At 70.4% G+C, this 55,173-nt stretch carries 52 protein-coding genes, 1 pseudogene and 1 riboswitch (1 of these 54 only partly in view); of the genes and pseudogenes, 27 read left to right on the top strand and 26 right to left on the bottom strand.

What is annotated here, in order from left to right:
- Nucleotides 1-210 carry the 3' portion of an EF-hand domain-containing protein gene (locus tag Q0599_RS22970; protein ID WP_298834886.1) on the top strand. The gene continues 114 nt to the left of window position 1, outside the view, so 210 of the gene's 324 nt are visible here — the last part of the coding sequence; the start codon falls outside the window, past its left edge; it ends in the stop codon at nucleotides 208-210.
- On the opposite strand, the gene Q0599_RS22965 is transcribed toward Q0599_RS22970, so the two are convergent.
- A complete protein-coding gene (locus Q0599_RS22965) occupies nucleotides 171-746 on the bottom strand; it encodes a cob(I)yrinic acid a,c-diamide adenosyltransferase (RefSeq protein ID WP_298834884.1) in 576 nt (191 codons plus the stop codon). The two genes, Q0599_RS22970 and Q0599_RS22965, sit on opposite strands and share 40 nt — an antisense overlap.
- A gap of 35 nt (nucleotides 747-781) precedes the next feature.
- Between Q0599_RS22965 and Q0599_RS22960 the strand changes: the two genes are divergently transcribed.
- On the top strand, nucleotides 782-2,197 hold the full coding sequence (locus tag Q0599_RS22960; RefSeq protein ID WP_298834882.1) for an FAD-linked oxidase C-terminal domain-containing protein: 1,416 nt from the start codon (nucleotides 782-784) through the stop codon (nucleotides 2,195-2,197).
- 1 nt (nucleotide 2,198) lies between these two features.
- Here the strand turns inward: Q0599_RS22960 and Q0599_RS22955 are convergent, their stop codons facing one another.
- From Q0599_RS22955 to Q0599_RS22935, 5 genes are all read right to left on the bottom strand, one after another.
- Nucleotides 2,199-3,827, bottom strand: a complete 1,629-nt coding sequence (locus tag Q0599_RS22955) for a SpoVR family protein (protein ID WP_298834880.1) — start codon at nucleotides 3,825-3,827, stop codon at nucleotides 2,199-2,201.
- Complete coding sequence (locus tag Q0599_RS22950; RefSeq protein ID WP_298834878.1) at nucleotides 3,824-5,101, bottom strand: YeaH/YhbH family protein; 1,278 nt, start codon at nucleotides 5,099-5,101, stop codon at nucleotides 3,824-3,826. Before Q0599_RS22950 ends, Q0599_RS22955 begins: the two co-directional genes overlap by 4 nt.
- Before the next feature lie 26 nt (nucleotides 5,102-5,127).
- Nucleotides 5,128-7,050 carry a PrkA family serine protein kinase gene (locus Q0599_RS22945; protein ID WP_298834876.1) on the bottom strand — a complete coding sequence of 641 codons (1,923 nt, stop codon included), beginning with the start codon at nucleotides 7,048-7,050 and terminating at the stop codon, nucleotides 5,128-5,130.
- Nucleotides 7,051-7,379: 329 nt separating this feature from the next.
- A complete protein-coding gene (locus Q0599_RS22940; RefSeq protein WP_298834874.1) occupies nucleotides 7,380-8,273 on the bottom strand; it encodes a ParB/RepB/Spo0J family partition protein in 894 nt (297 codons plus the stop codon).
- A gap of 19 nt (nucleotides 8,274-8,292) precedes the next feature.
- Nucleotides 8,293-8,868, bottom strand: coding sequence for an alpha/beta hydrolase (locus Q0599_RS22935; RefSeq protein ID WP_298834871.1), 576 nt, complete (start codon nucleotides 8,866-8,868; stop codon nucleotides 8,293-8,295).
- A gap of 17 nt (nucleotides 8,869-8,885) precedes the next feature.
- Between Q0599_RS22935 and argC the strand changes: the two genes are divergently transcribed.
- Entirely contained in the window at nucleotides 8,886-9,827 is a 942-nt protein-coding gene (argC, locus tag Q0599_RS22930; RefSeq protein ID WP_298834869.1) for an N-acetyl-gamma-glutamyl-phosphate reductase, read from the top strand.
- A gap of 12 nt (nucleotides 9,828-9,839) precedes the next feature.
- Here the strand turns inward: argC and Q0599_RS22925 are convergent, their stop codons facing one another.
- The 4 genes from Q0599_RS22925 to mnmG all read right to left on the bottom strand — a co-directional run bounded on the left by Q0599_RS22925 (nucleotide 9,840) and on the right by mnmG (nucleotide 14,136).
- Nucleotides 9,840-10,595, bottom strand: a complete 756-nt coding sequence (locus Q0599_RS22925) for a GNAT family N-acetyltransferase (RefSeq protein ID WP_298834867.1) — start codon at nucleotides 10,593-10,595, stop codon at nucleotides 9,840-9,842.
- Nucleotides 10,596-10,639: 44 nt separating this feature from the next.
- A complete protein-coding gene (locus Q0599_RS22920) occupies nucleotides 10,640-11,413 on the bottom strand; it encodes an AAA family ATPase (RefSeq protein ID WP_298834865.1) in 774 nt (257 codons plus the stop codon).
- Between the two features lie 73 nt (nucleotides 11,414-11,486).
- On the bottom strand, nucleotides 11,487-12,167 hold the full coding sequence (rsmG, locus tag Q0599_RS22915; protein ID WP_298834864.1) for a 16S rRNA (guanine(527)-N(7))-methyltransferase RsmG: 681 nt from the start codon (nucleotides 12,165-12,167) through the stop codon (nucleotides 11,487-11,489).
- Nucleotides 12,157-14,136 (bottom strand): tRNA uridine-5-carboxymethylaminomethyl(34) synthesis enzyme MnmG, encoded by a 1,980-nt coding sequence (gene mnmG, locus Q0599_RS22910; RefSeq protein ID WP_298834861.1) that lies wholly within the window; start codon nucleotides 14,134-14,136, stop codon nucleotides 12,157-12,159. The genes rsmG and mnmG overlap by 11 nt, the downstream gene beginning before the upstream one ends.
- A 195-nt stretch (nucleotides 14,137-14,331) precedes the next feature.
- Here mnmG and Q0599_RS22905 point away from each other — a divergent pair, with 195 nt between their 5' ends.
- The 3 genes from Q0599_RS22905 (at nucleotide 14,332) to Q0599_RS22895 (ending at nucleotide 15,554) form a co-directional block, all read left to right on the top strand.
- Entirely contained in the window at nucleotides 14,332-14,589 is a 258-nt protein-coding gene (locus tag Q0599_RS22905) for a YkgJ family cysteine cluster protein (protein ID WP_298834859.1), read from the top strand.
- Nucleotides 14,586-15,275 carry a Crp/Fnr family transcriptional regulator gene (locus Q0599_RS22900; RefSeq protein ID WP_298834857.1) on the top strand — a complete coding sequence of 230 codons (690 nt, stop codon included), beginning with the start codon at nucleotides 14,586-14,588 and terminating at the stop codon, nucleotides 15,273-15,275. The genes Q0599_RS22905 and Q0599_RS22900 overlap by 4 nt, the downstream gene beginning before the upstream one ends.
- An 81-nt stretch (nucleotides 15,276-15,356) precedes the next feature.
- Nucleotides 15,357-15,554 carry a DUF2892 domain-containing protein gene (locus tag Q0599_RS22895; RefSeq protein WP_298834855.1) on the top strand — a complete coding sequence of 66 codons (198 nt, stop codon included), beginning with the start codon at nucleotides 15,357-15,359 and terminating at the stop codon, nucleotides 15,552-15,554.
- Here the strand turns inward: Q0599_RS22895 and Q0599_RS22890 are convergent.
- The 5 genes from Q0599_RS22890 to Q0599_RS22870 are packed head-to-tail and all read right to left on the bottom strand — an operon-like array spanning nucleotide 15,523 to nucleotide 19,828.
- The gene (locus tag Q0599_RS22890) at nucleotides 15,523-16,026 is read right to left on the bottom strand and encodes a GNAT family N-acetyltransferase (protein ID WP_298834853.1); all 504 of its coding nucleotides are present in this window, start codon (nucleotides 16,024-16,026) and stop codon (nucleotides 15,523-15,525) included. The two genes, Q0599_RS22895 and Q0599_RS22890, sit on opposite strands and share 32 nt — an antisense overlap.
- 22 nt (nucleotides 16,027-16,048) lie before the next feature.
- The gene (locus tag Q0599_RS22885) at nucleotides 16,049-17,218 is read right to left on the bottom strand and encodes an ABC transporter permease (RefSeq protein WP_298834851.1); all 1,170 of its coding nucleotides are present in this window, start codon (nucleotides 17,216-17,218) and stop codon (nucleotides 16,049-16,051) included.
- The gene (locus tag Q0599_RS22880; protein ID WP_298834849.1) at nucleotides 17,215-17,997 is read right to left on the bottom strand and encodes an ATP-binding cassette domain-containing protein; all 783 of its coding nucleotides are present in this window, start codon (nucleotides 17,995-17,997) and stop codon (nucleotides 17,215-17,217) included. The genes Q0599_RS22885 and Q0599_RS22880 overlap by 4 nt, the downstream gene beginning before the upstream one ends.
- A complete protein-coding gene (locus Q0599_RS22875) occupies nucleotides 17,994-19,460 on the bottom strand; it encodes an alpha/beta hydrolase (RefSeq protein WP_298834847.1) in 1,467 nt (488 codons plus the stop codon). Before Q0599_RS22875 ends, Q0599_RS22880 begins: the two co-directional genes overlap by 4 nt.
- Nucleotides 19,457-19,828: a glutaredoxin gene (locus Q0599_RS22870; protein WP_298834845.1), complete on the bottom strand. Its 372-nt coding sequence runs from the start codon at nucleotides 19,826-19,828 to the stop codon at nucleotides 19,457-19,459. Before Q0599_RS22870 ends, Q0599_RS22875 begins: the two co-directional genes overlap by 4 nt.
- Nucleotides 19,829-19,993: 165 nt before the next feature.
- Between Q0599_RS22870 and Q0599_RS22865 the strand changes: the two genes are divergently transcribed.
- Genes Q0599_RS22865 through Q0599_RS22855 form a run of 3 tightly spaced genes read left to right on the top strand, consistent with a single transcriptional unit; the run spans nucleotide 19,994 to nucleotide 22,939 of the window.
- Nucleotides 19,994-20,725, top strand: a complete 732-nt coding sequence (locus Q0599_RS22865) for an aspartate/glutamate racemase family protein (protein ID WP_298834843.1) — start codon at nucleotides 19,994-19,996, stop codon at nucleotides 20,723-20,725.
- 37 nt (nucleotides 20,726-20,762) lie between these two features.
- Complete coding sequence (locus Q0599_RS22860) at nucleotides 20,763-22,157, top strand: NCS1 family transporter (protein ID WP_298834840.1); 1,395 nt, start codon at nucleotides 20,763-20,765, stop codon at nucleotides 22,155-22,157.
- A 32-nt stretch (nucleotides 22,158-22,189) separates the two neighbouring features.
- A complete protein-coding gene (locus Q0599_RS22855; protein ID WP_298834838.1) occupies nucleotides 22,190-22,939 on the top strand; it encodes a GntR family transcriptional regulator in 750 nt (249 codons plus the stop codon).
- Nucleotides 22,940-22,954: 15 nt separating this feature from the next.
- Here Q0599_RS22855 and Q0599_RS22850 read toward each other — a convergent pair whose 3' ends face one another.
- Nucleotides 22,955-23,845, bottom strand: coding sequence for a pirin family protein (locus Q0599_RS22850; protein WP_298834836.1), 891 nt, complete (start codon nucleotides 23,843-23,845; stop codon nucleotides 22,955-22,957).
- A 129-nt stretch (nucleotides 23,846-23,974) separates the two neighbouring features.
- Between Q0599_RS22850 and Q0599_RS22845 the strand changes: the two genes are divergently transcribed.
- Nucleotides 23,975-24,346, top strand: a complete 372-nt coding sequence (locus Q0599_RS22845) for a hypothetical protein (protein WP_298834834.1) — start codon at nucleotides 23,975-23,977, stop codon at nucleotides 24,344-24,346.
- A 12-nt stretch (nucleotides 24,347-24,358) separates the two neighbouring features.
- Here the strand turns inward: Q0599_RS22845 and Q0599_RS22840 are convergent, their stop codons facing one another.
- The 7 genes from Q0599_RS22840 to Q0599_RS22810 form a co-directional block, all read right to left on the bottom strand.
- Nucleotides 24,359-25,939 (bottom strand): thioredoxin family protein, encoded by a 1,581-nt coding sequence (locus Q0599_RS22840; RefSeq protein ID WP_298834832.1) that lies wholly within the window; start codon nucleotides 25,937-25,939, stop codon nucleotides 24,359-24,361.
- A 34-nt stretch (nucleotides 25,940-25,973) separates the two neighbouring features.
- Nucleotides 25,974-26,852: a cobalamin-binding protein gene (locus Q0599_RS22835; protein ID WP_298834830.1), complete on the bottom strand. Its 879-nt coding sequence runs from the start codon at nucleotides 26,850-26,852 to the stop codon at nucleotides 25,974-25,976.
- Between the two features lie 6 nt (nucleotides 26,853-26,858).
- Nucleotides 26,859-27,641, bottom strand: a complete 783-nt coding sequence (locus Q0599_RS22830) for an ABC transporter ATP-binding protein (protein ID WP_298834828.1) — start codon at nucleotides 27,639-27,641, stop codon at nucleotides 26,859-26,861.
- Entirely contained in the window at nucleotides 27,638-28,639 is a 1,002-nt protein-coding gene (locus Q0599_RS22825) for an iron ABC transporter permease (protein WP_298834826.1), read from the bottom strand. Before Q0599_RS22825 ends, Q0599_RS22830 begins: the two co-directional genes overlap by 4 nt.
- 20 nt (nucleotides 28,640-28,659) lie before the next feature.
- A complete protein-coding gene (locus Q0599_RS22820; protein ID WP_298834824.1) occupies nucleotides 28,660-30,498 on the bottom strand; it encodes a TonB-dependent receptor in 1,839 nt (612 codons plus the stop codon).
- A 72-nt stretch (nucleotides 30,499-30,570) separates the two neighbouring features.
- A riboswitch (cobalamin riboswitch) is annotated at nucleotides 30,571-30,804 on the bottom strand.
- A gap of 17 nt (nucleotides 30,805-30,821) precedes the next feature.
- Nucleotides 30,822-31,760, bottom strand: a complete 939-nt coding sequence (locus Q0599_RS22815; RefSeq protein ID WP_298834823.1) for a DMT family transporter — start codon at nucleotides 31,758-31,760, stop codon at nucleotides 30,822-30,824.
- 109 nt (nucleotides 31,761-31,869) lie between these two features.
- Nucleotides 31,870-32,598, bottom strand: a complete 729-nt coding sequence (locus Q0599_RS22810) for a hypothetical protein (protein ID WP_298834821.1) — start codon at nucleotides 32,596-32,598, stop codon at nucleotides 31,870-31,872.
- Nucleotides 32,599-32,686: 88 nt separating this feature from the next.
- On the opposite strand from Q0599_RS22810, the gene Q0599_RS22805 reads away from it, so the two are divergent.
- From Q0599_RS22805 to Q0599_RS22770, 8 genes are all read left to right on the top strand, one after another.
- Nucleotides 32,687-33,727 carry an efflux RND transporter periplasmic adaptor subunit gene (locus Q0599_RS22805; protein ID WP_298834819.1) on the top strand — a complete coding sequence of 347 codons (1,041 nt, stop codon included), beginning with the start codon at nucleotides 32,687-32,689 and terminating at the stop codon, nucleotides 33,725-33,727.
- Between the two features lie 10 nt (nucleotides 33,728-33,737).
- Complete coding sequence (locus tag Q0599_RS22800; RefSeq protein WP_298834817.1) at nucleotides 33,738-36,989, top strand: efflux RND transporter permease subunit; 3,252 nt, start codon at nucleotides 33,738-33,740, stop codon at nucleotides 36,987-36,989.
- A gap of 17 nt (nucleotides 36,990-37,006) precedes the next feature.
- On the top strand, nucleotides 37,007-37,231 hold the full coding sequence (locus Q0599_RS22795) for a DUF2892 domain-containing protein (protein ID WP_298834815.1): 225 nt from the start codon (nucleotides 37,007-37,009) through the stop codon (nucleotides 37,229-37,231).
- 14 nt (nucleotides 37,232-37,245) lie between these two features.
- Nucleotides 37,246-37,692 (top strand): OsmC family protein, encoded by a 447-nt coding sequence (locus Q0599_RS22790; protein ID WP_298834813.1) that lies wholly within the window; start codon nucleotides 37,246-37,248, stop codon nucleotides 37,690-37,692.
- A gap of 9 nt (nucleotides 37,693-37,701) precedes the next feature.
- A complete protein-coding gene (locus tag Q0599_RS22785; RefSeq protein ID WP_298834811.1) occupies nucleotides 37,702-38,739 on the top strand; it encodes an SLAC1 anion channel family protein in 1,038 nt (345 codons plus the stop codon).
- A 70-nt stretch (nucleotides 38,740-38,809) separates the two neighbouring features.
- Nucleotides 38,810-39,100, top strand: a complete 291-nt coding sequence (locus Q0599_RS22780; RefSeq protein WP_298834809.1) for a metal-sensing transcriptional repressor — start codon at nucleotides 38,810-38,812, stop codon at nucleotides 39,098-39,100.
- A gap of 85 nt (nucleotides 39,101-39,185) precedes the next feature.
- A complete protein-coding gene (locus Q0599_RS22775) occupies nucleotides 39,186-39,425 on the top strand; it encodes a hypothetical protein (RefSeq protein ID WP_298834807.1) in 240 nt (79 codons plus the stop codon).
- 115 nt (nucleotides 39,426-39,540) lie between these two features.
- A complete protein-coding gene (locus Q0599_RS22770; protein WP_298834805.1) occupies nucleotides 39,541-41,589 on the top strand; it encodes an NADPH-dependent 2,4-dienoyl-CoA reductase in 2,049 nt (682 codons plus the stop codon).
- A gap of 76 nt (nucleotides 41,590-41,665) precedes the next feature.
- Here the strand turns inward: Q0599_RS22770 and Q0599_RS22765 are convergent, their stop codons facing one another.
- From Q0599_RS22765 to Q0599_RS26230, 3 genes are all read right to left on the bottom strand, one after another.
- A complete protein-coding gene (locus tag Q0599_RS22765; RefSeq protein ID WP_298834802.1) occupies nucleotides 41,666-41,947 on the bottom strand; it encodes a DUF427 domain-containing protein in 282 nt (93 codons plus the stop codon).
- A gap of 22 nt (nucleotides 41,948-41,969) precedes the next feature.
- Nucleotides 41,970-42,953, bottom strand: a complete 984-nt coding sequence (locus Q0599_RS22760; RefSeq protein ID WP_298834799.1) for a YafY family protein — start codon at nucleotides 42,951-42,953, stop codon at nucleotides 41,970-41,972.
- Nucleotides 42,954-43,222: 269 nt separating this feature from the next.
- Nucleotides 43,223-43,426: a hypothetical protein gene (locus Q0599_RS26230; protein WP_367180985.1), complete on the bottom strand. Its 204-nt coding sequence runs from the start codon at nucleotides 43,424-43,426 to the stop codon at nucleotides 43,223-43,225.
- Here Q0599_RS26230 and Q0599_RS22755 point away from each other — a divergent pair.
- The 9 genes and pseudogenes from Q0599_RS22755 to Q0599_RS22715 all read left to right on the top strand — a co-directional run.
- Complete coding sequence (locus Q0599_RS22755; RefSeq protein WP_367180984.1) at nucleotides 43,407-44,192, top strand: hypothetical protein; 786 nt, start codon at nucleotides 43,407-43,409, stop codon at nucleotides 44,190-44,192. The two genes, Q0599_RS26230 and Q0599_RS22755, sit on opposite strands and share 20 nt — an antisense overlap.
- 171 nt (nucleotides 44,193-44,363) lie before the next feature.
- Nucleotides 44,364-45,035, top strand: a complete 672-nt coding sequence (locus Q0599_RS22750; protein ID WP_298834795.1) for a CerR family C-terminal domain-containing protein — start codon at nucleotides 44,364-44,366, stop codon at nucleotides 45,033-45,035.
- A 32-nt stretch (nucleotides 45,036-45,067) separates the two neighbouring features.
- Nucleotides 45,068-46,567 carry an efflux transporter outer membrane subunit gene (locus Q0599_RS22745; protein ID WP_298834793.1) on the top strand — a complete coding sequence of 500 codons (1,500 nt, stop codon included), beginning with the start codon at nucleotides 45,068-45,070 and terminating at the stop codon, nucleotides 46,565-46,567.
- A 60-nt stretch (nucleotides 46,568-46,627) separates the two neighbouring features.
- Nucleotides 46,628-47,758 (top strand): efflux RND transporter periplasmic adaptor subunit, encoded by a 1,131-nt coding sequence (locus tag Q0599_RS22740; protein ID WP_298834791.1) that lies wholly within the window; start codon nucleotides 46,628-46,630, stop codon nucleotides 47,756-47,758.
- Between the two features lie 12 nt (nucleotides 47,759-47,770).
- Nucleotides 47,771-50,875 (top strand): efflux RND transporter permease subunit, encoded by a 3,105-nt coding sequence (locus Q0599_RS22735; protein WP_298834789.1) that lies wholly within the window; start codon nucleotides 47,771-47,773, stop codon nucleotides 50,873-50,875.
- Nucleotides 50,872-51,813, top strand: a complete 942-nt coding sequence (locus tag Q0599_RS22730) for a hypothetical protein (protein ID WP_298834787.1) — start codon at nucleotides 50,872-50,874, stop codon at nucleotides 51,811-51,813. Before Q0599_RS22735 ends, Q0599_RS22730 begins: the two co-directional genes overlap by 4 nt.
- Before the next feature lie 25 nt (nucleotides 51,814-51,838).
- The gene (locus Q0599_RS22725; protein WP_298834785.1) at nucleotides 51,839-53,398 is read left to right on the top strand and encodes a bifunctional aminoglycoside phosphotransferase/ATP-binding protein; all 1,560 of its coding nucleotides are present in this window, start codon (nucleotides 51,839-51,841) and stop codon (nucleotides 53,396-53,398) included.
- A 71-nt stretch (nucleotides 53,399-53,469) separates the two neighbouring features.
- A complete protein-coding gene (gene amrB / locus Q0599_RS22720) occupies nucleotides 53,470-54,864 on the top strand; it encodes an AmmeMemoRadiSam system protein B (protein WP_298834783.1) in 1,395 nt (464 codons plus the stop codon).
- Nucleotides 54,861-55,173: pseudogene (locus Q0599_RS22715) on the top strand (AmmeMemoRadiSam system radical SAM enzyme); the annotation flags it as partial. The gene amrB and the pseudogene Q0599_RS22715, both read left to right, overlap by 4 nt.

Raw genomic sequence — 55,173 nt, 5'->3', positions numbered from 1 at the left:
ATGGCGATCGAGGCAGCCTTCAGCAAGACCGACGTCAACGGCGACGGCAAGGTTTCGAAGGACGAGGCGGCCGGGCTGCCGGTCATTGCAGGCCAGTTCGACTCGCTCGACGAGGACCGGGACGGCACGCTGACCCTGGCCGAGTTCGCCGCCGGCTACCACCTCGCCGGTCACTCGGCGCCGCGCGCCAGCTTCTCGCTCTTCCAGTAGACGTCGTCGCCGCCACGCCCGTCGAGATTGGCGCGGTTGAGCACCCGGGCCAGCACGAACAGCAGGTCCGACAGGCGGTTCAGGTACTGGCGCGGCTCGGGGCGTACGGCTTGCGTCAGCCCCAGCGCCACCACGGCCCGTTCGGCGCGGCGCGCCACCGTGCGGCAGACATGCGCGATCGCCGCGCCGCGCGTTCCCGCGGGAAGGATGAACTCCTGCAGCTTGGGCAGCGTGGCGTTGTGCTGGGCCAGCGCCTCGTCGAGCCGAGCCACCGCCTCGGCCTTCAGCAGTTCGAAGCCGGGAATGGAGAGTTCGCCCCCCAGATTGAACAGCTCGTGCTGAACCACGACGAGCAGTTCGCGCACGTCGTCGGGCAGGGCTTCGGCGAGCAGCACGCCGATGTTCGAGTTCAGCTCGTCGACATCGCCCATCGCATGAACGCGCAAGTGGTCTTTGGCCACGCGTGTGCCGTCACCCAGCCCGGTGGTTCCGTCGTCGCCGGTGCGGGTGGCGATCTGCGTCAGTCGTTGTCCCATGGCGCGATGGTAGCCAATGCCTAGAATGGACCGTCATGAACGCCGCCACCGAACTGCCTTTCCAAGTCCAACCGCGCGAGGTCCCCGCCTCGATGCTCGATGCACTGAAGGCGCGCTTCGGCGATCGGTGCAGCACCGCGATGGCCGTGCGCGAGCAGCACGGCCGCGACGAGTCGCCTTTCGACGTGCGCCCGCCCGATGCGGTGGTGTTCTGCGAAAACACCGAGGAAGTGGCGGCGGTGGTCGCGCTCGCGGACCGCCACGCGGTGCCGTTGATCCCCTTCGGCGTGGGCTCGTCGCTCGAGGGCCACCTGCTCGCCGTGCAGGGAGGCATCAGCATCGATCTGTCGCGCATGAACCGCGTGCTGCGCGTGAATCCGGAGGACCTGACGGCCACGGTCGAACCCGGCGTGACGCGCGAGCAGCTCAACCGCGAGATCCGCGACACCGGCCTGTTCTTCCCGATCGACCCGGGCGCGAATGCCTCGCTCGGCGGCATGGCGGCCACGCGCGCCAGCGGCACGAACGCGGTGCGCTACGGCACGATGCGCGAGAACGTGCTCGGCCTGACCGTGGTGACGGCCAGCGGCGAGGTCATCCACACCGGCACGCGGGCGAAGAAGTCCAGTGCCGGCTACGACCTCACGCGGCTGATGGTCGGCAGCGAGGGCACGCTCGGGGTGATGACCGGCATCACGCTCAAGCTGTACCCCATTCCCGAGGCGATCTCGGCGGCGGTGGTGATGTTCTCGACCATCGAGTCGGCGGTGAACACCACCATCCAGATGATCCAGCTCGGCCTGCCGATCGCGCGCTGCGAGCTGCTCGACGTCAACGCCGTGCGCGCGGTGAACCGCCACGACAGGATGAGCCTGCGTGAAGGGCCGATGCTGCTGATGGAATTCCACGGCAGCCAGGCGGGCGTGCAGGAGCAGGCCGAGATGGCCCAGCAGATTGCACGCGACAACGGTGGCGAGGACTTCCAATGGGCGACCACGCCGGAGGAGCGCACGAGGCTCTGGACCGCGCGCCACCGCGCCTATTTCGCCGGCTTGCAGATGAAGCCGGGCTGCCGCACCGTGACCACCGACACCTGCGTGCCGATCTCGCGGCTGACCGAGTGCATCAGCCAGGCGGTGGCCGACGCGGACACAGCGGGGCTGCCTTATTACATCGTCGGCCACGTGGGCGACGGCAACTTCCACATCGCCTACCTGATCGACCCGACGATCCCATCGGAACGCGAGACCGCCGAGCGGCTCAACGATCAGCTGGTGCACCGCGCGCTGGCGATGGAGGGCACCTGCACCGGCGAGCACGGCATAGGCCTGCACAAGCAGGGCTTCCTGGTCGACGAGGCAGGGACGGGCAGCGTGGAAATGATGCGCACGCTCAAGCGAGCGCTCGACCCGAAGAACATCCTGAACCCCGGGAAGATCTTCTCGCTCTGACCTACTGGTGGTGGTTCGGTGGAGCCGGCACCGACCAGTGCTTGGTCACCGTGCCCTGGCCGTTCACGCTGTCCAGGTGCACGCCGAAGCCCCACAGCCGCGCGACATGCTTGAGCACCTCCTGAGCGCTGTCGTGCAGCGGCCGATCGTTGTGCTGCGTGTGGCGCAGCGTCAGTGAGCGGTCGCCGCGAAGGTTGACGCTCCACACCTGGATGTTGGGTTCGCGGCTGCCCAGGTCGTACTGGTGCGACAGCGCCTCGCGCACCGCGCGGTAGCCGGCCTCGTCGTGGATGGCCGAGACCTCGAGCTCGCTCTCGCGCTCGTCGTCGACGATGGAAAACAGGCGGAACTCGCGCATCAGCCGCGGCGACAGGTACTGTCCGATGAAGCTCTCGTCCTTGAAGTTGCGCATCGCGTGGTCCAGCGTCTCCAGCCAGTCGCTGCCGGCCATGCCCGGGAACCACGCGCGGTCCTCGTCGGTGGGGTTCTCGCAGACGCGCTTGATGTCGGTGTACATCGCGAAGCCCAGCGCATAGGGATTGATGCCGCTGTAGTGCTTGTGGCCCACCGGCGGCTGATACACCACGTTGGTGTGCGACTTCAGCCACTCGATCATCATGCCCTCGGACAGGTGACCGTCGTCGTACATGGTGTTGAGCAGCTTGTGGTGCCAGAAGGTGGCCCAGCCCTCGTTCATCACCTGCGTCTGGCGCTGCGGGTAGAAGTACTGCGCCACCTTGCGCACGATGCGCACGACTTCGCGCTGCCAGGGATCGAGCAGCGGAGCGTTCTTCTCGATGAAGTAGAGCAGGTTCTCCTGGGGTTCCTCAGGGAAGCGCCGCGCCTCCTTCTCGCTCGCCATCTTCCCGGCCTTCTTCGGCAGCGTGCGCCACAGGTCGTTGACCTGCTGCTGCGCATAGGCCTCGCGATCCTTGCTGCGCGCCAGTTCCTGCGTCAGGCTCAGCTTGCTCGGCCGGCGGTAGCGGTCGACGCCGTGGTTCATCAGCGCATGGCAGCTGTCGAGCAGGGCTTCCACCGCATCCAGGCCATGCCGCTCCTCGCAGCCGGCGACGTAGTTCTTCGCATAGACCAGGTAGTCGATGATCGACGCCGCGTCGGTCCACATGCGGAACAGGTAGTTGCCCTTGAAGAAGCTGTTGTGTCCGTAGGCAGCGTGGGCGATGACGAGCGCCTGCATCGCCATCGTGTTCTCCTCCATCAGGTAGCTGATGCAGGGGTTGCTGTTGATGACGATCTCGTAGGCCAGGCCCATGTGGCCGCGCTTGTAGTTCTTCTCGGTGGCGATGAACTCCTTGCCGTAGCTCCAGTGGCGATAGTTCACCGGCATGCCCACCGACGCGTAGGCGTCCATCATCTGCTCGGCAGTGATGATCTCGAGCTGGTTCGGGTAGGTGTCCAGGCCGAAGCGCTGCGCCGTCTCGCGAATGACCGCGTGGTACTGCTCGATCAGCTCGAACGACCAGTCGCTCGGCGCAGGCAGGTGCTCGGCTGCGCGCGGCGGGCTGACGATGTCGGCGGCGCGCTTGACGCGCCCCTTGAGCGGCCGGCTCAACTCGGGCTCGAAGAGGTCCGCGGTGCCGTCGGGCACGAAGTTGGCCTTGCGCGTCATGCCGCCGCCCCTTCCTTCTTGAACAGGTCTCGGAACACCGGGTAGATCTGCGACGCCTCGGTCACCTTGCGGATCGCGAAGGCCGTTGTCTCGGCCGCCAGCGCCGCGTACTCGTCCCACAGGTTCTGCTCTTCCTCGGCCACCTGCACGTAGGCAAAGTAGCGGCACAGCGGCAGGATCTTCTCGGCCAGCAACTCGCGGCAGCGGCCGCTGTCGTGGTGCCAGTTGTCGCCGTCGCTCGCCTGCGCACCGTAGATGTTCCACTCGCTGGTCGGATAGCGCGCTCGGGCGATCTCCTCCATGAGCACCAGCGCGCTGGAGACCACCGTGCCGCCCGTTTCGGTGGCGTGGAAGAAGTTCTGCTCGTCGACCTCCTGCGCCTGCGTGTGGTGACGGATGAAGACGATGTCGATCTTCTCGTAGTGGCGCGTCAGGAACAGGTACAGCAGGATGAAGAAGCGCTTGGCGAGGTCCTTGCGCGCCTCGTCCATCGAGCCCGACACGTCCATCAGGCAGAACATCACCGCCTTGCTGGTCGGCACCGGTACGCGCACCCGGCTGCGGTAGCGCAGGTCGATCGGGTCGAGGTAGGGAATGCGCTCGAGCCGCGCGCGCAACTCGGCGATCTCGCGCTCGAGCTCCGGGATCTCGTGTGCGAAGGGATTCGGCTGCGGATGGCGCTTGATGCTCTCGAGCTTCTCCTCCAGCATGCGCAGCTCGCGACGGCTCTCGCTGCCCAGCGCAATACGCCGGCCGATCGCGCCGCGCATCGAGCGCACCACGTGCAGATTGTTCGGCGTGCCGTCACTGGAGAAGCCGGCACGGTGCGTCTTGAACTCGGGCGTGTCGGCCAGCGTGGTGCGCGCCAGGTTGGGCAGCGCCAGATCGTCGAAGAAGACCTGCATGAACTCTTCCTTGCTGAGGTGGAAGACGAAGTCGTCCTCGCCCTCGCCGGAATCGCTCGCCTGCCCCCCGCCGCTGCCGCCACCACCGCCGCCCTTGGGCCGCTCGATGCGGTCGCCGCGCATGTAGTCCTGGTTGCCCGGATGCACCATCTCCCGCTTGCCGCCCTGACCGTGGCCGAACACCGGCTCGGTGATGTCCCGCCGCGGGATGTGGATGTCCTCGCCCTTCTCCATGTCGCGGATGCCGCGCCCGTCCACCGCGCGCTTGACCGCCTCGCGGATCTGCTCCTTGTGGCGGCGCAGGAAGCGCTCGCGGTTGCCGATGGACTTGTTCTTCCCCGCCAGCCGCCGGTCGATGATCTGCTGCAAGGTGTGCCTCCGAGCCCGGGCTCAGCTCACGAACTCTTTCTGACGCGCAGGTACCACTCGCACAGGAGCCTCACCTGCTTGGCCGTGTAGCCCTTGGCGACCATGCGGGTGACGAAATCCTCGTGCTTCTTCGCCTCGTCGGCGCTGGCCTTGGCGTTGAAGCTGATCACCGGCAGCAGCTCCTCGGTGTTCGAGAACATCTTCTTCTCGATCACCGTGCGCAGCTTCTCGTAGCTCGTCCACAACGGGTTCTTGCCGGCGTTGTTGGCGCGGGCGCGCAGCACGAAGTTGACGATCTCGTTGCGGAAGTCCTTCGGATTGGCGATGCCGGCCGGCTTCTCGATCTTCTCCAGTTCCGCATTCAGCGAGGCGCGATCGAACACCTCGCCGGTGTCGGTGTCGCGGTACTCGTGGTCCTGGATCCAGTAGTCGGCATAGGTCACGTAGCGGTCGAAGATGTTCTGGCCGTACTCGCTGTAGCTCTCCAGGTAGGCGGTCTGGATCTCCTTGCCGATGAATTCGGCGTACTTGGTCGCCAGGTGCTCCTTGATGAACGACAGGTACTTCTGCTCGGTCTCCGGCGGAAACTGCTCGCGCTCGATCTGCTGCTCGAGCACGTACATCAGGTGCACCGGGTTCGCGGCAACCTCGGTGCTGTCGAAGTTGAACACCTTGGAGATGATCTTGAAGGCGAAGCGTGTCGAGATGCCGCTCATGCCTTCGTCCACGCCGGCGTAGTCGCGGTACTCCTGGAAGCTCTTCGCGCGCGGGTCGGTGTCCTTCAGGTTCTCGCCGTCGTAGACGAGCATCTTGGAATAGAGCGACGAGTTCTCCGGCTCCTTCAGTCGCGTGAGCACGGCAAACTGGCTCATCATCTTCAGCGTGCCCGGCGCGCAGGTGGCGTTGGCCAGCGACGAGCCGCGCAGCAGCTTCTCGTAGATCTTCACCTCCTCGCTGACGCGCAGGCAGTACGGCACCTTGACGATGTAGATGCGGTCGAGGAAGGCCTCGTTGTTCTTGTTGTTGCGGAAGGCCTTCCACTCGCTCTCGTTGCTGTGCGCGAGCACGACGCCGTCGAACGGGATCGCGCCGAAGCCCTCGGTGCCCTTGAAGTTGCCTTCCTGCGTGGCCGTCAGCAGCGGGTGCAGCACCTTGATCGGCGCCTTGAACATCTCGACGAACTCGAGCAGGCCCTGGTTCGCCAGGCACAGGCCGCCGGAGAAGCTGTAGGCGTCCGGGTCATCCTGCGCGAAGGTCTCGAGCTTGCGGATGTCGACCTTGCCGACCAGCGAGCTGATGTCCTGGTTGTTCTCGTCTCCCGGCTCGGTTTTCGCGATCGCGACCTGCTTGAGCACCGATGGGTAGCGTCTGACGACCCTGAACTTGCGGATGTCGCCGCCAAACTCCTCCAGACGTTTCACGGCCCAGGGTGACAGGATGCGGTTCAGGTAGCGACGCGGAATGCCGTATTCCTTCTCCAGGATCGGGCCGTCCTCGGCGGCGTCGAACAGCCCCAGCGGCGATTCGTTCACCGGCGAGCCCTTGATGGCGTAGAAGGGCACCTCCTGCATCAGCTGCTTCAGGCGTTCGGCGATCGAGCTCTTGCCGCCGCCCACCGGCCCGAGCAGGTAGAGGATCTGCTTCTTCTCCTCCAGCCCCTGCGCCGCATGGCGGAAGTAGGACACGACCTGCTCGATCGAGTCCTCCATGCCATAGAACTCGGCGAAAGCGGGATAGATCTTGATGATCTTGTTGGCGAACAGCCGTGACAGGCGAGGGTCGTTACGCGTGTCGACGGATTGCGGCTCGCCGATGGCCTGGAGCATGCGCTCGGCGGCGGTCGCGTAGGCGACAGGGTTGCGCTTGCACTCGGCGAGGTACTCCTCGAGCGTGAGCTCTTCCTCGCGGGTGCGCTCGTAGCGCGCAGTGAAGCTGCTGATCACATCCATGCCGATCTCCTACGCATCAGGACTGCGGTACACCGGCGTGAATCCGGTCTGCCGCGAGGGGGGAAGTTCTGATGAAGTCCTAAGGGCTCCATCAGAGCTTTCCAGATCGATCGGCCTGCGCTGGGCTGTGGTCGTGTGGTCAAGCTTGCTGCAAATCGCTCCTGCCGTAAACCCGATTAAACCGGGCATTGGATGGCCCTTTGTCACGCGGCGCGTGTCCCAGTGACTTCAGCAAGTAACGTGCCTCACGGCCAAACGGTTGAACCTCATCGTGAAACTGAGCACGTCGCTGCGTGCAAAGTTCCGCGAAGCGACGGCAGGAGAGGGTCTCAGCGAGTGCCGAGGCCCAGCTTGTCGAGCAGGCCGTTGAGTTCCTCGAGCGAGCCGAAGGCGATCGCCACTTCGCCCTGCTCGCCGCGCTTGGTGCGCTTCTTGATGCGGATTTCCACCTTGGCGGTCAGGGCGTCCGACAACTCCTCCTCGATGCGCGCCACGTCGCGCGGCTTCTCGCGTGCGACGCGCAGCAGCGGCTGCTGGCGCTGGTGCTGCAGCTTGGTGACGAGCTTCTCGGCCTCGCGCACGCTCAGCTTGCGCGCCACCACGTCGCCAGCGGCGAGGATCTGCTGCGCTCCATCCAGCGGCAGCAATGCCCGCGCATGGCCCATGTCGAGATCACCCGCCATCAGCATGTGCTGGACCGGCTCGCTCAGATTGAGCAAGCGCAAGAGATTGCTCGCCGCGCTGCGCGAACGGCCGACCGCCTGCGCGGCCTGCTCATGGGTCAATCCGAACTCATCGGTCAGGCGCTTGAGGCCCTGCGCTTCTTCCAGCGGGTTCAGGTCTTCGCGCTGAATGTTCTCGATCAGCGACATTGCCGCGGCGGCCTCGTCGGGCACGTCCTTGACCAGCACCGGCACTTCGTCGAGCCCGGCCAGCTTCGCGGCGCGCGTGCGGCGCTCGCCGGCGATGATCTCGTAGCGCCCGCCGCCCAGCGGACGCACGAGCACCGGCTGCATCACGCCCTGTGCCTTGATGCTCTCTGCGAGCTCGTACAGCGATCCCTCGTCCATGCGCGTGCGCGGCTGGTACTTGCCGGGCTGCAGCACGTCGAGTTTGAGCGCGGTGGGGGCGGCGTCGCCCGCGGGGCGGGGCGTATCCGACACCTTGGGGCCGAGCAGCGCCTCCAGACCGAGCCCGAGGCCCTTGGGTTTCTTCGTGACCATGGGGCGCGATTGTCCGCGATCAGAGGGCGCGCCCGGCCAGCCCGTGCAGAAGTGCCAGGCCGGCCGGCCAGTCGCCCAGACCCGACTCGCCGTTGATGTGGCCGCGAGCGCCGATCTCGACCACTTCGGCGTCCCAGTCGGCAGCCATCTTCAGGGCGCGCGGCATGCTGCAGAAAGGATCGTCATTGCTGAGCACGGCGAGGCTGGCGAAGGGCAAGCGTTCGCGAACGATCGGTCGCCAGTTGAACAGGTTCGGCGGCATGTCCTCGCGCTCGGTGTCCGGTGGCGCGACGAGCAGTGCCGCGGCGACGCGGTGAACATGATTCGAGTGCGCAGCCCACGCGGCAACCAGCTGGCAGCCCAGGCTGTGCGCGACCAACACGGCGCGCCCAGGCGTCTCGATCAGCACTTCGTCGAGCCTTGCCATCCAGTCGCCGCGCCGCGGCCACAGCCAGTCGTCCTGTTCGACGCGGCGGTGTCCATGCAACGCCTCCCATCGGCTCTGCCAATGTTCAGGACCGGAGTCCAGCCAGCCGGGCAGCAACAGCACGGCATGGCCGTCCGGATCAGGGTTTGCCTTATCCTTATCGTCCATCTTTCGGGAAGCGTGACATGAAGACCCGCGTGTTCGTCGACGGCCAGGAGGGCACCACCGGCCTGCGCATCCACGAGTATCTCGCGCAGCGTGCCGACATCGAGGTGTTGCGCATCGACGCTGACAGGCGCAAGGACGCCGCCGAACGCGCCCGCCTGCTGAATGCCGCCGACGTCGCCTTCCTCTGCCTGCCCGATGCGGCCGCGAAGGAAGCGGCCGCGCTGGTCACCAGTCCGACGACCTGCCTGATCGATGCCAGCACGGCCCACCGCACCGCACCGGGGTGGGTGTTCGGTCTGCCCGAACTCGCCCCTGAGCAGCGCGCCGCGCTGCGGGCAAGCAAGCGCATCGCCAATCCAGGCTGCCACGCCTCGGCCTTCATCCTGCTGCTGCGGCCGCTCGTCGATGCGGGCCTCGTGCCAGACTCGCTGCCGATCAGCGCCACCTCGATCACCGGCTATTCCGGCGGTGGGAAGAAGATGATCGAGCAGTACCAGACCGGAGGCGACGTCCGGCTGGAGGCGCCTCGCCCCTATGGGCTCGCGCTCTCACACAAGCACATTCCGGAGATGACGGTGCATGCGCGACTGGCCCAAGCGCCAAACTTCATGCCGATCGTCTCCAATTTCTACAAGGGTCTGGCGGTAAGTGTGCCCTTGCATCTTTGCCAGCTACCGGCGGGCACGACGGGCACCAAGCTGCACGCCGCCCTGGCCAGCCGCTACGCCGGCGAACGCTTCATTCGCGTCATGCCGCTGTCCGATCCCGCCACGCTGGAGGGCGGCTTCTTCGACGTCCAGGCCTGCAACGACACCAACCGCGTAGACATCTTCGTCTTTGCGAGCGACACCCAGGCGCTGCTCATGGCGCGGCTGGACAACCTGGGCAAGGGCGCCAGCGGCGCGGCCGTGCAGGCGATGAACGTGCATCTCGGCGTGGACGAGGGCCTCGGGCTTTGAGGGCCAGCCCGCTCAAGCGACCGATGGATCGCGCGCGCGGTAGTGATAGGCATAGGCGTCGCCGAAGCCGAGCCGGTGGTAGACGGCGCGCGCTGCATGGTTGTCGCCATCCACCTGCAGATAGGCATGCCGCGCACCATGACGGTGCGCCTCGGCCAACAGGTGGGCACACAATCGGCCTGCGAAGCCACGCCCCCGCACCGATTCGGCGGTGAAGATGTCGTAGAGGCCGACGAGATCGGACTCCTGCGCGTACTGTCCACAGGCCACCACCTCGCCGTCGAGGCGCATCTCGAAGGCCCGGAAGGGCACCGGCGACTGCACCAGACGCTGGCCATGGGCGAGGCGCTGCGACAGCGGTGAGCCGCGCAGGGCGCCGACGCGTTGCGCGAACGGCTCCAGCCCGATCGGCTGGATGGTCAGCCCCGCCGGCAGGCTGGGGGGCTCGACCTTGGAAAGTGCCTCCAACAGCATCACCCGCGTGTCGTCGAAACGCTGCATGCCCAAGGCGTCCAGTGTCGCGTCCAGTCCACCCGGCTCGCTGAAGGGGGTGATGCGCACGATCAAGGGCAGTTCGGCTTGCGCGTACACCGGCTCGCACAGTGCCAGCTTTCGCGCCACCGGCATGCGGCCGGCAGCCACCGCGTTGATGCAGCGTGCCCGCTTGGCCTTGCCCGGCGACAGCCGCACCAGCCAGCCGTCGACCCAGCGCTGCTGGGGCGGCGCACTGGCGTTCAGTCCGGCGTCTTCGACGCGGGAGAGCAGCATGGGATCGAATCCGCGCGCGGCGACCGGGTTCATGCGCACGGCGGTCACCGCATCGCGTCGATGCGTCGGACCATCTCGCCCGCGAAATCGACGAACGCTTGCGCGCCGCGCGAGCTCGGGTCGAACACCACGCCGGGCAGGCCGTAACTCGGCGCCTCGGCCAGGCGCACGTTGCGCGGGATCACGGTGTCGAAGACCTTGTCGCCGAAATGCGCCTTCAGCTGTTCGCTGACCTGCTGCTGCAACGTGATGCGCGGGTCGAACATCACGCGCAGCAGGCCGATGATCTGCAGGTCGGGGTTGAGGTTGGCGTGCACCTGCTTGATGGTGTTAACCAGGTCCGACAGGCCTTCGAGGGCAAAGTATTCACACTGCATCGGCACGACCACGCCGTGGGCGGCGCACAGGCCATTGAGCGTGAGCAGGCTCAACGACGGCGGGCAGTCGATCAGCACGAAGTCGTACTCGCCGTCCACCGCGGCGAGCGCGCCCTTCAGCCGCTTGTCACGCCGCTCCAGCTCGACCAGCTCGACTTCGGCGCCGGCCAGTTCCCGATTGGCCCCCAGCACGTCGTAGCCTGTCTTCTCGTTGCGCTGCCGAGCCTCGGCGACGCTGGCGCTTTCCAGCAGCACGTCATAGACGGACAGCGGCAGGGCGCGCTTGTCCACGCCCGATCCCATGGTGGCGTTGCCCTGCGGGTCGAGATCGACCACCAGCACCCGTTGCCCGATGCGCGCCAGTCCGGCGGCGAGGTTGACGGTCGTGGTGGTCTTGCCGACGCCGCCTTTCTGGTTGGCGATGCAGAAGATTCGAGCCATGAGCGCAGCGAGAGCGGGGAAGTAGGGGCCGGAGGCCCAGGAGCAGCGCGGTCCGGATGACCCGGACCGCGAGTCAGGAATGTACCAGCCCCGGCGAGGCCGAAGCCGACTGGCGCATCCAGACGAGGCAGCGTTCCGCGTCCAGGCCGGGGACCTGCAACGGTTCCACGTGAAACACGACCACCCCGGACGGCAGGGCGGCGAGTTCGGCTTCGGGCGTCTTGCCCTTCATCGCCGCCCAGACGCCGCCAGGGACAAGCAGCCGGCGGGTCAGGCTCACGAAGTCCGCCAGCGAAGAGAAGGCCCTCGACGTGACCAGGTCGAACGGCGCCTGCCTCAGCGCCTCGATGCGCGCATGTTCGGCGACGAGATTGCGCAAACCCAGTTCCACCGATACCTGCCGAATGAATGCCGCCTTCTTCCCGACCGCGTCGACGCAGGTCACCGACCAGGCCGGCTCCAGGGCCGCCAGCACCACGCCAGGCAGGCCGCCCCCACTGCCGACATCGAGCAACCGCCTGCCGGCACCGGAGCCGAGATGGCGGCGCAGCGGACCCACGACCGACAGGCAGTCAGCCAAATGCTGCGTCAGCATGTCGCCCGGGTCGCGCACCGCGGTCAGGTTGTAGGTCGCGTTCCAGCGCTGAAGCAACGCGAGGTAGGCGAGCAGGCGATCCGCAGTCGGCTCGTCGAGCCCCACACCGAGCTGGCCGCAGACATCGCCGAGTGCCGCTCGCAGCGCCTCAGGCCGCATCGCTGGCCTGGCCGGCATTGGCGGCAAAGCCCTTGAAGCGGCCCTTGCGCAAGTGAATGAGCAGCAAGGAGATCGCCGCCGGCGTCACGCCGGAGATGCGCGAGGCCTGGCCCAGCGTCTCGGGCCGATGGCGGGCCAGCTTCTGGCGCACCTCGTAGGACAGGGCGGTGACTTGCGAATAGTCCAGCTCGGCCGGCAGCTTCATGCCTTCGTAAGCCGCCGCACGCTGCACTTCGTCGTTCTGCTTGTCGATGTAGCCGGCGTACTTGATGCCGATCTGCACCTGCTCGATGACCGCGTCCGCCAGCCTGTCGCCCAACTCCGCACGCAGCGTTTCACGTGAAACCTTCGCATCGGGCCTGCCGATCGCGGCGACCTCGGCGATCCGGTCGAAATCCAGGCCGGGCCGGCACAGCAAGTCGGCCAGCTTGTACTCGTGCTCGAGCGCCTTGCCGATCAGCCGTTCGGCATCGCTGGCCGGCAGCAGCCCCGGATGCACCCAGGTCGACTTGAGCTTCTCGGTTTCGCGCGCCACGGCATCGCGCTTGCGGCAAAAGGCATCCCAGCGCACGTCGTCGACCAGGCCCATGTGGCGGCCTTCTTCGGTCAGGCGCAGATCGGCGTTGTCCTCACGCAACTGCAGGCGGAACTCCGCCCGGCTGGTGAACATGCGGTAGGGCTCGGTGACCCCCTTGGTGATCAGGTCGTCGACCAGGACGCCAAGGTAGGCCTGATCGCGCCGAGGCAGCCAGGGCGAATCGCCCCGCACCTGCAATGCCGCATTCAGTCCGGCAAACAGGCCCTGCGCCGCCGCCTCCTCGTAGCCCGTGGTGCCGTTGATCTGGCCCGCGAAGAACAAGCCACGGATGGCGCGCGTCTCGAAACTGGACCTCAGCTCGCGCGGGTCGAAGTAGTCGTACTCGATCGCATACCCTGGGCGCAGGATGTGCGCCTTCTCCAGCCCAGTCATCGAGCGCACGGCGGCGATCTGGACATCGAAGGGCAGGGAAGTCGAGATGCCGTTCGGATAGACCTCGTGCGTGCTCAGACCTTCGGGCTCGAGAAAGATCTGGTGAGACTTCTTGTCGGCGAAGCGATTGACCTTGTCCTCGATGCTCGGGCAGTAGCGCGGACCCACGCCTTCGATCACCCCGGTGAACATCGGGCTGCGGTCGAAGCCGGAGCGGATGATCTCGTGCGTGCGCTCGTTGGTGTGGGTGATCCAGCAGGGCAGTTGCCGCGGGTGCATGGCGACATCGCCCAGGAAGCTGAACACCGGCATCGGCGCGCCTGATCCCCGCACGCCGTCGCCGGGCTGCTCGACAAGCCTGGCAAAGTCGATCGAGCGGCCATCGATGCGCGGCGGTGTGCCTGTCTTCAACCGCCCCTGCGGCAATTTCAGTTCCTTCAGCCGCGCCGACAGCGAGATCGACGGCGGGTCGCCCGCGCGGCCGGCCGAGTGGTTCTGCAGGCCCACGTGGATGCGGCCATCGAGGAACGTGCCCGCCGTCAGCACCACCGAGCGAGTACTGAAGCGGATACCCACTTGCGTCACAACCCCCGTTACCTGGTCCCCTTGCACGATCAGGTCGTCACAGGCACCCTGAAAGAGCCACAGGTTGGCCTGGTTCTCGATGCGCCGGCGGATCGCCGCCTTGTAGAGGATGCGGTCGGCCTGCGCACGCGTGGCACGCACGGCGGGGCCCTTGGACCCATTCAGCATGCGGAACTGGATGCCCGCCTCGTCGGTGGCCAGCGCCATCGCGCCACCCAATGCATCGACCTCCTTGACGAGGTGGCCCTTGCCGATCCCGCCGATCGACGGGTTGCAGCTCATCTGGCCCAGCGTTTCGATGTTGTGCGTGAGCAGCAGCGTGGCTGCACCCATGCGGGCCGCGGCCAGCGCCGCCTCGGTGCCGGCATGGCCGCCGCCGACGACAATCACGTCGAAGTCCTTCGGGAACAACATGTCAGTGGTGTCCGGTCGAACCGAAGCCACCCAGGGCCACCGAGGGGGGCCGCGAACGAAGTGAGCTTGGGGGTGCCATCCGGGTGCCTAAATTTTGAGCAAGCCGGCATTGTAGGCAGCGCGGCCGCCACAGTCATCCGGAGGGGTCGTTCGCGCCGGATCGGCTATCGTGCAGCCAAGGAGCCCACGACCGCCATGGACTGCCGCCCGCATTGCGCCGCCTGCTGCATCGCGCCGTCGATCAGCAGCGCCATTCCCGGCATGCCCACCGGCAAGCCGGCCGGCACGCGCTGCGTACAGCTCGACGCCGACCTGCGCTGCGCGATCTTCGGGCGATCCGAGCGACCCGCCGTCTGCCGCTCGCTGCAAGCGTCCGCCGCCATGTGCGGCGACAACCGCGAGCAGGCGATGCGCTGGCTCGGCCACCTGGAAGAAGCGACCCTCCCCCGATGAGCGCCGCGCCCACCCCGGCCGAGCTGTCCCGCCTGTCCGAGCTCTACCCGGCGCTCGCCGAGCTGCCACCCGCGCTGCGCGACGACGCGCTGCAGCGCCAGGCCACTTGGCTTGCCGTGCCAGCCGGCGCGACGCTGTTCGAGGAGCAGTCACCCTGCCAGGGCTTCCCGATGGTTCTCGCCGGCGAGGTGCGCGTGGCGCGCGGTACGCCACAAGGCCGCTCGCTGGAGCTGTACCGGGTCGGCCCGGGCGAGCTGTGCGTGGTCTCCGCCTCCTGCCTGTTCGGTCAGCACCTGCTCAGCGCGCACGGCGCAACCACCGCCCCGACCCGGCTCGCCGTGCTCTCGCCGGCCGCCTTCGACACCTGCTGCGCGCACGAGCCGTTTCGCCGCTATGTCTTCGGCGTCTTCGCCGATCGGCTCGCCGACCTGATGGCGCTCGCCGAGGCGGTGGCCTTCCAGCGCCTCGACCAGCGCCTCGCCTCGGCCCTGCTCGGCCACGGCGAGGTGCTGCATGCCAGCCATCAGACGCTCGCCGACGAGCTCGGCACGGTGCGCGAGATGGTCACGCGGCTGTTGCGCCGCTTCGAGCGCGCCGGCTGGCTGGCCCTGGGACGCGAGCGCATCGAGCTGCGCGACGCTGCCGCGCTGCGACGGCTCGCCGCCGGGGAGAGCCAGGCTGTGTGACCGCAGTCACAGACGTTTGCACCTGCCGCGCCGGACACTGCGCGCACCCCGGCGAGTCTTGCCGGACATCAAGGAGCAGACATGAAGACGAACGAAGGAACCATCGACCGCGCGCTGCGCGTGATCGCCGGCTTGGTGCTGATTGCGCTGGCCGCCACCGGCACGGTGGGCGTGTGGGGCTGGGTCGGCGTGGTGCCGCTGGCCACGGGCCTGATCGGCTGGTGCCCGGCCTACACGCTGTTGGGCATCAGCACCTGCCCGATGAAGGCGTCGAAGTAGTCCCGGCGGGGCGCAGCATCTCCACGTGGGGGATGCCGTCCTCCAGGTATTCATCGCCCACCGTCGCGAAGCCGAAGTCCGCATAGAAGCGGGCGAGGTGGGCCTGCGCGGAGATGCGGATGCCCTGGCCCGGGAAGGCCTCTGCGGTGTGCGCCACGGCCCGGCGCATCAGTTCGCGGCCCAGCCCGGTGCCTCGTGCAGCGGCCGTGGTGACGACGCGGCCGATCGACGGCTCGGCGTATTTCACGCCGGGCTCGACGACCCGCGCGTAGGCCAGCGGCTCGCGTTGCCGCGGCGACCAGGCGGCGAGGTGGAAGGCCCGCTCGTCGGCGCCGTCGGCGTCGAGGTAGACGCAGGCCTGCTCGATCACGAACACCTGTTGACGCGCGCGATAGATGGCCTGCAGCTCTCGCACGTCGAGCGCGTCGAAGCGGCACCAGCGCCAGCGGATCTCCGAAGCGGAATCGTCCATGCCGCGATGATGCCCCTCGCGCTCAGCGCACCGCGGCCCGGCGCAGCACCCGCGCCACGAACCCGACGCCCAGCAGCGCCAGCAGCGCGCACACCGCCAGCGACGCCAGCAGCGGCTCGGCACCGAGCGCATCGCCCTTCAGCACGCGTGTCATCAGCGTGTTCTGCGCCAGCGCCGGCACCCAGAAGTGCCACGGCTCCTCGCCGCCAGGGTTGAGCAGGCCGACCAGCGGCATCAGCGACACGCCCAGCACCACCACCGCCGAGCTCGCCTGCGCTTCCTTGACGCTCTTGCAGCGAATCGCCACGGCCATCAGCAGCGCCGACAGCGCCGCGGCGAAGGGCGCGATGATGGTCACGAACCAGGCCGCTTCGACCCAGCCGAACTGGAACAGGGCCGCCAGGGTGTCGCTGCGCAGCAGCCACTGCGCGGGGATGAAGCTGAAGCAACTCAGCACCGCGATGAGCAGCGCCACCGCCGAGACCGCCGCCCACTTGCCCAACACCACTGCGAGCGGCGACGCCGGGTTCATCAGCAGCGGTTCGAGCGAGCCGCGTTCGCGCTCGCCGGCGGTGCTGTCCAGCGCGGCGTTGAGCGCACCGTAGAGCACCGCCATCAGCACGAAGAAAGGCAGCATGCCGGTGATCTGCGTTCCGCGCGTCTGCGGGCTGGCCAGGTCGCGCTCGTCGAGCCGCACCGGCTCGAGCAGCTCGCCCGACACGCCGCGCAGCGCCAGCGCCAGCGTCGCGCGCTCGCGGTTGAAGCCGGCCACCAGCCCCTGCAGCCGCCCGGCGCCGGCCTCGGCACGCTTGTTGGCGCTGTCGCTGACCAGCACCAGCAGCGGCACCTCGGCGCGCTGCAGCGCCACCTCGAAGTCCTGCGGCAGCACCAGCACCGGGTCGCCGAACTCGGCGCGGCGCAGCTGCGTCTCGTAGTCGGCCGGCGCGTGCTTCACCGCGAAGCCCTGCCGCGCGATGTAGTTGACCAGTGTGGGCGCATGCTCGGCACCGGCCAGCACCACTTCGCGCCGCTCGGCGCGCGACTCGAACGAGGCCACCAGGGCCGACAGCGCCACCAGCACCAGGGGGCCCATCAGCACGCTGGACAGCAGCACCACCATCAGCGTGCGCCGGTCGCGCAGCGCGTCCACCCACTCCTTGGCAAACACCGTCCAGGCCGGCCAGCGCTTCATGCCACCATCCCCGCCACGTCGGCATAGGCGAGCTTCACGAAAGCCTCCTCGAAGTCGCGCGTGCCACAACGTGCGCGCAGCTCGGCCACCGTGCCCTGCGCCACCGTACGTCCCCGCGCGACGACGACGACGCTGTCGCACAGCCGTTCCACCTCCTGCATGATGTGGGTGGAGAAGACGACGCACTTGCCGCCCCCGGCCGGCGAGGCGAGCCACTGCAGCGTCTCGCGCAGCGCACGCGTGGCGATCACGTCCAGGCCGTTGGTCGGCTCGTCGAGCACGATGTTCGCCGGGTCGTGCACCAGCGCCCGCGCCAGCGCCACCTTCATGCGCTCGCCCTGGCTGAAGCCCTCGGTGCGGCGCTCGAGCAGGCCGACGCAGTCGAGCATCTGCGCCAGTGCCTCGGCGCGCGCCTGGGCCTCCTCGTGCGCCATGCCTTGCAGTGCCGAGAAGTAGACGATGTTCTCGCGCGCCGTCAGTCGCGGATAGAGGCCGCGCGCATCGCTGAGCACGCCCATGCGCGCCAGCGCCTCGCGCGGCCGGCTGACCACGTCGATGCCGTCCACCTCCAGGGTGCCGGCATCGGGCTGCATCAGCCCGGCGAGCATGCGCAGCGTGGTCGTCTTGCCCGCGCCGTTGGGGCCGAGCAAGCCGGTGATGCGGCCGTCGACGGCATTGAGTCCGACCTCGCGCACCGCCAGCACCGGTGCGGCTCGCGCGCCGAACAGTCGCGGGCGCGGCGCCGCGAAGGTCTTGGCCAGGCGTTCGATGCGGATCACTCGGTCGGCTCCGGCAGCGGCGGCACGAAGGCCGGAGGACGCGGCATCGCCGTGGCACAGCTGGCGTCGAGCGCCAGCGCCTGGTCGTCCGCGGGGGTGTCGAGAAATCGAAAGAGCAGGTCGGGCACGCAGCCGCTGCCGAGCAGGCCATGGCCGGCCTGCGGCACGACCACGTGGCGCGCCTGCGTCCCCAGCGCCGCGGCCATCCGCTCGGCGTGGCGCGGCGGCGTGGCCGGGTCGATGCCCCCGCTGAGCAGCAGCACCGGCGTCGCGGAGGCGCCGATGCGGTAGAAAGCCTCGGGCACCGCACCGCGCGGCCAGTTCGCACAGGCGCGCTCGTACAAGGGCGCGAGGCCGCTGCCGAAGTCGCGCGTCGGCGTGGAAGCCGAGGCCGCGACGCGCGGCGCATCCTCGGCGCAGACCACCGAGAAGTGCATGCCGGTGTACAGGCGCGGCGCGCCGCGCCGCGACAAGGCCCCGGCCAGCGCGGACAACGCCTCGTAGCGCCCCTGCGCGGCCGCGGTGATCGTTGCCGGCAGCGCCGCAGCGAGAACAGGCACGTACAGCGGCGCGCGTACCGCGCCGAGCAGCAGGTCGCGCGTCAGCCTGAACGACGCGGGCCGGCCACTCAGCGGGTCGGCCACCGTCACGTCGCGCGGCAGCGAGGCGAGCAGGCTGTCCCATGCCTGACGCAGCGTCGGCCACTCGCGCGCGCAGGCCGCTTCGGCAGCGCAAGCGGCGAACAGGGCATCGAGCGCCGCCTGCGCATCGGCCGCCGCACTGACCGGCAGCACCATGTCCGGCGGCGCCACGCCGTCGAGCACGCTGCGCCGCAGCGCCTGCGGGAATTGCCGCTGGTACTCCAGCGCCGCGCGCGTGCCGTAGGAGGCACCGACGAGGTTGATGCGTTCGGCGCCGATCGCCTGGCGCACCGCGTCGAGGTCCTGCATCGCCAGCGTGGTGGTGAAGAAGCCGAGGTCGGCGGCCTCCTTCACGTGGGGCAGCTTCAGCAACCGCTCCTTGCACGCTGCCAGACGACGCAGCTGTGCTTCGGTGTCGGCAGCCGCACCCAACCCCGCCTCGCGCGGCTCGGCGCAGTCCAGCGGCGCTGAACGCCCGGTGCCGCGCTGGTCGACGAAGACGATGTCGCGGCGGTTGTTGAGCCGCGAGAACACCGGCATCACCGCCGGCGCGAGCGAGATGGCACTCTGGCCGGGGCCACCGGCAAGCAGGAACACCGGGTCGGGCAGCTTGCGCCGTGCCAGCGCCGGCACGACGACGTAGTGCACGTCGATGCGCGTGCCGTCGGGGCGCGTCGGATCCAGCGGCCGCGCGACCGAACCGCACTGCACCTCGTGCACCAGGCCGTCGATGCGGCAAGGCTGTGCCGCCCCCGCCCCCGCCTGCGCCGACGCCGCGACCGCGGCCAGCGCGAGCGTCACCGTGTGGCAGCGGACGCTCACGGCTCGCCGAGGAAGCGCATCAGTTCCCCGCTGTCCAGCAGACGCTGCAGGTCGCTGGCGCCGCCGATCAGCACGCCCTTGGCGAACACCATCGGGAAGGTCGGCCAGCCGGTCCACATCTTCAGCACGTTGCGCCGCCGCCAGCCGCCGAAGTAGCTGCCGAACTCGAGGTACTGATGCGCCAGGCCGGCCGCATCGAGCAGCTTGCGCGCGCGGCGCACGTGCGGGTTGCCGGACATGCCGACGACGAGCAGCCGGTTCGAGGCCGCCGCCGCCTGCACGTTGTGGACGATGTCGGCATGCAGGTTGGCGACCTTGTCGCGGATCGCCGGATGCAACCGGCTCTCTTCCAGGATGCTGCGGGGCATGGATTGCGTCTCGAGCGGAAAGCGCGGAGGTTAGCGCAGGCGGCCACGCCCTAGGGTTTCCACGGAGCATGCCGAGCGTGACAAGCTGCGAATCGAATCCTAAGATTGCATACAACTTTAGGGCGCAATGCACCTGACCTCCCCAACCACCCAACCGCCGCCGCCATGCAGATCCGCGTCATCAACCCCAACACCACCGCCGCCATGACCGAGACGATCGGTGCAGCGGCGCGCCGCGTCGCTGCCCCCGGCACGCGCATCGTCGCCACCCATCCGGCCAGCGGGCCGGCCTCCATCGAGAGCCACTTCGACGAGGCGATCGCCGCCGTCGGGGTGCTCGAGGAGGTACGAGCCGGCGAGCGCGACCGCGCCGATGCCTACGTCATCGCCTGCTTCGGCGACCCTGGCCTGCTCGCCGCGCGCGAGCTGACCCGCGCACCGGTGATCGGCATCGCCGAGGCGGCTTTCCACTTGGCCACGATGATCGCCACGCGCTTCTCGGTCGTCACCACGCTGGGGCGCACGTCCATCATCGCCGAGCACCTGCTGGCACAGTACGGCTTCGCCCACCACTGCCGGCGCGTGCGCGCGGCGGAGATTCCGGTGCTCGACCTGGAGCACGACGCGGACGCCGCGCTGCGCCGCATCGTCGAGGAATCCCGGCGCGCCAAGGCGGAGGACGGCATCGGCGCGATCGTGCTCGGCTGCGGCGGCATGGCCGACCTGACGGAGACCATCGCCGAGGCGGTCGGACTGCCCGTCGTCGAAGGCGTCACCGCCGCGGTCAAGCTGGCCGAGTCACTGGTCGCGCTGCGACTTCACACCAGCAAGCACGGCGACCTCGCTTTCCCGCGGCCCAAGGCCTTCACCGGCACGTTCGCGCAGCTCGGCGCTTGAACGCATCCCCAACCCAGTGCAGCATGAGGAGACAAGCATGAGTACCCACGACGACAAGGCCGCCGGCGAGGAATCGCTGGCGCCGCAACAGACCCGCATCATGGACCGATGGTCCTACCTGCTCGCCTGGCTGGGCGGCTGCGTGTCCATCGGCACCTTCGCGATGGGCTCCAGCCTGGTCGGCCAGCTCAACATGCTGCAGGCGGTCACGGCCATCGCGATCGGCTGCTTCGTCATCGGCGTCGCGCTGGCGATCAACGGCGCGGCGGGCCACAAGTACGGCATCCCGTTCATGGTCCAGGCCCGCAGTGCCTTCGGCTTCGCCGGCACGCGCTTCCCCGGCTTCGTGCGCGCCATCCCCGCGGTCGTCTGGTTCGGCTTCCAGAGCTGGATCGGCGCCGGCGCGCTGAACGCGGTGTCCGCCACGCTGTTCGGCTTCGACAACCTGGTGTTCTTCTTCATCGCCTTCCAGCTGCTGCAGATCGCCCTGTCCGTCTACGGCTTCAAGGGCATCAAGTGGCTGGAGAACGTCGGCAGCGTGTTCATCATCGCCTCGCTGATCTACATGTTCTGGGCCGTGATCACCAAGTACGGCGGTGCCATCGACGCGAAGATCACCAGCATCGAGGGAACCTGGGGGCTGCCGTTCTGGGGCGCGACCATGCTCTTCCTCGGCATCTACAGCACCATGATGCTCAACGTCAGCGACTACTCGCGCGAACTGCACCGCGACGTGCGCCCCGCACCTCTGACGCTGATCTACTCGATGTCGATCCTGCCGGCGACCATCTTCATGGGCCTGATCGGCCTGATGGTCTCGGGCGCCACCGGCACCGCCGACCCGATCGCCGTGTTCTCCAGCGCCGTCGACAACAAGCCCCTGCTGGTCACCACGCTGCTGTTCATCGCCTTCGCGCAGGTCACCACCAACGTGCTGAACAACGTCGTGCCGCCGGCCTACGTGCTGATGGACGTGTTCAAGCTGTCGTTCAAGAAGTCGGCGGTGCTCGTCGGCCTGCTCGCCTTCGCCACTTTTCCGTGGGTGCTGGTGAAGGACGAGTCCGCCGCCGGGCTGCAGATCTTCGTGCAGACCTATTCGGCCTTCCTCGGCCCGATCTTCGCGGTGCTGGTGGTCGACTACTACCTGCTGCGCCGCCGCACGCTCGACCTCGGCCGCCTGTACGACGCCGACGGGCCCTACCGCGGCATCAACTGGGGCGGCATCGTGGCCTCGCTGGTCGGCGCCGCGGTCGCTCTCTCGCTGCCGGCGATCTCCTGGTACGCCAGCCTGCTGCCCGCCGGCCTCACCTACTGGCTGCTGATGAAGCACTGGGCGCCGTGCCGCCGCTTCCTCGACGACGTCGACACCGCCCTACCGCAGGTCGCCGGCCGCGGCACGGCGCACGGTCTGCGACCGGCCGCGCACCGCTGAGACCCGGCACGGGGGGTGCCTAGAATGCGGGCATGCCCCGTCCGCCCCGCGCGATGAAGAGCGCCGACCCCAACGCCCCGGAGAGCGCCAGCGACTCCGCCAGCGACCGGGGTCCCAGCGTCGAACACATCGCGCAGGACATCGCCACTGCCATCATCGAGAAGCGCCTCCCGCCCGGCACCTGGCTGCGCGAGGAGGCGCTCGGCCGTGTCTACGCGGTCAGCCGCACGAAGATCCGCGGCGCGCTGCTGATGCTCGCCAAGGACAAGCTGGTGGAAACGGTGCCCGACAAGGGCAGCTTCGTCAGCAAGCCCAGCGTGCAAGAGGCGCGCGAAGTGTTCTCGGTGCGCCGCCTGCTGGAGAGCGAAGTGGTGCGCCTGTTCTGCGCCCGCGCCACCGCCGCCGATTACGAGCGACTCGAGCAGCACGTGCGCATCGAGCGCTCCACGCTGCGCGGCCCCTCGCCCGGCAGCGTGCGCGAGCGGCTGCTTGGCGACTTCCACGTCGTGCTGGCCGAGGCCTGCGGCCACCGCGTGCTCGCCGAACTGGTGGCCGAGCAGGTCGCGCGCAGTTCGCTCATCGCGATGCTCTACCAGTCGAGCAACGACCCGCACTGCTCGTCCGACGAGCATGCAGACTTCCTCGCGCTGTGCCGCCGCGGCGACGTGGAGGCGGCGGTGCGCAGCATGGTCGGGCACCTCAGCCGGGTCGAGTCCAGCCTGCGCCTCGACCAGGACGCGCCGGACCGTCAGCTCGACCTCGTCAAGGCGCTGCTGACCTGAGCGACGCCGCTCGCCTCAGGTGGCGAGCACGCCGCGCTGGAAGTCCACCATCGCCTGCTGCAGCTCCTGCATCGTGTTCATCACGAAGGGGCCGTACTGCGCGATCGGCTCACGCAGCGGCGCTCCGGCGACGAACAGGATCTGTGCCGCTTCCCCGCCCGCCGGCGCGCTGAAGCGCACGCCGTCGCTGTGCGGGTCGTTGCGCAGGATGGCCATGTGCTCGCTGGCCACCGGCGAACCGCCGATCTCCACCGCCACGCCGCCGTACACGTAGGCGAAGGCGTTGTGCCCCGCAGGCACCGGCAGGTCGAGCGTCTGCCCGGCGGGCAGCACGATGTCCAGCACCAGCGGCTCGGTGGTCGGACGGATCACCGCCCCGTCGACCCCGTGCGTGCTACCGGCAATCACGCGCACGGCGGCGCCGCCCTCCAGCACGAACGCCGGCACCCGGTCCGGCGGCACGTCGCGGTAGGCCGGCGGCTGCATCTTGTCGCGGGCGGCAAGATTCACCCACAGCTGGAATCCAGCCATGCGCCCCTCCTCCTGCTCGGGCATCTCCGAGTGGATGATGCCGCGCCCGGCGGTCATCCACTGCACGCTGCCCGGCTCGAGCAAGCCGGTGTTGCCCACGCTGTCGCCATGGCGCATGCGCCCGGCCTTCATGATCGTCACCGTCTCGAAGCCGCGGTGCGGATGGTCAGGAAAGCCGCCGATGTAGTCGCTCGCCGAGTCGCTGCCGAAGGCGTCGAGCATCAGGAAGGGGTCGAGCCGCTGCTGCAGCGGCTGCGTGAGAACGCGGGTGAGCTTGACCCCGGCGCCGTCCGAGGTGGGCTGGCCGCGCACCAGGCGCTCGATGCCGCGCGAGCGGGCAATGGAAACCGCAGAGGCGAAGACGGTCGTGTTCATGGTTTGAATGTAGTGGCCGTCCGCCGACCACGCGAGTCAGCGGAATTGCACGCGGCGCTGAATCATCTTGCATGCGCCGCGCCCGTGCGGCTGTAATGACCCCGCCGCCACCGCCGACCGACGCCACCCATGAAGCATCCGACCGCCGCCCTTCTCCTCGCCGCCCTGGCCGCGTTGCACGCTGCCGCGCGCGCCGACGCCCCGCCATCGGGCCGCTACGACGGCCGGTTTTGCGTGACCGTCGGCGACGCCGCCGCCGAGTGCGGGCCCGCCCAGGTCCAGGTGCAGCGCCGGCGGCGACTGAACGTTCGCATCAGCGACATCGTCTACCAGCTCACCCTGCACAGCAGCCAGCTCGACGTCGTGCTCATGCACGGCACCATGCAGATCGACGGCTTCTTCGCAAACTACGAGTGGCACGGCAACGCGCTGCAGTTCTTCGACCAGGAGAAGCGCACCCGCTACGAGTTGCACCTGGCGCCGCGGACCGGCTCACGCTGACGCGCTGCCGCCTCAGGTCGCCGGGCCCGGCCTGAGCACGCCCTCGCAGAGCGTGCGCGCTTCGCCGCGCGGCAGCCTGGCGCAGACCACGTCGAGGCGCTGCTGCAGCCGGCGCTGCATGGCGGCATGCTCGCCCATCGCGTCCCAGTCGCGCAGCAGCTTGCCGATGCGCTGCATCGAGCGGCCGCTGCGCGCGTCGAAGGCATCGGGCTGTGCGGCCGCTTCGTCGATCAGCTGCTCCGCCACGGACTCGATGCGCGCCGCGTCTTCCGGTGCCAGTTCGGTCAGCAGGCGCAAGTGGCTGGCGCCCCATTGAAGCCTGGTCGACGTGCCCTCGCTCCTCTCGAACGCCTGGGCGGACCAGTCCAGCGCCGCGGCGTTGTCACCGCGCTTCTTCGCGTTGTCGGCCAGGTCGCTCATCAGGTAGTAGGGCGAATGGCTCTTCGCCAGGTTGGCCTTCAGCAAGGCATCCGAATCGTTCATCAGGCCGGCCTGCTCGAGCGCCCAGGCGGCCGTGGTGATCACCGCCTGGCGCTCGTAGCCGTCGCTGATCTCGCGGTCGAAGCGCGTCGCCATCTCGCGCACCTCGGCCTGCAGTGCCTGCGGCACGTCGGGCTGCGCCAACCGGACCCGCGCGACCAGTGCCACCAGGCGGTCGGCACGCGACAGCGTGGCGTCGGCCTGCAGCCGGGCCAGTGCCGTGTCATAGGCGGCGACCAGCGAGCGCCGCTGCGCCGACCCGGGCGCGGAGAGCGCGGCGACGATCGGCCGCGCGTTCAGCGCCAGCACGTCGACGTGGCGGCGTGCCGAGGCCGCATCGCCCAGCAGCCCCAGCACCGGCGCGCTCTGCGCCGCCGCGTCCGGCGCTGGCGCGGCCTTCGCCTCGACGGCCGCCAGCGCCTTCAGGCGCAGGCGCATCGCACTGTCCGCGAAAGCCGGCGGGCAGGCCTGCGCGAGCTCGCGCAGCAGTGGCCCGGCGCCGCCCGCGCCGACGAGTTGCTGCTGGTCGGTCTCCCAAGCGTAGTAGGCGAGCAGCCGCCAGTCCGATTCCGTCAGCCCTTGGCCGCCGGCCCGCGCCAGCGCCAGCAGTTCGCCGGCCGGACGCCGCGCGGAAAGCGCCAGCGTCAGCACCTCGTGGTACTGCTGCGCGTCCACCTCGCCGGGCAGGCGTGTCACCTCGCGGCCATCGCGGTCGAACAGCACCGTGGTCGGGTAGCCGCGCACCGCGAAGCGCGTGCCGAGCTTCTGCGCGCCGGGCTTGTCGCCGTCGACATAGACCGCCACGAAGGCGCGCGAGCGCTCGATGAAGTCCTGGCGGTTGAAGAGCGTGGCCTGCAGCTGGTTGCAGGGCGGGCACCACTTGGCGCCCCAGTAGACGAACACCGGTTTGGCCTCGGCCCTGGCACGGGCGAAGGCGGCATCGACCTCGACGTCGGTGGCGGCGCGCAGCCAGGCGACGCCGCCGTCGGCGGGCGCCGGATTCGCCGCGCTCGCCACCGGCGGCGACGCCGGCGGCAGGGGCTCGCGCTTCGAGCAGGCGCTCAGCGCGGCCGCGGCCAGTACCGCCAGGGCGATCGATGCGACATGGTCCATGGGCACTCCCGCAACTGCGATCCAGTGTGCCGCATCAGGGCGCGCGCCGCACGCCGTCGAGCTTCTCGCACAGGTCGCGGATGCCCTCGACGATGCGGTCCGACGAGCGGTGCAACGTGTCCGAGTCGACCACGAGCAGCGCGCCGTGCCGCGTCGCCCTGAGCTGGCCGAAGCGCCGCCAGGTGTCCAGGCCGTCGGGCCCGTCGCGGCCGGCACGCCCGGTGACGATGACATCCGGGTCGATGGCCACCACCGCTTCCTCGCTGACCGTCGGCGTGAGCGGCGCGAGCGCCGCAAACACGTTGCGCGCGCCGCACAGCGCGAGGCCCTCGCTGATCAGGTGGCGGCCATTGACGGTGAGCAGCGGCCGGTGCCAGATCTGATAGAAGACCCGCAGCGGCGGCCGGCCGGCATGACGCTCGCGCAGCGCGCCCAGCTCGGCCTCGAAGCGATCGGCGCGCGCGTTCGCTGCAGCCTCCGTGCCGGCCAGCCGGCCGAAGCGGCGCAGCGTGCCGGCGATGTCGGCCAGCGTGCCGAGCTCGCTGGCGTAGACCGGGATGCCCAGCGTGGCCAGTCGCTGCAGCTGCTGGGGCGAATTGCCGTCGCGCCAGACCACCAGCAGGTCGGGCTTGAGCGCGACGATGCGCTCGAGGTCGAGCATCGCGCTGTCGCCCACGCGCGGCAGCGCCTTCGCCGCCTCCGGGAAGTCGCTGTAGGCGCCTACGCCGACCACGGCGCCGCCGGCGCCCGCGGCGAACAGCAGCTCGGTGAGGTGCGGCGCGAGGCTGACGATGCGCCGCGCCGGGCCCGAGAGGGTGATCGTCGCGCCACCGTCGTCTCGCACCTGCACGGCCGACCAGGCCACAGGGCCGCTCAGGATCAGCGAGGCGATGAGCAGGGCGCGGCGCAGCATGGTCGGTCAATCGGCGACGAAGACATGGCGGTTGCCGTAGCGCTCACTGGCCACCGGATGGCCGAAGGCGGCGCTGAGCACCACCTCGTTCATCGTCGACTCCGCCGGGCCCTGGTGCATCAGCGCGCCGGGCCCGAGCACCAGCGCATGCGTGGCGAAGCGCGCCGCCAGGTTGAGGTCGTGGATAGACATGACGATCGCCCGGCCGCGTTCACGCGCGAGGCGGCGCAGGTGGTCGAGCACGGTGACCTGGTGATGCAGGTCGAGGTGGGCCACCGGCTCGTCGAGCAGCAGCAGCGGCGGATCCTGCGTCAGCAGTGCAGCCAGGCCGACGCGCTGGCGCTCGCCGCCGGACAGCGTGGTGACGTCGTGGTCGGCGAACGCATCCAGGTCCATGGCATGCAGCGCCGCCTCGGCCGTGCGCCGGTCGGCAGCGCTTTCCCAAGCCCAGCGGCCCAGATGCGGGTGGCGGCCGAGCAGCACCACGTCGAGCACCGCGGCACTGAAGGCGTCGTGCTGCGTCTGCGGCAGCAGGCCGCGCTGGCGCGCCAGCTCGCCGGGCGGCCAATCGGCCAGCGACTTGCCCTTCAAGGCAATGTGCCCCGCCTGCGCCGGCCGCAAGCCGGCCAGCGTGTGCAGCAGCGTCGTCTTGCCGCTGCCGTTCGGGCCCATCACGCACCACAGGTCGCCGCGGTGCACCTGCAGGTCGAGCGACTCGATCAACGTGCGGGTGCCGGCATCGACCTTCAGGCCCTGCGTCTCGAGCAGCAGCCTGGAGGAGCCGCTCATCGCCGCCCTCCCCGGTGCAGCAGCAGCACGATGAAGGTCGGCACGCCCAGCAGCGCGGTGATCACGCCCACCGGCAGCTGCTGCGGCGCGACGACGGTGCGCGCCAGCGTGTCGGCCAGCAGCAGCAGCGTGCCGCCGGCCAGCGCGCAGGCCGGCAGCAGCGTCCGCTGGTCGTTGCCCATCAGCAGCCGCAAGGCATGGGGCACGACCAGGCCGACGAAGCCGATCGCGCCGCCGGTGGTCACCGCGATCGCCGTGGCCAGCGAGGCCAGCACATAGACATGCCGGCGCAGCCGCACCACCGGCACGCCCAGCGCCTGCGCGCTGGCTGCGCCGCCCAGCAGCACGTTCAGTTCGCGCGCCAGTGGCCAGCTCAGCAGCAGCAGGCCGCCGAGCACCACGATCGGCCAACCCGCCGCCTCGCTGCCACCCAGGTCGCCGGCCAGCCAGAACAGCATGCCGCGCAGCCTGGCCTCGGGCGCCAGCATCAGCATCAGCGTGATCACCGCCGACCACAGCGCCGCCAGCATCACGCCGGTGAGCAGCAGGCGAGGCGCGCTGTCCAGCCGAGCCGTGGTGTCCAGTCGCGAGAGGTCGCGTTGCGCCAGCGCGAAGACGAGCACGATGGTGAGCAGCGCACCGGCGAAGGCGCCGGCCTGCACCAGCCAGGCGCTGCCGGCGATCAGCAGCGCGAGCAGCGCGCCCACCGACGCCCCGCCCGAGACGCCCAGCACGTAGGGATCGGCCAGCGGATTGCGCAGCAGCACCTGCATCAGCGCACCGGCCACCGCGAGCAACCCGCCGACGCCGAACGCAGCCAGCGCGCGCGGCAGACGCAGGCCGTGCAGCACCAGCGCGGCACTGCTGCCGTCGGGTTGCAGCAGCAGGTGCAGCAACTCGGCCGGAGGCAGCAGCACGCTGCCGCTGGCCAGCGCGAGCAGCCCCGCCGCCGCGGCCGCCACGGCCAGCAGCAGCCAGAGTCGCAGCGCACGGGCCATGGCGGGGTCGTCCTCGTCGACTACAGGTCGGAATAGGCCAGCGACACGAACAGGTTGCGGCCGGGCGTGTTGTAGCCCTGCACCAGCTCGTAGCGCTTGTCCCCCGCATTGTTGAGCCGCGCCGACAGCGTCCAGCGTGGGGCGACGAACCATGCGGCGTTCAGGTTCAGCAGCCCGTAACCGCCCATGCGCGAATCCTGGCTGTTGCTCGCCGCGCCGAAGCGGTCGCCGCTGACCACCCATTCGACGCCGGCACGCCACGCCCCGGGTGTCGCGCTCAGGCTCGCGCTGCCGAACCGGCGCGCGCGGCGCACGAGGCGATCGCCGGTGTCGGCGTCCTCGGCGTCCTGGTGGGTGAGCTCGCCGCGCGCCGTCCACATCCCCTCGCGCCACGCGGCGTCGAGCGTCGCGCCGCGGATGCGCGCGCGGTTCACGTTGACCACCGTGGTGAAGCTCGGGTCGACGGCGATGAGGTCGCGCACCCGGCTGGCGAACACCACCAGCCCGCCCTGCAGCGCGCCGCCGTCGTGGCGCAAGGCGAGCTCGGCGCTACGTGCGCGCTCGGGTTTCAGGTCGGGGTTGCCGGAGAAACCGAACGACAGCGGGTAGTACAGGTCGTTGAAACTCGGCGCCTTGAAGGCCGTGCCGAGGCTCGCCGACGCTCGCCACTGCGGCGTGAATTTGATCCCGTAGGCGAGCTTGCCGGTGCCGTGGCCGCCGAACTGCGAATCGTCGTCGTGGCGGGCCGAGGCCTCGACGAGGTGGTCGCCGAGCCGCGCGGTGTAGCCGGCGAAGAGGCCGCGGAAGCTGCGCGTCGTGGTCGTGAAGGCGGTATCGCTGGTCACCTTCTCGCGCCGCCAGTCCAGCCCAGCCACCCATTGCCCGCCGAGCGCGACCACGTCGTTCTGCCAGGTGGCCTGGTCCTGGTCGGTGTCGAAGAAGCCGGGAAAGCCGCCCTCGGTGCGGATGTGGTCGGCACCGCGCGCCAGCCGCAGCAGGCTGCGCCAGTTCACGTCCAGCCGGTTGCGGCTCTCCAGCGCGACGCTGGACAGGCGCTGGCGGTTCACGTCGTCGGTGCCGGGTCCGGCGTCGAACTCGGTGCGGCCGCGGCTGCTCATGCCGCGAAAGGCCAGGCTCTGGCCGTCGGCCCAGTCGTGGTCGAGGTGCACGCCGAGGTTGGCATTGCGGTAGCCGTCGTCGTCGGGGTCGAAGGAGAAGGTGTTCGTCGGCTTGGTGGCCGAGAAGGAGTCCGATTCGCGCCAGCCCGCCTGCAGCGACAGCCGCGTGGTGCCGAACTTCCGCCCCAGCCCGGCGCTGGCGTCGCGCGTGCCCCAGCGCCCCGCGCCGACGCTGGCCTCGGTGCGGTCGGCGCTGCCCTGCTTGGTGAAGACCTGGATCACGCCGCCGATCGCGTCGGCGCCGTACAGGCTGCTGCCCACGCCGCGCAGGATCTCGATGCGCTCGATCTGTGCGAGCGGCAGATGCTCGAAGGCGTTGGTGCCGGTGGTGGCGGAGTTGACGCGCACGCCGTCGACGAGCAGCACGACGTGGCCGGCGTTGCTGCCGCGCAGGAAGATGCCGGACACCTGGCCCGGCCCGCCGTTGGCGCTGATCTCGACGCCGCCGCGAAGCTGCAGCAGTTCGGTCAGTGTCATCGGCCCGGCGTTGGCGATGGCATCGGCGTCGATGACGCGCAGGTCGGCCAGCACGGTGTCGATCGGCTGCGGCGTGCGGGTGGCGGTGACGACCACCGGCTGCAGCGTCTGCGGCTCGGCGGCAAGGGTCGCGAAGGGAAGCGTGGAAGAGACGAGCAGGCCCAGGCCGCGCAAGGCGCGAGGGCGACGGCGGGAAGCGATCATCGCGTGGACTCCAAGCAGCCAGCGTCCCCGCAGGCTGCGTTGTTGGCAAGATCCGATGACCCGAGGGGACACCGGCGGCTGCGCTTGGCAGGCCGGTATCCGGGCTCGCGGGTCGGTGCGATGGGCGTCGCGCCGCGGCCATCGCCTTCCCACGGAGCGCGTCCGCAGTGGCACTGAGATGGTCGTGTACCCGCTTACCGGTGCGGGGGCAGCGCAGGCTTGGGCGTTCTCTCGGACGCAGCACCTGCTTCCCGTTTAACGACCGGTCGAGGATCGACCGGAAGCACCTGAAGCCCGCGCATCATAGCCGGGCAGGCGTTCGTTCAATCCACCGGTGGCACCGAGTCGCGCACCAGATCGGGTCGCGATCTCGAGGCGAACTGCGCCAGCGCCACCCCGGCCAGCGTGATCGCCGCGCCGGCGAGCTTGATGGCGGTGTAGCGCTCGCCGGTGACCGCCCAGGCGACCAGCGCGGCCACCGGCGGCATCAGGTACATCAGCGGCGCGGTGCGGGCCACGCCACGAACCGCGTTGACCCAGCCCCACACCATCCAGCCGAGGAAGGCCGCGATCAGCACCGCGTAGAGCGTGCCCAGCCAGATCATCGGCTTGACGCTGCCCCAGTCCACCTGCAGCCCGGCGGCGGCGCTGATGGCCACCACCGGCGCGCTGCCCAGCAGCGTGCCGTAGGTCATCACCACCACGCCGCCGTGGCGCTCGATGAGCGGTTTGGCGGCCACGGTGTAATAGGAGAAGAACGAGGCGGCGACGAGCAGCGTGAGGTCGCCGCCGCTGGCCTGCCACTGGGCGCCGAGCAGCTTGTCGGAGAGGAACACGAGCACGCCCACCACGGCCAGCGCGACGCCGGCCACCTGCGCGCGCGTGAGCTGCTCGGTGCCATGCCAGCGCAGGATGAGCAGCGTGAACACCGGGCCCATGGCAAGGATCAGCGAGCTGGAGAAGGCGGTCGACCAGTGGATGCCGTAGGTCACCAGACCCACATGCAGCAGGTGGCCCGCCACGCCGAGCTTGAGCAGAGCGAGCAGCTCGCGGCGCGGCAGCCGTGGCCAGCGCGTGCCGAAGTGCGCGAGCAACAGCACCGCCGCCGCCACCGGCATGATCAGGTAGCGCACGAACAGGAAGCCGCCAGGCGAGAGCGCGGCGAACACCTCCTTCTGCACGCTGAAGTTGGCGCCCCAGGCGACGATCAGCGCGAGCGCGGCCCACAGGGCCGCACGCTCCCGCGCGGCGTGTTCGCTCATGACCGCCCCCCGTCCGGCAAGCACGTCCGACGCTTCCCCCAGGCGATGCGGGCCGGCACGCGCACCACCCGGCGCGCGGCTTGCCGCGCCGAGCCTGCCGCCGACCGCCTCACGCTGCGTCCCTCAACCAGGCCTGCGCCTCGCCGTCGAGCCCCGGCTCGGCATTGGTGCGCGCCAGTGCCATCCAGGTCGCCAGCGGCAGCCGCAACGCTCGCTTGGGCGCTGGCCGCGCCACGTCCAGCGTGCCGTCGGCGCAGGCGAACATGACGCCGAACTCCGGCGGCAGTTCCCCCGGCTCGGCGATGCCTTCCTTCAGCACATACCAGCACTGGCTGGACATCGCGAGGTAGGCGTGGCGCTTGTGCGGGTGGCGCAGGTCCGACAGCAGGTCGGCGCGCGTGACCTTGATCTCGTGCGCGGCGGGTTCCAGCCAGTCCTCCACCGTGGTGTGGCGGATCGAAAACACATCCGGCAGGGCCATCACCCAGCGGCCCGCGCCGCCGTCGGCGGACTCGTCGACATGGGCGCGCAGCGCCAAGCCGCGCCAGGCCATGCGCCCGGCGCGTGTCATCTCGCGCGCCACCCGCTCGACCAGCGCCTCGTGGGCTTCGCGCCGGGCCCGGTTGCGCTGCAGCGTACCGGCCAGCACGGCCACGCCGGCGTCGGTGACGCGCAGCGTCTCGTGGCCGCTGCCGTGACGCACCCGCTCGAGCAGGCCGGCAGCGAGCAGTTCGGCCTCGATCAGGTCCTGGCAGGGCCAGCCGGCGGAGCGCCAGATCTCGCGCAGCCGCCGCTGGTGCACCGGCGAGACATTGACGGAAAGGGTAGCCACGGCCATGTCGCAAGCGTAGCCTGAATGTCCTCCCGGCTTGCGCCGTATACCCACCAGGGTATATACTCCACCCCGTATGTCGTACCCCCTTGCCATGAAGCCACTCCTTGCATTTCTCGCGGCGGCGCTGATCGCGGCGGGCGCTGCCCAGGCGGCCCCCGAGATCGTCGTGCCCACGGTCGCCGTCTCCGCCACCACCGCCGGCGGCGTCGCCGATCTGGACGCCGTGCTGCAGCCGGTGCGCCAGGCCACGATCACCGCGCAGGTCGGCGGCAACGTGCTGGCGCTGCGCGTCAAGGCGGGTGACAGCGTCAAGCGCGGCCAGCCGCTGGTGCGCATCGACGACCGCGACACCCGCGCCGGCGTGGCGCGCAGCGACGCCGCGGTGACGCAGGCCGAGGCCGAGTCGCGCAACGCCGAGGTGGCGCTGAACCGCAGCCGCGACCTGCTGAAGAGCGGCTTCGTCAGCCAGGCCGCGGTGGACAGCGCCGACACGCAGTACCGCGCCGCCAAGGCCGGCCTGGACCAGGCGCGCGCCGCGCGCACCCAGGCGGCGGTGGCGCAGGGCAACGCTGAAGTGCTGGCGCCCTACGACGCGGTGGTTACGGCCACCCATGTCGAGACCGGCGACCTTGCCCTGCCCGGCCGCGCCCTCGTCACGCTCTACGAACCCGGCCGCATGCGCGCCGTGGTGCAGGTGCCCGCCTCGCGTGCCACGGCGGTGTCCGCCGCCAAGGACGTGCAGGTGCTGCTGCCCGACGGGCGCAGCCTGAAACCGATCGCCCGCGAACTGCTGCCCGCCGCCGACCCGGTGTCGCAGACGGTGGAATGGCGGCTCGACCTGCCGGCCGAAGCGAACACCACCCGCCCGGGCCAGACGATCCGCGTGCTCGCCGCCGGCCTGCCCGCGGCCGCCGCCGGCCCGCGGCCGAGCATTCCCGCGCAGGCGGTGCTGCGCCGCGGAGAGCTGACGGCCGTTTACGTCGCCAGGCCGGAGGGTTTCGTGCTGCGCACGGTGCGCGTCGGCCCGGCGGTGGCCGGCCAGGTGGAGGTGTTCGCGGGCCTGGCGGCCGGCGAGCGCGTCGCCGCCGATCCGGTGCGCGCCGGCCTGCAAGGCGCGCGCGCCGCGCAATGAGGGTGAAGCCGTGAGCGCATCGCCCCAGACCGCCCTCGGCGTCTCCGGCCGCCTCGCGCGGGTCTTCCAGACCCATGCGCTGACGCCGCTGCTGGCCCTCGTCGCACTGCTGCTCGGCGCGTTCGCCGTGCTTGTCACGCCGCGCGAGGAGGAGCCGCAGATCAACGTGACGATGGCCAACGTGCTCATCGCCTTCCCCGGCGCCTCCAGCGCCGACGTGCAGAACATGGTGGCGCGGCCGGCCGAGCAGGTGCTCGGCCAGATCGCCGGCATAGAGCACACCTACTCCGTCGCGCGGCCCGGCCTGGCAGTGATGACGGTGCAGTTCAAGGTCGGCGTGCCGCGCACCGAGGCGCTGGTGCGCCTGTACGACGTGCTCAACGCCAACCAGGACTGGCTGCCCGCCCACCTCGGCGTGCTGCCGCCGGTGGTCAAGCCCAAGGGCATCGACGACGTGCCGGTGCTCGCGGTGACGCTGTGGACGCGCGACGGCACGCCCGCGGCGGAACTGGAGCGCGTCGCGCACACCATGGAGGCCGAGCTCAAGCGCGTGCCCGGCGCGCGCGAGGTGCAGTCGATCGGCGGCCCCGGCCGCGCCGTGAACGTCTGGCTGGACCCGGGCCGCCTGCGCGAACGCGGCATCGACATCGCGCGGCTGCAGGCCACGCTGGCCGGCGCGAACCAAGCCATGCCGTCCGGCGCGGTCATCGACGAGAAGTCGGTCGGGCCGCGAATGCTGACGGTGGAGACTGGCGAGTTCATCCGCTCGGCCGCCCAGGTCGGCGAGCTGATCGTCGGCGTCAGCAACGGCAAGCCGGTGCGGTTGTCGGAAGTGGCGCGCATCGAGGACGGCGCCAGGCTCGCGGCGCGCTACGTCTGGTTCACGCCGGGCGCCGCCGCCTCCGATGCCGCCGCCGGCCAGGTGCAGCCCGCGATCACGCTGACCGTCACGAAGAAGCCGGGCGAGAACGCGGTGGACGTGGCGCGCGCCGCGCGCGCGCAGCTCGACGAGCTGCGCAACACCGTGCTGCCGCAGGGCATCGAGGCGACGGTGACACGCGACTACGGCGAGACGGCCGCCGAAAAGGCCAACAAGCTGATCCAGAAGCTGGCCTTCGCCACCGGCTCGGTGATCCTGCTCGTCGGCCTGGCGCTCGGCCGGCGCGAGGCGGTCATCGTCGGCGCGGCGGTGATCCTCACGCTGACGGTGACGCTGTTCGCCTCCTGGGCCTGGGGCTTCACGCTCAACCGGGTGTCGCTGTTCGCGCTGATCTTCTCCATCGGCATCCTGGTCGACGACGCCATCGTCGTCGTCGAGAACATCCACCGCCACCAGCAGCTCGATCCGGGCAAGCCCCTGCTGGAGATCATCCCGGCCGCGGTCGACGAGGTCGGTGGCCCGACCATCCTGGCCACGCTGACGGTGATCGCCGCGCTGCTGCCGATGGCCTTCGTCTCGGGCCTGATGGGCCCCTACATGAGCCCGATCCCGATCAACTCCAGCCTCGGCATGGCCCTGTCGCTGGCGATCGCCTTCACGGTGACGCCCTGGCTGGCACTGAAGCTGATGAAGCCGCATGCCGCCGGCCACGGCGCGCCGGCCGACGCGCACGCGACGACCCGGCTGCAGCGCGTGTTCACGCGCGTGCTGCTGCCCCTGCTCGACAGCGCGCGCAAGCGCTGGCTGCTGCTGGCCGGCATCCTCGCGGCGCTGATGCTGTCGGTCGGCCTCACGCTCGTGCAGTGGGTGGTGCTGAAGATGCTGCCCTTCGACAACAAGAGCGAGTTCCAGGTCGTGCTGGAGATGCCGGCCGGCACGCCGCTGGAGCAGACCGCCGCCACGCTGCAGGAGCTCGGCGCGCATCTGGCACGCCAGCCCGAGGTGCGCGATCTGCAGGGCTACGCCGGCACCGCCAGCCCGATCACCTTCAACGGCCTGGTGCGCCAGTACTACCTTCGTGCCGACGCCGAGCAGGGCGACCTGCAGGTCAACCTGGTCGACAAGGCGCACCGCCACGATCAGAGCCACGCCATCGCGCAGCGCCTGCGCCCGGCGCTGGACGCGATCGCGGCGAAGTACAGCGCGCGCCTGAAGGTGGTGGAAGTGCCGCCGGGGCCGCCAGTGCTCGCCCCGCTGGTCGCCGAGATCTACGGCCCCGACGAAGCCGGCCGCGTGAAGGTCGCCGAGCGCGTCGTCAAGGCGTTCGGCGACACCGCGCACATCGTCGGCATCGACAGCACGCTGACCGCCGACGCACCGCGCGCCTGGCTGCGCATCAACCGCCAGCGCGCCGAGACGCTGGGTATCCCGGTGGCCACGATCGCGCAGACGGTCAACGCCGCGCTGTCCGGCGCCGACACCGCCTACCTGCACGACGGCCAGAGCAAGTACCCGGTGCCGGTGCGGCTGCAACTGCCCGCCGAGCAGCAGATCGGGCTCGACGCCCTGCTCGCGCTGCCGCTGCGTGCGGGGAACGGCCAGCTGGTGCCGCTGTCCGAACTGGTGCGCGTCGAGCGCGGCGTGATCGACAAGCCGCGCTACACCAAGGACCTGCAGCCGGTGTCCTACGTGATGGGCGACGTTGGCGAGCACGCCGTGGTCGGCGACGAGCGCTCGCTGGTCGACTCGCCGCTGTACGGCCTGTTTGCCATCCGCGCCAAGCTCGCCGACGAAGGGCTGGGCGAGTACTGGATCAGGCAGCCCAGCGACCCGTTCCGCCAGTACGCCGTCAAGTGGGACGGCGAGTGGCAGATCACCTACGAGACCTTCCGCGACATGGGTGCGGCCTACGGCGTCGGCCTGATCCTGATCTACCTGCTGGTGGTGGCGCAGTTCCGCAGCTACCTCACCCCGCTGGTCATCATGGCGCCGATCCCGCTGACCATCATCGGCGTGATGCCCGGCCACGCACTGCTCGGCGCACAGTTCACCGCCACGTCGATGATCGGCATGATCGCGCTGGCCGGCATCATCGTGCGCAACTCCATCCTGCTGGTCGACTTCATCGAGCTGCAGACGGCGCAGGGTCTGGCCTTCAAGGACGCGGTGGTCAGCTCCGCCGCGGTGCGCGCGCAGCCGATCGCGCTCACCGGGCTGGCCGCGATGATCGGCGCCTTCTTCATCCTCGACGACCCGATCTTCAACGGCCTCGCCGTGTCGCTGATCTTCGGCATCTTCGTCTCCACCCTGCTGACGCTGGTCGTCATCCCGGTGCTCTATTACGCGCTGTACCGCAAGCGCTTCGAATCCTCACCCACCTGAACCTCAAGGAGTTCCTCATGACCATCGAACGTGCGATCCGCATCATGGCCGGCTTCTTCGTCATGCTCTCGCTGGCGCTCGGCGTCGAAGCCAGCCCGATCTTCGTCAGCAAGTGGTTCCTCGCCTTCACCGCCTTCGTCGGCCTGAACCTGTTCCAGTCCGGCTTCACCGGCTTCTGCCCGCCGAGCTTCCTGCTGCGCAAGCTCGGCATGAAGGAAGAAGGCACGGCCTGCTCCCGCTGACCCAGGATCCGATCATGTCCGCAGAGCATGTCACCGTCCGCCTGGCCCAGCGCCACGACTACCAGTTCGAGGTGCAGTTCGGCGGCAGCGTGCCTGCGCTCCTGTCGGACGAGCCGCCACCACTCGGCCAGGGCCTGGGGCCCTCGCCGGTGCAACTGCTCGCGTCCGCCGTGGGCAACTGCCTGTCGGATTCGCTGCTGTTTGCCTTCGCCAAGTACAAGCAGCACCCGGAACCGCTGCAGTGCGAGGTCACGGCCGAAGTCGGGCGCAACGCCGAAGGCAGGCTGCGCGTGCTCGCCATGCAGGCGACCCTGACGCTGGGCGTGCCGGCCGAGGCGCTCGAGCACCTGGAGCGTGTGCTCACCTCTTTCGAGGCCTATTGCACCGTCACGCAGAGCATTGCGCAAGGCATCGCGGTGCGCGTCAGCGTGCTCGATGCCCAGGGCGCGGTGCTGAAGTAGCCCGACCCGATGAGCCACATGAAGAAAGACCACCCCCCCCTGAAACACCTGATGCCCGGCTGGTTCGCCATCGTGATGGGATGGTGCGGCCTGGCGCTCGCCTGGCACCGCGCTGCGCCGGCGATGGGCGAGACGGCCGCCAGCGTCTCGCTGGTCGCCGCGGCGATCGCCGCAGGGATCTTCGTGGCGCTGTCGCTGGCCATGCTCTGGCGCTGGCAGGCCCACGGCCCCGCGCTGCGCGAGGATCTCGCCCATCCGGTGCGGCACACCTTCTTCGCCGCCATCCCGATCTCCGGCCTGCTGCTGGCCACCCTCGGCGTGGCCCTGTTCGGCACCGAGGCTCCGGGCGTGTCCGCACTGTGGTGGCTGTCCTCGCTGGCCCAGTTCGGCGTCACGCTGTGGGTGCTGTCGCGCTGGATCGCCGGTCCGGTGGGGGGACCGAACACGAAGCCGAACTGGAGCGCGGTGACGCCGGTGCTGTTCATTCCCATCGTCGGCAACGTGCTCGCCCCGCTGGCCGGCCTGCCGCTCGGCCACGGCGCCTGGGCGGCCGCGCAGTTCGGCCTCGGGCTGCTGTTCTGGCCCGCGGTGATGGTGCTGATCCTGGTGCGCATCGGACAGGCCGGCATGCCGCCCGAGCGCATGCTGCCGACGATGTTCATCTTCGTCGCGCCGCCGGCGGTGGTCGGCGCCGGCGCGATGCAGTTCGGCGCCCCCCCGGTCCTCACCTGGATGCTCTGGGGCATGGCGCTGTTCCTGGCGCTGTGGGCCGCGACGCTGGCGCGCCGCATCGCCTCGATGCCCTTCGGCATTCCCCATTGGGGCATCAGCTTTCCGCTGGCGGCGCTGGCCGTGCTGACGCTGCGCCTGGCCGACACGCCCGAAGGCCGCTGGCTGCAGGTGCCGGCGCTGGCGCTGCTGGCACTGGCCTCGCTGATCATCCTGGGCCTGAGCTTCGCCACGGTGCGCGGCCTGCGCGCCGGCACCCTGCTGGTGCCCGAGGGCCCGCCGGTCATTCCCATCCAGCCGCAGGCCGGCGCTGCATAAGCAGCGCGCGTGACGCACAATGCCGACCCATCGCCCGACTCCTGCCCCGCGCGCCGCGGAGCCATGCAACATGTCCGTCCTGACTGACGAGAAGTCCCGCACCGACCTGCTGCACCGCCTCAAGCGGGCCGAAGGCCAGCTGCGCGGCATCCAACGCATGATCGAGGAAGGCGAGGAGTGCCTCGCCATCGCGGGCCAGATGTCGGCCGTGCGCAAGGCGCTGGACAGTGCCTACGTGCGCATGACGGTGTGCTTCATGGAACAGGAGCTTTCGGCCAAGCTGGGCGACAAGCCTGCGGCACGCGCCGACCTGGGCCACATGCTCGACAACGTCGAGACACTGCTGGGCAAGATCCGGTAACTACTCCCTGTTGCGGACGTGGTCGCGCGCGCATAGATTCCGCGCCACGGCCCATCCTGGCCGTGACAAGCAGAAGGAGTCCCCGATGAAACACGCTCTCCTGGCCACCGCGCTCGTTCTCGCCGCGGGCACCGCGTTCGCCAACAACTGCCCGAACGAAATGAAGGCGATCGACGCCAAGCTCGCCACCAATCCCAAGCTGGCCGAGGCGGACGCCGCCAAGGTCAAGCAACTGCGCGCCGACGGTGAAGCCGCGCACAAGGCCGGCAAGCACGCCGACTCGATGAAGGCGCTGGGCGAGGCGAAGCAGATCCTCGGCATTTGACGAACCGCCCCCGGAGGCACCCCCGCGCCTCCTCTCCAGGCGGCGCCGCCAGCGGGCTGGCGCCGCCCGATCCGCAGTGACTGCTCGAGGGAAGCTCACCGGCTAGCATGCCGGAATGAGCGCCTACCCGCACCTCCTCGCCCCGCTGGACCTCGGCTTCACCACGCTGCCCAACCGGGTGCTGATGGGCAGCATGCACACCGGGCTGGAGGACGGGCGCAAGCACTTCCCCGCCCTGGCCGCCTTCTTCGCCGAGCGTGCGCGCGGCGGCGTCGGGCTGATGGTCACCGGCGGCTTCGCGCCCAACATCGAGGGCTGGGCCAAGCCCTTCGCCGGCACGCTGGCAACGTCCGCCGCTGCAAGGCGCCACAGGCAGGTCACCGACGCCGTGCATGCCGAGGGGGGCAAGATCGCGCTGCAGATCCTGCACACCGGCCGCTACGGCTACCACCCCTTGTGCGTGGCGCCCTCGCGCATCCAGTCGCCCATCTCGCCCTTCACCCCGCGCGAACTCTCCGCGCGCGGCATCGAGCGGCAGATCCGCGCCTTCGTGCGCTGCGCAAGGCTCGCCCGCGAGGCCGGCTACGACGGCGTCGAGGTGATGGGCAGCGAGGGCTACTTCATCAACCAGTTCCTCGTCACGCACACCAACCAGCGCCGCGACGCCTGGGGCGGCGCCTACGAGAACCGCATGCGGCTGCCGGTGGAGATCGTGCAGCGCGTGCGCGAGGCGGTAGGCCCCGACTTCATCCTCATCTACCGGCTGTCGATGCTCGACCTCATCCCGGACGGCAGCAGCTGGAGCGAGGTGGTGACGCTGGCCAAGGCGGTCGCCGCCGCCGGCGCAACGATCATCAACACCGGCATCGGCTGGCATGAGGCGCGCATCCCGACCATCGCCACCAGCGTGCCGCGCGGCGCGTTCGCCTGGGTGACGAAGAAGATGCGCGAGGAGTTGCGCGCCGCGGGCCTGACCATCCCGCTGGTCACCAGCAACCGCATCAACATGCCCGAGGTGGGCGAGCAGATCCTCGCCGACGGCTGCGCCGACATGGTCAGCCTGGCGCGGCCGTTGCTGGCCGATCCGGACTTCGTCGCCAAGGCAAAGCAGGGCCGCAGCGCGGACATCAACACCTGCATCGCCTGCAACCAGGCCTGCCTGGACCACACCTTCCAGCTCAAGCTCGCCAGCTGCCTGGTCAACCCGCGCGCCGGCCACGAGACCGAGTTGGTGCTGCGGCGCGCGCCCGCGCGCAGGCGCTATGCCGTGGTTGGTGCCGGCCCGGCCGGGCTGGCGGCGGCGACCACGCTGGCCGGGCGCGGCCACGAGGTGCATCTGTACGAGTCGGCGGCGCAGATCGGCGGCCAGTTCAACATGGCCAGGAGGATTCCCGGCAAGGAGGAGTTCAGCGAAACGCTGCGCTACTTCGCAACGCGGCTGCAGGCCACCGGCGTGACGCTGCACCTGAACACCCGCGCGAGCGCCGAGATGCTGGCTGCGCAGCAGTTCGACGGCGTGCTGCTGGCCACCGGCGTGACCGCGCGCGACCCGAGGATCCCCGGACAGGACGGCCCCAACGTGCTCAGCTACATCGACGTGCTGCTGCACGACAAGCCGGTCGGCGAGCGCGTGGCGATCGTCGGCGCGGGCGGCATCGGCTTCGACGTGGCCGAGTTCCTCGTCACCCCGGCCGGCCATTCACCGACGCTGAACCTCGCGGAATGGCTGTCCGAATGGGGCGTCGCCGACCCCGCCGCGGTGCGCGGCGGCGTGGTGCGCGCCCAGCCTGCCGCGCCGGCGCGCCGCGTGACGCTGCTGCAGCGCAAGGCCGGCAGGCTCGGCAAGGGTCTGGGCAAGACCACCGGCTGGATCCACCGCGCCGCGCTGCAGATGAAGCAGGTGGAGATGATCGGTGGCGTGAACTACGAGCGCATCGTCCCCCAGGGACTGTTCGTCACCTACGGCGAGAAGCGCCAGGACGGCCAGCTCATCGAGTGCGACACCGTGGTGCTGTGCGCCGGACAGGAGCCGCTGCGCGAGCTGGAGGCGCCGCTGCGCGCGGCCGGCGTGGCGGTGCACCTGATCGGCGGGGCGCACGAGGCCAGCGAGCTCGACGCCAAGCGCGCCATCGACCAGGGCACGCGGCTGGCAGCCACGCTCTAGGCCGCCCTCGCCGCCGGAGCAGCGGGCGGCCCGCGCGCCATTGACTCAGCGCGCCGACGCGCGGCTCGTGCCCGCCTCACTCGGTGACCTGCACGCCCTTCCAGAAAGCCACCCGGCCCTTGATCGACTGCGCGGCTTCGCTGGGCTCGGGGTAGTACCAGACGGCGTCGGGGTTCATCTCGCCGTTGACGAGCAGGCTGTAGTAGTGCGCCTGGCCCTTCCACGGGCAGCTCGTGCGGTGGTTGCTGAAGCTCACGTACTCGCGCCTCACGCTGCTCTCGGGGAAGTAGTGGTTGCCTTCGACCACCACGGTGTCGTCGCTCTCGGCGATGACCACGCCGTTCCAGACCGCTTTCATCGGACTCTCCTTCGCGAAGGGCTCAAGCGTACTGTGCGGCGGCGCGGCGCAGCCGGTGTCCGATCGTGTCGGCCAGGGCCTTGTCGCCAACGACCTCGACGCTGTCCCCGTGGCGCAGGATGTCCATCGTCAGCTCGGTGGCGTCGGCGTAGGGCACCTGCAGCTCGTAGCGGCCGTCTTCGAGGTGGCGCGACTTCTGCTGCGGGTGCCATTCCTCGTTGGCCACCCACTGCGCCGCCTCGGCGCTGAACACCAGCGTGGCCCACTTCACCTTCGCGTCGCCGCCGCCGTAGATGCCGTAGCCGGCATCGAGCGCGGCCTCGAGATCGCGCACCGGCACGTTCTTCGCCTTCGTCTCCAGCACCCGGGCGTCGCGCACCGCGTCGAGGGCGAAGCGGCGCAGGCCGTCGCTGGCGTGGCACCAGGCGTCGAGGTACCAGGTGGCGCGGTAGTGCACCAGGCGCTGCGGCGACACCTCGCGCTCGCTGTGGCTGCGGTCGCTGCGCTTGAAGTAGCGCAGCCAGACCCGCCGGCGCTGCACCAGCGCACTGCCGAGCAGCTCGAACCAGCGGCTGGGCACGCGGCGCCGCGCCGTCCCGATCACCTTGATGCGGCGCATCAATTCGCGCGACGGCCCGGCATCGGCGCCGAGCATGCCCTGCAGCCGCTCGAGCATCGGCTGCAGGTGGCGCGACAGCACGCCGTCGTCGTCCAGCCCGGCTAGCAGCTGGTGCATGGTCAGCAGCGCGTGGATCTCGTGCTCGCTGAACCACAGTCCCGGCAGCTCGTGGCGCTCGCCGCGCGCCGTGGCGCCAGCGTCGAATCGATAGCCGTTGTCGTCGGCGTCGTAGACGATCGGCGCATGCAGCCGGTCGCGCAGGTACTGCAGGTCGCGCTTGAGCGTGGCCGGCGACACCGCCAGCTCCTCGCGCAGCGTCGCGAAGCTCACGCAGCCGCGGCTGCGCAGCAGCAGTTCGATCTTGTAAAAGCGTTCGGTGCGGTCCATGGCGGCGATCTACCGGGTCGGTGGCTCATCCGGTGAGCCAGGCGACGCGAGCTTACCCCGAGCGCCGTTGCCGCAGGTGGCTCACGTGCTGAGCCACCCGGGCTGGAGACTGCCTCCCATGCCGCAGCCCGCGGCGCCACCGAGGAACCGACCATGGCCACCGCCTTCTCCACCGAACCCTGCCCCGCCACCACGCTCACGGCGCACGAGCACATCGGCTTCGAGCTCGGCTGGGACTACGCCCACCACGGCCTGACACCGCCGGCGCCCTACGACCAGGAGCCCTCCAGCCTGCGCCATGGCCTGCTCGCCGGCCAGGCCACCTTCGGCACGCGCACGCTGCTGCCCACGCGCCACGTGCGCAAGTGGCTGCAGCTGCGGCTGCACGCCTGGCTGCGCGGACGCAGCGTCGAACTGGTGCAGGTCACGCCCAACCACTTGCAGCAGCTCGAGGTGAGCCATTGCCCGATCACCCGCGCGCCGCTGTCCACCGCCACCCTCGAAGGCAGCGACGCCTCGGTCGACCGGGTGCGCAACGACGCCGGCTACGCCGCCGGCAACCTGGCCATGCTCAGCACCAAGGCCAACCACGCGAAGGCGGCCTGCGGATTCCGCGACGCACTTCGCATCGTGCGCGACATGGAGGCGGCCGGCTCCACCGGAACCGGCGGCCTCAGCGTGGCCCAATGGGCGCGCGTCGCCGTGCTGTGCAGCTTTGTCGAGCCGCTGTCCCACGACGAAGCCAGCGCGCTGCCCCTGCTGGTGCTGCCGCCGAACCGGCTGCGGCTGTTCAACCCGGTCCAGGCGCTGCAGGCCTTCGTCAGCCGCCAGCTGCTGACGCCCGGCTGGAGCCAGCGCATCGCGCGCTTCGAGGTGCTGCTGCCCGGCAAGCCGGCACGCCGCGCCTTCCAGATGTTCTTCCATGCGTTGCTGCCACGCGTGCTCGAGGCCGGCCGCAGCGACGACGCCCAGCAAGCCCGTTGGGCGGTGGAAGACGCCTGGCGCAACCCGCTGGTGATGAAGCGTTGGACGGCCTTCGCGCGGCTGCTGACGCCGGCGCAGTGCGAGGCCCTGCTCGCCCTCGCCGCGGCGCGCCGGCTCGGCACGCAGCGCATCGAACAGCTCGACGCGGCCTGCGCCACCGACGGCTGGAACCTCGAGTCGCGCGGCTACGTCCCGCATGCCGTGCTGATGCGCCGCAGCCCGACCTCCCCGCGTCAGGCCAGCCTGCCGCTCTGATACCCACGCGCCTATGTGAGCGCCTACCCCTGCTGACACGACGTTGTCAGCAGGGTCTTGTCAGCATGTCGGACCTCGAACCCCAGGGTCAACCCGATGTCCATGCTGACCACTCGGTCATTAATACCCCAAGTGAATCAATCGTTTGATTTACTTGCTAGCATGTCGGGCATGACCGAGATCAACCCCGCCCGCACGAGAACGCCGCGCAGCGACGGTGAGCAATCGCGCGAGCGCCTGCTTCACGCTGCGCTGTCGCTGTTCGCGCACCAGGGCTATGCCAACACCTCGACGCGCGAGATCGCCGAGGCTGCCGGCACCAACCTCGCCGCCATCAAGTACTACTTCGGCGACAAGGCCGGCCTGTACCGTGCCGTGTTCTTCGATCTGCAGGCCACTCCCGACGAGGAGATCGGCCGCTATGGCGGCGAGGACCTCAGCCTGCGCGAGGCCTTGCGCGGCCTGTACGTCGGCTTCCTCGAACCGCTCAAGCAGGGCGACCTGACCACGCTGTGCATGAAGCTGCACATGCGCGAGATGCTCGAGCCGACGGGCCTGTGGGCCGAGGAGATCGACCAGGGCATCCGCCCGATGCACGAGGCGCTGGTGCGGGTGCTCTGCCGCCACGTCGGCGTGGACGGCCCCGACGACGAGATCCAGCGTCTGGCGGTGTGCGTGTCAGCGCTCGGCGTGCATCTTCACGTGGGTCGCGACGTCACCGACGCCCTCGCGCCCGGACTCAACCGTGCGCCCGACGCGCTCGACCGCTGGCTCGACGGACTGGTGATGTATGCCGAGGCCATGGTCGCTGCCGAGGTGCGACGGCGGCGCGGCAGCCCCTGAACCCGACGCCACACGCCAGGGAGAACAACAACATGCCCGGAATCCCCCTCACCCATCGCAGTGCCGTCGCGGCCGGGGCGCTCGCCACGCTCGCGCTGGCCGGCTGCGCCAGCCTCGGGCCGGCCCTGCCCGCTCCGTTGCCGGCCACGCCTGCGGCGCAGTGGCAGGCTGCGCTGCCCGCCGCCGATCCCGGCGCCGAACTGAAGCGCTGGTGGCAGCAGTTCAACGACCCGCTGCTCACGGCGCTGATCGACGCCGCCCAGGCCGCCAGCCCGTCGATCGCCGACGCCCGCTCGCGCATCGAGCAGGCACGCGCCGCGCGCGTGGCCGGCGGCGCGGCGCTCGGCCCGACGCTGGACGCCAGCGCCAGCGCAACACGTGGCCGCCTCGAGCTCGGCGCCCCGGTCGGTACCCTCGCCAGCGCGGGACTGCAGGCCACCTGGGAGATCGACCTCTTCGGCGGCAGCGGTGCCCGCCGAGATGCCGCCCAGGCACGGCTGGAGGGCGCACAGGCGCAGTGGCACGACGCGCGCATCTCGGTGGCCGCCGAGACCGCCTCGGCATACCTGGCGCTGCGCGCCTGCGAGGCGCAGCTCGCCCAGACCGAGTTCGATGCCGCTTCGCGCGCCGAGACCGCGCGGCTGACCGCGCTGGCCGCCAGCGCCGGCTTTCAGGCGCCCGCCAGCGCCGACCTCGCCCGCGCCAGTGCGGCGCAGGGCAGCGCCACGCTCACGCAGCAGCGCGCGCAGTGCGACCTGGCCGTGAAGTCGCTGGTCGCGCTGACCGCCATGCCGGAACCCGGGCTGCGCGCCCAACTGCAGCCCGGACGGGCGCAATTGCCCCAACCGGCGCAACTCGGCGTCGCTCACGTGCCGGCGCAAGCACTCGCGCAGCGGCCCGACCTGGCCGCCGCGGAACGCGAACTCGCCGCCGCCGCGGCCGACGCCACGCAGGCGCGCGCGCATCGCTACCCGCGCGTGGCGCTGGCAGGTGCCATCACGCCGTCGCGCTTCGAAGGCGGCGCTGTCAGCACCAGCGGCACGCTGTGGAACATCGGGCCGCTGAGCGTGAGCCTGCCGCTGTTCGACGGTGGCGTGCGCCGCGCTCATGCCGAGGCTGCACAGGCGGCCTACGAGGCCGCGGCGACACACTACGCAGCAAGCCTGCGCACAGCCGTGCGCGAAGTCGAAGACGCGCTGGTGGCGCTGCACAGCACCGCGGCGCGCGGCGACGACGCCCGCACCGCCGCCGAAGGCTTCGAGCGCTCCTACCGCGCCGTCGAATCGCGCTACAAGGGCGGCCTGGCCAGTCTGTTCGAGCTGGAAGACGCGCGCCGCAGCGCCGTGGCCGCGCAGGCCGCGCTGATCGAGCTGCAGCGCGAGCGTGTCGCCGCCTGGATCTCCCTGTACCGCGCCCTCGGCGGCGGCTGGGTCGCCGACGATTCGCAGTCCCCCGGCGGCTGGACCGCCGACGACCCACAGGCCCGCAGCGGCTCGTCCGCCGGCGATCCAACCGCACCGCCGCGCAGCTGAAACTTCCTCGACACCGTGCCCAAGACCCACAAGGTCCGCCGCCCTTCCGAGACCACCACCATGCCGACCTCGACCCGAATCCTTCTCGTCGCCGCCCCGCTGGCCATCGCCATCACCGCCGTGCTCGTCACGCTCAGCGTGCATGCCGCCGACAAGCCTGCATCCGCAGCCGCGGCCAAGCCGGCGCTGACCGTCACCGTCACCTCGCCGCAGCAGACCACCGTGCCGCTGAAGATCGCCGCCAACGGCAACATCAGCGCCTGGCAGGAGGCCAGCGTCGGCACCGAGGCCAACGGGCTGCGCCTGGCCGAGGTGCGCGTGAACGTCGGTGACGTGGTCAAGCGCGGCCAGGTGCTGGCCACCTTCGCCGCCGACACCCTTGCAGCCGAGCTGGCGCAGACGCGCGCCGCCGTCGCCGAGGCCGAGGCCACGCTGGCCGAAGCCAGCGCCAACGCGCAGCGCGCCCGCGACCTGCAGAGCACCGGCGCGCTGTCGGCCCAGCAAATCAACCAGTACCTCACCGCCGAGCGCACCGCGCAGGCCAGGCTGGAAGCGCAGCGCGCCGCCGCCCGTACGCAGCAGCTGCGTCTGGCGCAGACCCAGGTGCTGGCGCCGGACCACGGGATCATCTCGGCGCGCAGTGCCACCGTCGGCGCGGTGTTGCCGGCCGGGCAGGAACTGTTCCGCCTGATCCGCGGCGGCCGGCTCGAATGGCGCGCCGAAGTGGCCGCGGCCGACCTTGCGCAACTCAAGCCCGGACTTCCGGCCAGCGTCACGCCGGCAGGCGGCACACCCATCGTCGGCAAGCTGCGCATGGTCGGGCCCACCGTCGACCCGGCCACGCGCAACGGCATCGTCTACGTCGACCTTCCGCAGCCCGGCGCCGCACGCGCCGGCATGTTCGCTCGCGGCGAGTTCGAGATCGGCCACGCCACGGGCCTGTCGCTGCCGCAGAGCGCGGTGGTGCTGCGCGACGGCTTCAGCTACGTCCTGCGCGTCGGCCCCGACGCCAAGGTCGCGCAGACCAAGGTGACGATCGGCCGCCGCTGGGCGGACCGCATCGAGATCACCGGCGGCCTGGACCGGAACGCCCGCGTGGTCGCCGCCGGCGGCGGCTTCCTCGGCGACGGCGACCTGGTGCGCGTGGTCGACGCTGCGCCGGAACCAGCTCATCACACCGCGTCGAAGTAAGGGGCGCGTGCCATGGCGATCAACGTCTCCTCCTGGTCGATCCGCAACCCGACCCCGGCGCTCCTGCTGTTCGTGATGCTCACGCTGGCGGGCCTGCTCGGCTTCCGGTCGATGAAGGTGCAGAACTTTCCCGACATCGACCTGCCGATGGTCACCGTCACCGCCTCGCTGCCTGGCGCCTCGCCGGGCCAGCTCGAGACCGAGGTGGTACGCAAGATCGAGAACTCGCTGGCCGCGGTGCAGGGCATCAAGCACATCTACGCCACCATCCAGGACGGCACCGCCACGCTCACCGCCGAGTTCCGCCTCGAGAAGCCGACGCAGGAGGCGCTGGACGACACGCGCGACGCCGTCGCGCGCGTGCGCTCCGACCTGCCGGCCGACCTGCGCGACCCGGTGATCAAGAAGGTCGACCTCGCCGGCACGCCCATCCTCACCTACACGGTGGCGTCGAAGCAGATGGACGACGAGGCGCTGTCCTGGTTCGTCGACCACCAGGTCACCAAGGCGATGCTGTCGGTGCGCGGTGTCGGCGCGGTGTCGCGCGTGGGCGGCGTGACGCGCGAGGTGCGCGTCGAACTCGACCCCGCGCGGCTGCTCGCCCTGAACGCGACCGCCGCGGACATCTCGCGCCAGCTGCGCCAGGTGCAGCAGGAAGCCTCCGGAGGGCGCGCCGACCTCGGCGGCGCCGAGCAGTCGGTGCGCACCATCGCCACCGTGCAGTCGGCCGAGGAGCTGGCGGCACTGGAGGTGGCGCTGTCCGACGGCCGCCGCATCCGACTCGACCATGTCGCCAAGGTGCACGACACCGTGGCCGAGCCGCGCTCGGCCGCGCTCCTCGACGGCAAGCCGGTGGTCGGATTTGAGATCGTGCGCTCGCGCGGCGCCGGCGAGATCGAGGTCACCGAGGGCGTGCGCGCCACGCTGGCCAGGCTCCAGGCGGAGCACCCGGACATCAGCATCACAGAGGCCTTCAACTTCGTCGACCCCGTCGAGGAGAACTACGACGGCTCGATGAAGCTGCTCTACGAAGGCGCCCTGCTGGCGGTGCTGGTGGTGTGGCTGTTCCTGCGCGACTGGCGCGCCACCTTCGTCTCGGCGGTGGCGCTGCCGCTGTCGGCCATCCCGACCTTCTTCATCATGTGGCTGATGGGCTTCTCCATCAACGTGGTGACGCTGCTCAGCCTGTCGCTGGTGGTCGGCATCCTCGTCGACGACGCCATCGTCGAGATCGAGAACATCATGCGCCACCTGCGCATGGGCAAGACGCCCTACCAGGCGGCGATGGAGGCGGCCGACGAGATCGGCCTGGCGGTGATCGCCACGACCTTCACGCTGATCGCGGTGTTCCTGCCCACCGCCTTCATGAGCGGCGTGGCCGGCAAGTTCTTCGTGCAGTTCGGCTGGACGGCGGCGATCGCGGTGTTCTTCTCCCTGGTCGTCGCGCGCATGCTCACGCCGATGATGGCCGCCTACCTCCTCAAGCCGCCGCGGCACGAGGAGAAGGAGCCGCGCTGGCTGTCGATCTACATGGGATGGGCAAGATGGTGCCTGAAGCACCGCTTCATGACCCTGATCGGCGCCGCAGTGTTCTTCGCCGGCTCGTTCGCGCTGGTGCCCCTCCTGCCCACCGGTTTCATCCCTCCGGACGACCTGTCGCAGACACAGGTGACCGTGACACTGCCGCCGGGCAGCACGTTGAAGGAGACCTACGCCGCTGCCGAGCAGGCGCGCGAGATCGTGCAGAGCAACGAGCACGTCAAGCTCGTCTACACCGCCATCGGTGGCGGTGCCGCGGGCTCCGACCCGTTCGCGGCAGGCGGCGTGCCCGAGGTGCGCAAGGCGGTGCTGACCATCAACATGACGCACCGCAACGACCGCCGGGGCACCTCGAAGCAGGACATCGAGGGCCAGCTGCGCGAGGCGCTGGCGGTGCTGCCCGGCGCGCGGATCAAGGTGGGCCTGGGCGCCTCCAGCGAGAAGTACGTGCTGGTGCTCGCCGGTGAGGACGGCCGTGCGCTCGGCGAACACGCCGCCAAGGTGGAGCGCGACCTGCGCAGCATTCCCGGCATCGGCGCGGTGACCTCCACCGCCAGCCTGGTGCGGCCCGAACTGATCGTGCGGCCCGACTTCGCACGTGCCGCGGACCTGGGCGTGACCTCGTCGGCCATCGCCGACACGCTGCGCATCGCCACCAGCGGCGACTACGACCAGGGCCTGCCCAAGCTGAACCTCAGCCAGCGCCAGGTGCCGGTGGTGGTCAAGCTCGCCGAGGACGCGCGTGCCGACATCGACCTGCTCTCGCGCCTGCCGGTGCCCGGTGCGCGCGGCCCGGTGCCGCTGTCCAACGTGGCGACGCTGGCGATCGACTCCGGCCCGGCCGAGATCGCCCGCTACGACCGGCTGCGCAACGTCAACTTCGAGATCGAGCTCAACGGCGTGCCGCTCGGCGAGGTCGAGAAGAACGCGCTCGAGCTGCCCTCGCTGAAGACCCTGCCACCGGGCGTGATCCAGACCTCGGTGGGCGACGCCGAGGCGATGGCCGAGCTGTTCGCCAGCTTCGGCCTGGCGATGGCCACCGGGGTGCTTTGCATCTACGTCGTGCTGGTGCTGCTGTTCAAGGACTTCGTGCAGCCGGTGACCATCCTGGCCGCGCTGGTGCTGTCGATCCCCGGCGCCTTCCTCGCGCTGTTCATCACGCAGTCCTCGCTGTCCATGCCGTCGATGATCGGCCTGATCATGCTGATGGGCATCGCGACGAAGAACTCGATCCTGCTCATCGACTACGTGATCCTGGCGCGCCGCGACCACGGCCTGAACCGCTGGGAGGCGCTGCTCGACGCCTGCCGCAAGCGCGCGCGGCCGATCGTCATGACGACCATCGCGATGGGCGCGGGCATGATGCCCATCGCCATCGGCCTGGGCGTGGACCCGAGCTTCCGCGCCCCGATGGCGATCGTGGTGATCGGCGGCCTGATCACCAGCACCTTCCTCAGCCTGCTGGTCATCCCGGTGGTGTTCACCTTCGTCGACGACTTGGTGCAGTGGGTGGGCCGCCATGCGCACCGGCGACGCCATGCGGCGACCGCTCTGCCCGCGACGGAGGCCCAGCCGTGAAGCGCCGCGACTGCCTCGGCCTGCTGCTGGCCACCGCCCTCGCGCCGGCGGCGCATGCGGGAGAATTCGGCACGCTCGACTTCGAGTGGCACGACGACGTCCGCCAGCGCCCGGTGCCAGTGCGGCTGTACCTGCCGGTGCAGGCCGATGCGGCGCAGCCGGTGCCGCTGGTGGTGTTCTCCCACGGCATCGGCGGATCGCGCATGGGCTACCGCTACCTCGGCGAACACTGGGCCCGCCAGGGTTACGCCAGCCTGCACCTGCAGCATGTGGGCAGTGACCGGGCGCTGTGGATGGGCAACCCGTTCTCGCTGGTCGAGCGGCTGCAGAGCGCGGCACAGGACGGCGAGGCCATCGCCCGCGTGCTCGACCTGCGCTTCGCCCTCGACACCCTGCTGGCCGGACCGCTGGCGACCCGCATCGATGCCGACCGCATCGTCGCCGCCGGCCACTCCTACGGCGCCAACACCACGCTGCTCGCCGCCGGTGCGCAGGTCGAGCGCCAGGGCCGGCTGGTCGACTTCCGCGACCCGCGCATCAAGGCGGCCATCATCCTCTCCGCCCCGCCGTTCTACGGCGAGAGCGATCCGGCACGCATCCTCGCCAACGTCACCGTGCCCACGCTGCACGTCACCGCCACCGAGGACGTCATCCGCATCCCGGGCTACTACTCGGGCGCGCAGGACCGCGTCTCGGTGTTCGAGGCCACCGGCAGCCGCGCCAAGGCGCTGGCGGTGTTCGAAGGCGGCTCGCACAGCATCTTCACCGACCGGCGCGGCACCGGCGGCGCCGCGCTCAACCCGCAGGTGAAGGAGGCCACGCGCGCCCTGTCGGTGGCCTTCCTGAAGCGCGTGTTCGACGGCGACGAGACTGCGATCCGTCAATGGCCGGGCCGGTTCGCCGCCATCGTCGCGCGCTTCACCCGCGACGGGCTGTAACCTCGCGCGGGTGACGGCCCGCGACATGACGCTCGAACAGCACCGCGCGATGGTGGCGGCGCTGCGGCGCGGGCTCGGGCCCGACTGCGCGCTGATCGAGACGCACATCTCCACGCTGCTGCTCGCCGGCGAGTTCGCCTACAAGCTGCGCAAGCCGCTGGCGCTGGGCTTCCTCGACTTCTCCACCGCCGAGCGCCGCCGGCACGACTGCGCGGAGGAACTGCGCCTGAACCGGCGCACGGCCCCCGATCTCTACCTGGACGTGCGGCCGGTGCTCGGCCCGGCGCGGGCGCCGCGCGTCGGCCAGCCGGAGGAGGGCAACGCGGCGATCGACTGGCTGCTGCGCATGCGCCGCTTCGACAACGAGCTGCTGCTCGACCGGCTGGCGTCGCGTGGCCAGCTCGGCGAAGCGGACATCGATGCTCTGGCGCGGCGCGTCGCCGCCTTCCACGCCGCGCTGCCGGCGTCGCCCGCCGCCCACGGCGATCCGCAAGGCGTGCTCGCCTGGGCACGTGCCAACTTCGCGGCGCCGGGCGTCGATGCCTCCGGCCGCCTGCGCGACTGGACCGAACAAGAGTTCGAGCGCATCGCGCCGCTGCTGGCGCTGCGCCGTGCGCAGGGCTGCGTGCGCGAGTGCCACGGCGACCTGCACCTGGGCAACATCGTGATGGTCGACGGCGAGCCGCTGCCCTTCGACGGCATCGAATTCAACGCCGAGCTGCGCCACACCGACACGATGGCCGACGTCGCCTTCACCTTCATGGACCTGTGGCGGCACGGCCTGCCGCGGCTGGCCTGGCGCTTCGTCAGCGGCTACGCGGAGCAGCGCGGCGACCACCAGGGGCTCGCGCTGCTGCCCTTCTTCGCCGTCTACCGCGCCATGGTGCGGGCGCAGGTGGCGGCACTGCGCGCGACGCAGGCGCCCGACGAAGCCTCGCGCACGCAGGCCCTCGGCGCGCTCGCGCGCGACCTGCACGTGGCCGAGGCGCTGTCCCGCATGCGCCGGGCGCAGCCGCGTCTCGTGCTCACCAGCGGCCTGTCCGGCTCGGGCAAGAGCACGGTGGCGCTGGCGCTGCTGGCTCCGCTCGGCGCGCTGCGCGTGCGCTCGGACGTCGAGCGCAAGCGCCTCGCCGAGGTGCCGCTGACCGCCCGGCCGACGCCCGCGCAGGCGCAGCGCCTGTACGGCGGCACGATGACGCTGCGCACCTATGCGCGCCTGCAAGCGATCGCGCGCGACCTGCTGCGCGCCGGGCTGAACGTCATCGTCGATGCCGCCGCGCTGCGCCGCCACGAGCGCGACGAACTGCGCGCGCTGGCCGCCGCCGAGGGCGCGGACTTCTCGCTGGTGGAGTGCGTGGCGCCGGAGGCGGTGCTGCGCGGGCGCATCGCGCAGCGCATGGCGGCGGACCGCGACCCCTCCGATGCGACGCTGGAGGTGCTGGACTTCCAGCTCCGCGTGCGCGAACCGGTGGCGCCGGCGGAGGCCGGCCTCACGCTGGACACGGATGCCGATCTCGCCACGGTGCAGGCTCGCTGCGAAGCGCTGGCCGCGAGTCTGGCGGACGGCCCCACTTTGGGGACCTGAGTCTGGAACCAGCGCAGCGGTCTTGACGTACGCCCAGCAGGTCCCATGTGCAGTGGAGGAGACAGACCGACATGCTTCACGACGCCACCCGCCCGGCCGCGGTCGCCGGCCAGTTCTACCCACAGGCACCGGGCGCGCTGCGCGCCGAGGTGGCCTCGGCGCTCGACGGCGTCGGCACGCCGGTGCCGACCGTCGCGCCGAAGATGCTGCTGGTGCCGCACGCGGGCTACATCTATTCCGGCCCGGTGGCCGGCCACGCCTACGCGACCCTGGCCGCCGGGCGGGAACGCATCCGCCGCGTGGTGCTGCTCGGTCCGGCCCATCGCGTACCCCTGCGCGGCCTCGCGGCGCCCACGACGGCCGCCTTCGAGACGCCGCTCGGCGCGGTGCCGATCGACCGCGCAGCGCTGGCGAGCCTCGCGGCGCTGCCTCAGGTGGTGGCGGACGACCGGCCCCACGCGCAGGAGCATTCGCTCGAGGTCCAGCTGCCCTTCCTGCAGACGGTGCTCGACCGCTTCACGCTCGTGCCGCTGGTGGTCGGGCGTGCCGACGCCGCCGAGGTGGCCGAGGTTCTGGCGCATCTCTGGGGCGGCGACGAGACGCTGATCGTCATCAGCTCCGACCTGTCGCACTACCTGCCTTACCAGCACGCCCGGGCCACCGACCGCGACACGGTCGAGGCCATCCTGCGCCTGGATGCCACGCTGGACCACCACCAGGCCTGCGGCGCCACGCCGCTGGCCGGCGCGCTGCTGGCTGCGCGAGAGCGCGGTCTGGCACCGCGCCTGCTCGACCTGCGCAATTCGGGCGACACCGCCGGCGACCGCTCGCGCGTGGTGGGCTACTGCGCCATGGCCTTCGAGCCGCGCGAACCGAGGTCAGCGCAGGACGACGAAGACCGCGCAAGGACCGGAGACGACGCGCTCGGCCGAGCGTTGCTCACCCGCGCCCGCAACGCCATCGCCGACGCGCTGCGCCTGCCCACCGGCCCGGAACCCGTCCATGCGGCGCTCGCCGAGCACGGTGCCACCTTCGTGACGCTGCGCCTCGGCGGTCGCCTGCGCGGCTGCATCGGCACGCTGGAGGCATGCCGCCCGCTCGAGCACGACGTGCGCCTGCACGCCCTGGCGGCGGCCTTCCAGGACACGCGCTTCGAGGCGCTGCACGAGGAGGAGTTCGCCGCGCTGGAGATCGAGGTCTCGCTGATCGGGCCGAGCGAGGTGCTGCCCGCGGCCAGCGAGGCCGAGGCGCTGCAGGCGATGCAGCCGGGCGTCGACGGCGTGATCCTGGAATACCGCGGCCGGCGGGCCACCTTCCTGCCGCAGGTGTGGGAGCAGCTCGCGTCGCCCGCCGAGTTCCTCGGCGCGCTCAAGCGCAAGGCCGGCCTGCCCGAGGACTTCTGGGCCGATTCGCTGCGGCTGCGCCGCTACCGGGTGCGCAAGTTCGACGAGGTGATCGAGGCATGAGCGCGACCCACGACCTCGACAACGGCGTGGTGCCGGCGCAGTGGTGGCACAGGCTCGACGACGGCCGCCTCCAGTGCGACCTGTGCCCGCGCGACTGCCGGCTGCACGAGGGCCAGCGCGGCCTGTGCTTCGTGCGCGCCCGCGAAGGCGACGAGATGGTGCTGACCACCTACGGTCGCAGTTCGGGCTTCTGCATCGACCCGATCGAGAAGAAGCCGCTCAACCACTTCCACCCCGGCAGCAGCGTGTTCTCCTTCGGCACCGCCGGCTGCAACCTCGCCTGCAAGTTCTGCCAGAACTGGGACATCT

The sequence above is a fragment of the uncultured Piscinibacter sp. genome, from assembly GCF_937952055.1.
Classification (GTDB): domain Bacteria; phylum Pseudomonadota; class Gammaproteobacteria; order Burkholderiales; family Burkholderiaceae_C; genus Piscinibacter.
Note: the sequence above shows the minus strand (reverse complement) of the source record. Positions and strands in the feature narration are given on the sequence as shown.

What these genes read in the sequence shown, in the direction of transcription:
- Q0599_RS22965 (WP_298834884.1), bottom strand. Translation starts at nt 746, where the DNA reads ATGGGACAACGACTGACGCAGATCGCCACCCGCACCGGCGACGACGGA.
- Q0599_RS22960 (WP_298834882.1), top strand. Translation starts at nt 782, where the DNA reads ATGAACGCCGCCACCGAACTGCCTTTCCAAGTCCAACCGCGCGAGGTC.
- Q0599_RS22955 (WP_298834880.1), bottom strand. Translation starts at nt 3,827, where the DNA reads ATGACGCGCAAGGCCAACTTCGTGCCCGACGGCACCGCGGACCTCTTC.
- Q0599_RS22945 (WP_298834876.1), bottom strand. Translation starts at nt 7,050, where the DNA reads ATGGATGTGATCAGCAGCTTCACTGCGCGCTACGAGCGCACCCGCGAG.
- Q0599_RS22940 (WP_298834874.1), bottom strand. Translation starts at nt 8,273, where the DNA reads ATGGTCACGAAGAAACCCAAGGGCCTCGGGCTCGGTCTGGAGGCGCTG.
- Q0599_RS22935 (WP_298834871.1), bottom strand. Translation starts at nt 8,868, where the DNA reads ATGGACGATAAGGATAAGGCAAACCCTGATCCGGACGGCCATGCCGTG.
- argC (WP_298834869.1), top strand. Translation starts at nt 8,886, where the DNA reads ATGAAGACCCGCGTGTTCGTCGACGGCCAGGAGGGCACCACCGGCCTG.
- Q0599_RS22925 (WP_298834867.1), bottom strand. Translation starts at nt 10,595, where the DNA reads ATGCTGCTCTCCCGCGTCGAAGACGCCGGACTGAACGCCAGTGCGCCG.
- Q0599_RS22920 (WP_298834865.1), bottom strand. Translation starts at nt 11,413, where the DNA reads ATGGCTCGAATCTTCTGCATCGCCAACCAGAAAGGCGGCGTCGGCAAG.
- rsmG (WP_298834864.1), bottom strand. Translation starts at nt 12,167, where the DNA reads ATGCGGCCTGAGGCGCTGCGAGCGGCACTCGGCGATGTCTGCGGCCAG.
- mnmG (WP_298834861.1), bottom strand. Translation starts at nt 14,136, where the DNA reads ATGTTGTTCCCGAAGGACTTCGACGTGATTGTCGTCGGCGGCGGCCAT.
- Q0599_RS22905 (WP_298834859.1), top strand. Translation starts at nt 14,332, where the DNA reads ATGGACTGCCGCCCGCATTGCGCCGCCTGCTGCATCGCGCCGTCGATC.
- Q0599_RS22900 (WP_298834857.1), top strand. Translation starts at nt 14,586, where the DNA reads ATGAGCGCCGCGCCCACCCCGGCCGAGCTGTCCCGCCTGTCCGAGCTC.
- Q0599_RS22895 (WP_298834855.1), top strand. Translation starts at nt 15,357, where the DNA reads ATGAAGACGAACGAAGGAACCATCGACCGCGCGCTGCGCGTGATCGCC.
- Q0599_RS22890 (WP_298834853.1), bottom strand. Translation starts at nt 16,026, where the DNA reads ATGGACGATTCCGCTTCGGAGATCCGCTGGCGCTGGTGCCGCTTCGAC.
- Q0599_RS22885 (WP_298834851.1), bottom strand. Translation starts at nt 17,218, where the DNA reads ATGAAGCGCTGGCCGGCCTGGACGGTGTTTGCCAAGGAGTGGGTGGAC.
- Q0599_RS22870 (WP_298834845.1), bottom strand. Translation starts at nt 19,828, where the DNA reads ATGCCCCGCAGCATCCTGGAAGAGAGCCGGTTGCATCCGGCGATCCGC.
- Q0599_RS22865 (WP_298834843.1), top strand. Translation starts at nt 19,994, where the DNA reads ATGCAGATCCGCGTCATCAACCCCAACACCACCGCCGCCATGACCGAG.
- Q0599_RS22860 (WP_298834840.1), top strand. Translation starts at nt 20,763, where the DNA reads ATGAGTACCCACGACGACAAGGCCGCCGGCGAGGAATCGCTGGCGCCG.
- Q0599_RS22855 (WP_298834838.1), top strand. Translation starts at nt 22,190, where the DNA reads ATGCCCCGTCCGCCCCGCGCGATGAAGAGCGCCGACCCCAACGCCCCG.
- Q0599_RS22850 (WP_298834836.1), bottom strand. Translation starts at nt 23,845, where the DNA reads ATGAACACGACCGTCTTCGCCTCTGCGGTTTCCATTGCCCGCTCGCGC.
- Q0599_RS22845 (WP_298834834.1), top strand. Translation starts at nt 23,975, where the DNA reads ATGAAGCATCCGACCGCCGCCCTTCTCCTCGCCGCCCTGGCCGCGTTG.
- Q0599_RS22840 (WP_298834832.1), bottom strand. Translation starts at nt 25,939, where the DNA reads ATGGACCATGTCGCATCGATCGCCCTGGCGGTACTGGCCGCGGCCGCG.
- Q0599_RS22835 (WP_298834830.1), bottom strand. Translation starts at nt 26,852, where the DNA reads ATGCTGCGCCGCGCCCTGCTCATCGCCTCGCTGATCCTGAGCGGCCCT.
- Q0599_RS22830 (WP_298834828.1), bottom strand. Translation starts at nt 27,641, where the DNA reads ATGAGCGGCTCCTCCAGGCTGCTGCTCGAGACGCAGGGCCTGAAGGTC.
- Q0599_RS22825 (WP_298834826.1), bottom strand. Translation starts at nt 28,639, where the DNA reads ATGGCCCGTGCGCTGCGACTCTGGCTGCTGCTGGCCGTGGCGGCCGCG.
- Q0599_RS22820 (WP_298834824.1), bottom strand. Translation starts at nt 30,498, where the DNA reads ATGATCGCTTCCCGCCGTCGCCCTCGCGCCTTGCGCGGCCTGGGCCTG.
- Q0599_RS22815 (WP_298834823.1), bottom strand. Translation starts at nt 31,760, where the DNA reads ATGAGCGAACACGCCGCGCGGGAGCGTGCGGCCCTGTGGGCCGCGCTC.
- Q0599_RS22810 (WP_298834821.1), bottom strand. Translation starts at nt 32,598, where the DNA reads ATGGCCGTGGCTACCCTTTCCGTCAATGTCTCGCCGGTGCACCAGCGG.
- Q0599_RS22805 (WP_298834819.1), top strand. Translation starts at nt 32,687, where the DNA reads ATGAAGCCACTCCTTGCATTTCTCGCGGCGGCGCTGATCGCGGCGGGC.
- Q0599_RS22795 (WP_298834815.1), top strand. Translation starts at nt 37,007, where the DNA reads ATGACCATCGAACGTGCGATCCGCATCATGGCCGGCTTCTTCGTCATG.
- Q0599_RS22790 (WP_298834813.1), top strand. Translation starts at nt 37,246, where the DNA reads ATGTCCGCAGAGCATGTCACCGTCCGCCTGGCCCAGCGCCACGACTAC.
- Q0599_RS22785 (WP_298834811.1), top strand. Translation starts at nt 37,702, where the DNA reads ATGAGCCACATGAAGAAAGACCACCCCCCCCTGAAACACCTGATGCCC.
- Q0599_RS22780 (WP_298834809.1), top strand. Translation starts at nt 38,810, where the DNA reads ATGTCCGTCCTGACTGACGAGAAGTCCCGCACCGACCTGCTGCACCGC.
- Q0599_RS22775 (WP_298834807.1), top strand. Translation starts at nt 39,186, where the DNA reads ATGAAACACGCTCTCCTGGCCACCGCGCTCGTTCTCGCCGCGGGCACC.
- Q0599_RS22770 (WP_298834805.1), top strand. Translation starts at nt 39,541, where the DNA reads ATGAGCGCCTACCCGCACCTCCTCGCCCCGCTGGACCTCGGCTTCACC.
- Q0599_RS22765 (WP_298834802.1), bottom strand. Translation starts at nt 41,947, where the DNA reads ATGAAAGCGGTCTGGAACGGCGTGGTCATCGCCGAGAGCGACGACACC.
- Q0599_RS22760 (WP_298834799.1), bottom strand. Translation starts at nt 42,953, where the DNA reads ATGGACCGCACCGAACGCTTTTACAAGATCGAACTGCTGCTGCGCAGC.
- Q0599_RS22750 (WP_298834795.1), top strand. Translation starts at nt 44,364, where the DNA reads ATGACCGAGATCAACCCCGCCCGCACGAGAACGCCGCGCAGCGACGGT.
- Q0599_RS22745 (WP_298834793.1), top strand. Translation starts at nt 45,068, where the DNA reads ATGCCCGGAATCCCCCTCACCCATCGCAGTGCCGTCGCGGCCGGGGCG.
- Q0599_RS22740 (WP_298834791.1), top strand. Translation starts at nt 46,628, where the DNA reads ATGCCGACCTCGACCCGAATCCTTCTCGTCGCCGCCCCGCTGGCCATC.
- Q0599_RS22735 (WP_298834789.1), top strand. Translation starts at nt 47,771, where the DNA reads ATGGCGATCAACGTCTCCTCCTGGTCGATCCGCAACCCGACCCCGGCG.
- Q0599_RS22725 (WP_298834785.1), top strand. Translation starts at nt 51,839, where the DNA reads ATGACGCTCGAACAGCACCGCGCGATGGTGGCGGCGCTGCGGCGCGGG.
- amrB (WP_298834783.1), top strand. Translation starts at nt 53,470, where the DNA reads ATGCTTCACGACGCCACCCGCCCGGCCGCGGTCGCCGGCCAGTTCTAC.